Raw genomic sequence first — 56,893 nt, 5'->3', positions numbered from 1 at the left:
GTTAAAATTGCGCGCGGTCTTGCGGTAGATGAGGTTGCCGGCAGTGTCGCCCTTCCAGGCGTGGACGATGGCGAGGTCAGCGAACAGGCCGCGCTCCATCAAGTACTTCTGTCCGTCGAATTCCTTCACTTCCTTGCCCTCGGCGATCAGCGTGCCGACGCCGGTCTTGGTGTAGAAGGCCGGAATGCCGGCGCCGCCCGCGCGGATGCGCTCGGCCAGCGTGCCCTGCGGATTGAATTCGAGTTCCAGCTCGCCGGCGAGGAATTGCTGGGCGAACAGCTTGTTTTCGCCGACATAGGACGAGATCATCTTCTTGATCTGGCGGGTTTCCAGCAGGCGGCTGAGGCCAATTCCGTCGACGCCGGCATTGTTTGAGATCACCGTCAGGCCCTTGACGCCGGACTCGCGGATCGCGTCCGACAGCTCCTCGGCGATGCCGCAGAGGCCGAAGCCGCCCGACATGATCATCATGTTGTCTTTCAGAACGCCCTCGAGAGCCGACTTGGCGTCGGGATAGACCTTGTTCATGCAAATAACCTTCGAGTGAACCTTCGGCTTGCAGGCGTCGCGCCTTATTGGCGGCAATTATTAGGCGAAATCGTCCGAGGCCGTCAATGATACGGGGTTCTCCGCTCCGCCCCCGGGTGATAGAAGCTGCCCAAGCCGTGGGCGCAACCGTTCCCGCGGCCTTGAAAGCGACAAGAAAACCCATCAAGTTGCGGCACTTAACACAATAGTCTTGGGCGTGGGGCGCGCAGGTTTCCCGGCCCGCCTTCTGGCTCCAGCGACCAACTCGATCAGGACATGCCATTGACCATGGCCCAAGGAATGAAGCGCCTCGGGACGCCGATCGCGGCGCTGCTCGGCGTGGCGCTGATCGCCCTGATCGCGACCTCATGGCTCATCAACCGCGACGCGCTGCGCAAGGCGGTGGAAACGCAGATCCGCGACGTCACCGGGCTCGAGCTCAGTGTCGCAGGCGCGATCGACATTTCCGTGCTGCCGGCAAGCTACATCTCCTTCCATGACGTCGGTCTGAAGGGCGGCGGCACCAGCGATCCCGCGCTCCATGTCGACGTGCTGACCGCGAACCTGCGGCTGCTGCCGCTGCTGCTGCAACGGTTCGAGATCGCCGACCTGACGCTGCTGCGGCCGCGCATCCATGTCAGCCTGAAGCCGGACGGCGAGAGCAACTGGACGCCGTTCATCCAGACCATCGCGCGCACCATGAAGCCCGGCGCCGAGAATCAGGTGTCGTTCTCCGAGATCCGGATCCAGGACGGCGTGCTCAATTACGAGGACGCTGCCACGCACGGCACCGAGAAGTTCGAGGACATCGACCTGTCGCTGGCCTGGCCCTCGATCTCGCGCTCCTTTGCTGCGACCGGACAGTTCGACTGGCGCGGCGAACGGGTCGACGGATCGATCAGCTTTTCCGATTTCGTCGCCGCGCTCTCCGGCGAGCGCTCGGGGTTGAAGGCGCGGATCGCGAGCGCACCGCTCAAGCTCGCCTTCGACGGCAACGTCGCCAACCGCACCAGCCCGATGATGGAGGGCACGCTCACCATCGACAGCCCGTCCTTGCGCAACGCGCTGCGCTGGACCGGCCAGCCGCAGCCCGCCAGCGGCGGCTTCGGGCGCTTCGCGTTGAAGGCGCGCGCCAATGTCGTCGGCGCCTCGATCGCGCTCACCAACGTCAATGTCGAGCTCGACGGCAACACCGCCGAGGGCGTGATGACCTACGCCAATAACGGCCGGCAGACGCTGCAGGCGACGCTCGCAGCCGACGCGCTCGACTTCACACCTTATATCTCGACCTTCCGCCTGCTCGCGAGCGGCGCGCGCGACTGGAACAGGCAGCTGTTCGATCTCAACGCCCTGTCGACCACCGACCTCGACATGCGCCTGTCGGCAGCCAAGCTGACGGTCGGGGGGTCGAAACTCGGTCGCACCGCGATCGGCGCGAATCTGCGCAACGGCACGCTGGCGCTCTCGGTCGGCGAGGCCCAGGTCTATGGCGGTATCGCCAAGGGCTCGTTCGGCATCGCGCGCTCCGACACCGTCGCCGACATCAAGGCGCAATTCCAGTTCACCGACGTCGACCTTCAGGCCTGCGCCTCCGAGCTGTTCGGCCTCAACAAGCTGTCCGGCCGCGGCAACATCAACGTCTCGCTCCTCGCTTCCGGCTCGAGCCCGTTCGGCCTCGTGCAGTCGCTCGACGGCAGCGCCACCGTGACCGGGCATGACGGCGCGATCTCGGGCTTCAATGCCGAGCAGCTCCTGAAGCGGCTCGAGCGGCGCCCGCTCTCCGGCGGCGGCAATTTCCGCAACGGCTCCACCCCTTACGACAATCTCACCATCGCGGTGAAGTTCTCCGACGGCGTCGCCACCGCCGAGGACATCCGCGTCGAGGGACCTGCGGCGAAGATCACGATGACCGGCACCGCCTCGGTGCCGACGCGCGAATACGACATGAAGGGCGTGGCCAGCCTCAACAGCGCGTCGGGCTTCGAATTGCCCTTCGTGGTGCAGGGCCCCTGGGACGATCCCCTGGTCTTCCCCGATCCGGAAAGCCTGATCCGCCGCTCGCCGGCCTCCGCGCCGCTGCTGGACATGCTGAAGGAGCGCAAGGGGGGCGATGCGGTGCGCTCGGCAATCGAGCGCATCACCGGCAGCGGAAAACGTCCCGCACCGGTCGAATCGCCGACGGCGGAGAACGCCAAGGAAGGCGCGAAGTCGAACTAGTCTGATCGACGTCGCGCTCTCTGTTTTCGGCAGCCAGCGCTCAACAAGTTCGACTTGCCGGCGCCAGCCAAATTGAACGCCGCAGCCGATTTCATCCCAAGGGTGGAGTTAAGCGGCCGATTGCGTCGTCGAAATCCAGGACTTGTCCTGCTGCGCTGCTCCACCGATCTTCGATCCGGCTGGGACGTTAGGGGTGCCACTCTGTCCCAGTTCGCGGGCCAACACCTCGCGGTCACAAGCGTCCTCCCACAGCGAAATGGTGATGGATGCGACACAGTTGCTGATCATGCTGGTCAGCGCCCGCGCTTCCGACATGAAACGGTCGATGCCGACCAGCAGCGCCACTCCGGTCACGGGCAGATCCGGCATGACGGAGAGGGTCGCAACAAGCGCGACGAAGCCGCTGCCGGTAACTCCGGCCGCCCCTTTGGAAGTCAGCAGCATCAAGCCGAGCATCGCCGCAATCTGCCCCCACGACAGGTGAATGTCGCAGGCCTGCGCGATGAAGATGGAGGCCAAGGTGAGATAAATGGCGCTGCCGTCCAGGTTGAACGAGTAGCCCATCGGCAAGACAAGCCCTGACACGCCCTTCCGGCATCCGAGTTGCTGCAGCTTGTGCAGCGCGCCAGGCAGGGCCGGCTCCGACGATGACGTGCCGAGCACGATCAACAGCTCTTCCTTGAAGTAGCGGATGGTCTTCCAAAGACTGAAGCCGTTTAACCGCGCCAAGGTACCGAGCACGACGACCACGAAGACGGAGCAGGCGATATAGAAGGTCAGGATCAGCAGTCCGAGTGAGCCAATCGAGCGGATGCCATAGCGGCCCACCGTGAATGCCATGGCGCCGAAGGCGCCTAGCGGAGCGAGCTTCATGATGAAGCCGAAGGACACAAACAAGACGTGTGAGAACGAGGCGACCGCCTTGGTCACCACGATGCCATTGTCGCCGGCACGGCTGAGACCAAAGGCGATCAGAATGGAGATCAGGAGCACCGGCAGCACTTCGCCCTCCGCAAACGCCCCAAAGAACGAGTGCGGGATGATGTGCAGAACGAAGTCCGCGAATCCGGTCGCACCGGCCTGCTTGGTGAATTTCGCAGCCACAGACGGATCCAGCGTGCTGACGGAAACATGCATGCCCACGCCCGGCTGGATCAGCGATACGGCGACGAGCCCGACAAGCAATGCAAGCACGGTCAGCAGGTAGAACAGCGCCATCGATTTCGCCAGCGTCCGGCCGACCTCCCGGGAATCGCTGATGCTGTTGATGCCGCTGACAACGGTGCAGAACACGATCGGCGCGATCATCATCTTGACCAGCTTGATGAAGCCGTCGCCAAAGGGCTTCAGCGCGGCGCCAAATTCGGGCCAGAGATGGCCGGTGAGGACACCCAGCATGAGGCCGATCAGCACCTGGACGTAGAGAATCCGATACAATGGCTTCCGCGCCTCGGTGTTCGGGGACCCGTCCCGCGCCTGCTTCTGCATTCTCGTTTCTCCCATGGCTCTGATTTTTTAAGGGCTTGAAAGCGGTCCGGCTTCAGGCCGCGAGGACTGAATGAGGCAGGTGCGATCGACGGGCGAACACATGCCCCTCGAAAATTCGCCGGGCTGTCCGCAGCACCCGCGCAACCGGGCCGGGCTCCAGCCGAACCACCAGTTGGCCGGAGGGATGCGCGAGCGTGATCGGCACCGGCGGCGCCAGCGGCCCGACCATCTCTGCCGCGATCGTTCCGGCAGTGACGCAGGCAGTTGCGATCGCGACTGCGCCGGTGACCGCCAGCGCGCTGTGGCAATCGTGTGGCATGAAGTATCGGGTGTTCAACGTCGCCTCGCCGGCCGGCGCAATCAGAACCGGCTTCGGGATCACCATTGCCGCAGGATTCGGAAAGCCCATCCGGCGTCCCGCCTCGATGCGCAAGTTCTCGAGTCGCGCGCGGAAGCCGCTGTCGGTGAAGTCCGAAGGAGCCTCGCGGCCGGTCCATCCCAGGTCCGCAGCGCGGACCAGCATGACCGGCATTGCCGCGTCGATGCAGGTCACATCGATGCCTTCGATACGGTCGACCGGGCGTCCCGTCGGCAGCAGCCGACCGGTGCGTGCGCCGGCCGCGTCCGGGAATGACAGTTCGATGGGCGCGGCCGTTCCCGGCACGCCGTCGATGCGCGCCTCGCCCTCGTAAGTCACCTGCCCTCGGGGGGTGGCAACGGTCGCATCAATCAGCTTGCCGGTGTTGACATTGTGGATGCGCACATGGGTGCGATCTACGGTAGCGGCGACCAGCCCGGCTTCAATTGCGAACGGCCCCACTGCGGCCAGCATGTTCCCGCAGTTCGGCGAGGTGTCGACGATCCCGTCGCGAACCCGCACCTGGGCAAACAGATAATCAACGTCGGCGCCGGGCACCGATCCGGGGCCAATAATCGCGACCTTGTTGATGACCGCATTGCCGCCGCCGATGCCATCGATTCCAAGATCGTGCCCGCCTCCCATCACTGACAACAGCACCGCGTCGCGCAGGCTGGGCTCCGCTGGAAGATCGCGGGCCAGGAAAAACGGCCCGCGCGAGGTCCCGCCGCGCATGACCACACAAGGAATGGCAATCTGATCGTTCATGGAGTTCTTTCCGTTCGGCGGCATCTTGGCGCGAACCCGAGCATCCGCCCTCGCAACTCTTTTGTGAAATGCAAATATCTGAGGTATTATTCCGTAATTCGGTACAATGGAGTGTGCCAATGAACGCGGAACTGCTCGACCTCAAGGCGTTCATCACGGTGGCCGAGACCGGAAGCTTTGTCCGGACCGCCAAGGCGCTGAACCTGTCCCAGCCAGCGCTCAGTCGACGCATTCAGAAGCTGGAAGAGAGTCTCGGTGCGCCGCTGCTCGAACGCTCGACGCGTCACGTCAATCTCACCATGACCGGCCGCGACTTCCTGCCGAAGGTGCGCCGCCTCATCGACGAGTTCGAGACCTCGGTGCTCGCCATCCAAGACATCGGCGCGCGAAGTTCAGGCCTGGTTTCGGTGGCCGCGGTGCCGACAGCGGTGTTCTATTTCCTGCCGCGAGCGATCGGCCGGTTTGCCGAAGCCTATCCGCGCATTCGCATCCGGATTCTGGACATCGGCGCCAACGAGGGCCTGGAAGCGGTCGCCCGCGGAGAAGTTGATTTCGGCATCAACTTCATTGGCGCTTCGCATGCCGAGATTGAATTCGAGAAACTGGTCGAGGATCCCTTCGTTCTGGCCTGCCGCCACGACCATCCACTGGCGTCGCGCAAACAGGTGAGTTGGTCGGAGATTGCGCCGCACCGGGTCATCACCGTCGGTCGCAACAGCGGCAATCGCGCGTTGATCGATAATGCGCTGGCACGACACGGCCTGCAGCTGAACTGGTCCTATGAAGTCGCTCACCTCTCCGGTTCGCTCGGCCTCGTCGAAGCCGGACTTGGCATCGCCGTGCTGCCGAGGCTGGCAACTCCCGCCGCCGATCATCCGATCATTCACACGGTTCGGTTGATCGAGCCGGAAGTGTCGCGGACGATCGGAATCGTGCGCAGGCACGGAGCAACGCTATCCCCTCATGCGAGCCAATTTCTCAAGATGCTGCTCGAGGCATGGCACTCTCCGTCGCGGACGAGCGGGCAAGTCAAGCCGCGGTCCCGATCCGCTGAACCAAGTTCGAAGACCCTCTTGACCGACCCGAAGGGGAAGCGCTGAAGGCTCGCGCGCGCAGCGGTGCTGGACCGCTGTCCCCAGAACTCCGGTTCAAGCGACGGGTGCTCTCGAAGCACTGCCGGCGGCCCGCGCGTGGCCCGCCGGCTGCATTGCCATCGGTACTCCTATTGCATCCATGCGCCCGCTGGTCTGTCGTAGGCGGCGGGCTGGTGTGCGAATTCGCGGAGGCCAGGCCCAGAACGCAAGAGGCGAATTGATCAGGGCGAATTGATGCGGCGATTGGATCGATGCGCACATTAAGCATCTCCTCTCGCCCGACACCCCACGACCTATGTCTGACAAGAAGCCGCTAGATCGGACTACCGCCATGCGCTAGTGTTTTATACGACCGGTTAAAAACACCGGCCGTTTGAGGGAGAAAAACGTGAAATCCAAGGTTATTGGCGCAGTATCACTGGCGGTCGCTGCGGCCGGGCTGTTTGCAGCCGCTGCACCCGCATTTGCGCAGCAGAAGACGATTACGGTCTGGTGGGGCAAGGGCTTCTACCGCTCCGAAGACGACGCGCTGCTCGAGACGATCAAGAAGTTCGAAGCCAAGACCGGCATCAAGGTCGAATTGTCGCAGTACGCGATCCAGGACATGATTCCGAAGACGGTGGCCGCACTCGATTCAGGCACCGTGCCCGATGTTGCCTATGCCGACACCTACGACGTGCAGGTGCAGGGCAAGTGGGCCTACGAAGGCAAGCTCGAGGACCTCTCCGACATCATGGAGCCGATCAAGGGTCGGTTCGTGCAGAACACGCTGGATGCGTCGATCCTCTACAACGACGTCACCAAGAAGAAGGCCTATTACGGCTTCCCGCTGAAGCAACAGAGCATGCATGTCCAGATCTGGAACGACATGCTGGAGAAGGCCGGCTTCAAGCAGAGCGACATCCCGACTGACTGGGAAGGCTATTGGACGTTCTGGTGCGACAAGGTGCAGCCGGGGATCCGCAAGGCGACGGGCCAGCGCATCTACGCCGTGGGCCAGCCGATGGGCGTGGAATCCACCGACGCCTTCCAGTCGTTCTACACCTTCATGGATGCCTATCACGTCAAGCTGGTCGACGACGACGGCAAGCTCACGGTCGACGATCCCAAGGTCCGCGAGAACCTGATCAAGGCGATGAAGGACTACACCGACACCTACATCAAGGGCTGCACCCCGCCGTCCTCGACGACCTGGAAGGATCCCGACAACAACGTCGCGTTCCACAACAAGACCATCGTGATGACCCACAACTTCACGATCTCGATCGCGGCGAAGTGGTTCGAGGACTCCCAGAACCAGACGCTCACGCCCGAGCAGCGCGAAGCCGGCAAGAAGGCCTATGGCGAGGACATCATCACCGCGTCCTTCCCGAAGGCTCCGGACGGTTCGACGATCCGCTACCGCTCGGACGTCAAGACCGGGCTGGTCTTCTCCGTGGCCAAGAACAAGGCCGAGGCCAAGCAGTTCATCGCCTTCCTGCTCCAGGAAGAGAACGTCCGCCCCTATATCGAGGGTGCGCTCGGCCGCTGGTTCCCGGTGACGAAGGAAAGCCAGGAGAGCCCGTTCTGGCAGGCCGACCGGCATCGCAAGGCGGTCTACGCGCAGTTCAAGGGCGGCACCGCCGCGTTCGACTTCACCAAGAACTGGAAGTTCACCATCCTGAACAACGAGAACGTCTGGGCCAAGGCGATGAACCGCGTGGTGAGCGAGAAGGTGCCGGTGGACAAGGCGGTCGACGAGCTGATCGCCCGCATCAAGGCGGTCGCGGGCTGATCCCGGACTGCAATAAGGTATATGCTAATACCGGTCGCGGCTCTCCGCGACCGGTTGCTTTCGATGGGTATGCGATATGGCGATCACACTTTCCGGCTCAGACACAATTCCGGCCCCTCCCCTGTCGGCGCGCCTGACCACGCAGCAGGTCTGGGGCATCTTGCTGCTTGTGCCCTATCTGCTCGTCTTCCTGGCCTTCGTCGTCTATCCCGTCGGCTACGGCCTGTGGCTGGCGCGCAATCCGGCGAACTATGTCGCGCTGTACAACGACCCGATCTTCGCGCGCGCCGCGGTCAACACGCTGATCTTCCTGGTCATCGGCATCAACGTGAAGATGCTGATCGCTCTGTTCCTGTCCGGCTTCTTCGCCCAGCAGCGCCCCTGGATCAAATGGCTGTCGGTGATCTTCATCCTGCCTTGGGCGGTGCCGTCGATCCCGACCATCCTGTCGGTCCGCTTCATGCTCAATCCCGAATGGGGCATGGTCAACCATTTCATCTTCTCCCTCACCGGCGATGACGGCCCGAACTGGCTGAACGATCCGACGGTCGCGCTGACCATGGCGATCGCCGTGCATATCTGGAAGTCGCTGCCGTTCTGGACGCTGATCCTGCTGACCGGGCGGCTCGCGATCCCGCAGGATCTGTACGAGGCGTCCGAGGTCGACGGCGCCAGTCCGTGGCAGAAATTCCGCTTCATTACCTGGCCGTCGATGCAGATGCTCTACGTCACCTGCACGCTGCTCTCGATGATCTGGACGCTCGGCGACTTCAACAGCGTCTATCTGCTCACCGGCGGCGGGCCGGCCGACCTCACGCATGTGCTGTCGACGCTCGGCATCCGCTATCTCCGGCTCGACCAGCTCTCGCTTGCGATGGCCTCCATCGTCTGCGCGATACCGTTCGTGCTGCCGCTAATGTACTTCATGATGAAACGGTTGTCGCGATGAAGCTTCCCACCCTCCGCGAAGTTGGCACCGAAGCCAAGCTCCTGCTGATCGGCATCCCGGTCTTCATCTGGACCATGATTCCGATCTACCACATGTTCCTGTTCGCGATCTCGCCAAAGGAGGACGCGTTCTCGGGCAAGCTGTGGCCGGATCATCCGACGCTGCACAACTTCCACATTGTGTTCTACCAGGAGCACTATTTCCTGCGCGACTTCTGGATCCAGTTCTGGAACTCGACTGTGATCGCACTGGCTGCCGGCGCGCTGACCTTGTTCATCGCGACCGCCGCCGCATTCTCGATCTCGCGGCTTAAGGTGCCGGGCGGCCGCTGGGTGATGAATCTCGCGCTGTTCACCTACTTCATCCCGGCGGCGTTCCTCGCCGTGCCGATGTACCGCACCATGGGCAATTACGGCCTGCTCAACAATCACTGGTCGCTGATCCTGGCCATGGTGACGATCGCCTCGCCTTACGCGATCTGGGTGCTGAAGCAGGCGTCCGACAAGCTGCCGGTCGAGCTCGACGAGGCCGCCGTGATGGACGGCGCGACCACGCTGCAGCTGTTCCGCCTGGTCTATGTGCCGCTGATGATGCCCTCGCTGGTCGCGATCGGTACCTATGCCGTGCTGCTGGCCTGGAACGAATATCTCTACGCGTTCCTGCTCTTGTCCAAGGACACCGACATCACGCTGCCGGTCGCGCTCGGCAACTTCCTCGCCGCCGACGACTCGCCGTGGGAGCTGTTGATGACCACCGGCTTCATCTACGCGCTGCCGCCGGCCGCGGTCTACTACGCCTTCAAGCGCTATATGGTGGGCGGGCTCACGGCAGGTGCGGTGAAGTCCTGACGCAACAGGACGGATCGGGACGCCACAAGCACGGCGCTTGAGCAGGCCAGCGGACAATTGCAAGTTGTCTGCGCCTGCTCTAACCTGCGGCCCGCAAAGCCAGCGGGGCGCTCATGCGCAGCAACGACGCACTCCATCTCGGCCTGATGCTCGGCGCGCTCGGAGCCGCCTATCTGGTGCCGTTCGAGCTGTTGCTGCTGGCCTATGTCGTGCTCGGCCCGGCGCACTATTTCACCGAGATCTCATGGCTGCACGATCGCAGCTACTATCTGCCTCACCGTGGGATCGCGGCCGCGCTCGCAATCATCGCGGTGGTCGCGGCCCTGATCGACAACGCGTCGTGGTTCGGCTTCGCGATGTGGGGCGCGCTGATCGTCTGCGCCATGCTGGCGGCGACCACTTCGGCGATCGAGAGCATGCTGCTGTTCATGGTGGCAATAGCCCTGTCCGCGATCATGTATTCGAGCGGGTCGTCGCTCGCCGTCATCGGCGTTCTGATCCCGACCCTGATCCACGTTTCGCTGTTCACGCTGATCTTCATGGTGCTCGGTGCCTACCGGTCCGGCAGCCGGATACAGGCCGCGCTGGTCGCCGTCTACCTCGTCGCAATCGCCACGATTTTGCTGCTGCCGCCAACTGCCGAAATCCGGATCGCGAGCTTTGCCCGTGTGGGACAGGATTATTTCGGCAATGTCGGCCCGGCCTTGAGCCGGTTGTTCGGTGTGCCTGGCCTGGTGCTCGACACCAGGCTGACGAGCCTGCTCGCCTTCGTCTACACTTACCACTACCTCAACTGGTTCATCAAAGCCGATGTGATCCGCTGGACGGCGGTGCCGAAGGCCCGGCTGGCGGCGATGGCCGCCGCCAGCGCCGTCTCCACCGCGCTGTACTTCTACGACTACGCGTTCGGCTTCACCTTCCTGCTGGCGCTGAGCCTGATCCACATCTTGCTGGAGTTTCCACTCGACAGCCTTGCGCTCCGGCAGCTCGGATCTGCTGTCCAGGGCGCAGTGCGCGCGCGGTACGCCGGGCCCGCCGCAGCCTCTGCGACGCGCTCGCGTTTGACAGGGACACGAACCTCGAAACGGGCCCCCCGGTCGCGCTGATCATCCCGCCGCGCGCTTGCGTCGATACGCGACCAGCAGCGCGATCGCCGAGCCGATGAAATAGCCGGCGGTCGCGCCGGAGATGGCGCGGCCGACGATGATCGCGAGCACGCGGTCGCTGGCGTCGATCGCCGAGATCACGGCGACCGCATATTGCAGGAAGAACACGACGAGGTTGCGGATCAGGGCAAACCCGCCGCCTGGGCGGATGATTTGTCCGGTGGTGTGGTCGACATCGAACGGACGCGGCGTCAGCACGCCGAGCGGCAACAACACCAGCGCCGCCGCGGTCCAAGCGACCAGCGGCCATGCGCTGTCCTGATGCCCGAAGCCGATCCGTGACATTCCCCAGACGATGAACACGACCGGAACGATCAAGGCGCGCCAGATTGGCATCGCGTGCGGCTGCATCGCCTTGATGCCTTGCCACACCAGATAGGCAAACAACGCGAAGACCCAGGGCGGCGTGTGGATCAGGATCTGGTAGGCCATCGTCATGATCGCCTCCCGCTCACAGCGGCGCCGCGCTCTCGCCCCGCGAGCTCGATAATTTGGAGGCGAGCGAGGCGATGACGATGACCACCGCGATCAACGCGATCACCAGCGTGCAGATCGCGTTGATCTCGGGCTTCACGCCAAGCCTGACCTCGGAATAGATCCGGATCGGCAAGGTCGCCGAGCCAGGACCGGTGGTGAAGCTCGCGATCACGAGATCGTCCAGCGATAGCGTGAAGGCCAGCATCCAGCCCGCGACGATCGCGGGCGCGATCAGCGGCAGCGTCACGGACAGGAAGGCGCGGACCGGATTGCAGCCGAGGTCCATCGCCGCTTCCTCGAGCGAACGATCGAGCGAGCCGAGGCGGGACTGCACGACCACCGCGACAAAGCACATCGTCAGCGTGGTGTGCGCGATCGTCACGGTCCAGAAGCCGCGCTCGGCGTTCAGCGCGACGAACAACAGCAGTAGCGACAATCCGGCAATCACCTCCGGCATCACCAACGGCGCATAGAGCATGCCGGAGAACAGGGTGCGGCCGTGAAACTGCTCACCGCGCGACAGCGCCACCGCGGCGAGCGTGCCGAGCAGGGTCGCAATGGTCGCCGAGGAGACCGCGACCCGCAGACTCATCCAGGCCGCCTCGATCATCGCGCGGTCGCCAAAGAACTCGTGATACCAGCGCAGCGACCAGCCGCCCCACACCGTCACCAGCCGCGAGGCGTTGAAGGAATAGATGACGAGGATGAGGATCGGCAGATAGAGGAACGCCAGCCCCAGTGCGAGCGAGGCGACGTTGAAGCGGGACAGGCGGGAGACCTTGCGCATCGTCTCACCGCCCCTGTTCCAGCTGCCGCTTCTGAAGCCGTTCGTACAGCAGCAGCGGCACCAGCAGCACCACCAGCAGCACGATGGCCGCAGCGGAGGCGACCGGCCAGTCCTTGTTGGTGAAGAATTCGAGCCACAGCGTCTGGCCGATCATCAGCGAATTGGAGCCGGCCAAGAGGTCCGGAATGACGAATTCGCCGACGATGGGGATGAAGCACAGCAGCACACCGGCGCCGACGCCGGGGAGCGACAGCGGGAAGGTGACGAGCCAGAACACCTGCCAGGGCGGCGCGCCGAGATCGGAGGCGGCCTCCTCCAGTACCGGCTCCATTTTCGCGAGCGTGGCGTAGAGCGGCAGGATCATGAACGGCAGGTAGGAATAGACGATGCCGATATACATCGCGCTGTCGGTGGAGAGCCACACCACCGGCTGACTGACCAGATGCAGCGCCAGCAGGATCTGGTTGAGCAGGCCGTCGTGCTGGAGGATGTTGATCCAGGCATAGATGCGGATCAGGAACGAGGTCCAGAACGGCACGATCACCAGCACCATCGCCACCGCCTGCCAGCGCGTCGGCAGCCGCGCCATGCCGTAGGCGACGGGATAGCCGATCAGGAGCAACAGCGCGGTCGCGGTGACGGCGACGGTAAGGCTACGCACATAGGCGAACACGTAGATATCGTCGGATACGAGCAGCCTGAAATTGTCGACTGACAGCGCGGCAAAGGCGGCCTTCAGCGCCCCCCATCCCGCCGTCAGGTCGAACACCGGCTCGTAAGGCGGCTGCGCGATCGCCGTCTGCGACAGGCTGATCTTGAGCACAAAGCCGAACGGCACCAGGAAGAACAGCAACATCCAGACATAGGGTGCGATCGCGGCAAAGCGCGCCGGTCGCGCGAAGATGCGACGCGCGCTCATGACGGCAGCACCACGCAATCGTCGGGCGTGAACCAGGCGACGACATGCTGGTCCAGGCTGTAGGCGTCGACGTCGAGGCGCGCGCTGTTGGCGACGGACGCCTGTATCATCCCGCCTGTGTCGAGCTTCACCTTGTAGGTGGTGGTGCCGCCGAGATAGCAGATGTCCGCGACCACGCCGTCGAGCCGGTTGATCGCAGTTTCATGACCGGCCTCGCTCACGGGACCGCGGCGCGACAGCTTGACCTTTTCAGGGCGGATCGCGACCGAGAATTTTCCGGCGCCGACCGGTTCACGCGGCTCGGCCACCACCAGCGCACCCGCATCACGCGTGCCAATGACCAGACGATGACCGTCGCGTAATTTGGACTCGCCGTCGAACAGATTGATGTCGCCGACGAACTCCGCGATCCAGCGCGAGCGCGGCGCCTCATAGAGCTCGCGGGGGCTCGCGACCTGCGCGAGCTTGCCGTCCCTCATCACGCCGATCCGGCTCGCCATCGTCATCGCCTCTTCCTGATCGTGGGTGACGATGATGAAGGTCATGCCGAGCCGGCGCTGAAGCTCCATCAGCTCGCCCTGGGTGCTTTCGCGCAGCTTCTTGTCCAGCGCTGCGAGCGGCTCATCGAGCAGAAGGAGCTGCGGGCGCCGCGCCAATGCGCGCGCCAACGCAACGCGCTGGCGCTGGCCGCCGGAGAGCTGGTCTGGCTTGCGCTTCTCCAGCCCTTCGAGCTTCACAAGCGCAACCATCTCCGCCACACGCGTGGCGATGTCGGCGCGCACCATGCCGGCGCGCTTCAGGCCGAAGGCGATGTTGTCGCGCACCGACAGATGCGGAAACAGCGCGTAGTTCTGGAACATCATGTTGATCGGCCGCTCATGCGGCAGCGCCTGCGCGATATCCTTGCCGCCGAGCAGGATGCGCCCCTCGTCCGGTGCCTCGAAGCCCGCGAGCATGCGCAGCAGCGTGGTCTTGCCGCAGCCGCTCGGGCCAAGCAGCGCAAAGAACTCGCCGGCCTTGATGTCTAGCGAGACGCCGCCCACGGCCCGGAACGTCCCGAATGTCTTGGCGACGCCCTCGATGCGCAGCAGCGGCTCGCTGGCCGCGGACTGCGTCTCTCCAACCGCATCCGCAGCAGCGTCTGTTCTGGGCAACTCGTCAGTCATGGTCCCTGCCAACCCCAATCCCGCCGCACGCTAGCGGCCGATCGTCCCTAGCTCAACCGGTTAGAGGCGGTTCGTTCACATCCCATTCGCCATGAACACCGCCATCGCATCACGCTCCGCCGCAGGCATCGTCAGGCCGAGCTTGGAGCGGCGCCAGAGGATGTCCTCGGGAAAACGCGCCCATTCGTGGGTCATGAGATAGCGCACCTCGGCACCGGTCAGTTCGGGACCAAAGGCCGGGCCGAGTTCGCCGCGGGTTTTCGCCTCGCCGAGCACCGCCGGCAGCCGCGAACCATAGGCCGCAACCAGCCGTTGGGCCTGCGGCTCCGACAGAAAGCGCCAGCGGTCCCGCGCAAGATCGACCTCGGTATCGAAACGATCCCAGGCGAAATCTCCGCCCGGTAGCGCCGCGCCTGCGGTCCAGGGCGGCGACATCGGATAGAACGGCGTCAGCTTCGACACTGCCCGCTCCGCGCGCAGGCGCGAGGTGGTGACGTCACCGCCGAACATCGTGATCAGCGGCGCCTTGCGCCGCCGCGCGTGGAACAGCGTCGTGCCGTCGCGTCGGCGCGCGGACGCCAGCGTCAGGTTGACGCCCGAGACCGCACGCACCACGTCGGTCGGCGCGACACGCTCGCGGAAATAGCGACTGGCCGCTTCGCAGAGATAGCTGACGTCGGCCCCCCGCATCGCGACGATCGCGGGATCGCCGGTGAAATCGTGCGTGACTGTGCCGATCAGCGTAAAGTCTCGCTCGAGGGGGCTCGCGAAGATCAGCCGGCCATCGTTGTTCTGGAAGACGTAGACGTTATCGGAATAGAACAGCCGCGGGACGATGATCTGGCTCATCTGCATCGCCACCATGGCGGGTTGCGGCTGCCGCAGCACGGTCTCCGCGACCATCGAGGTCCAGCCGCCGGTGGCGTTGGCCAGCGCCCGAGCCGTGATCGTGCGGCGATCGCCGCGGTCGACCACCGCGAGCCGCCATGTATCGGTTCGATCGGCACGCACGCAGCGCGCTCCAGTCCGAATCACGGCGCCGCGCTCCGCCGCATCCAGTGCCGTGAGCACCACCAGTCGGGAATCGTCGACGACGCAGTCCGAATATTCGAAGGCCGTGCCGAACGGTCGTTTCAGCGCGTTGCCGACCGGATGATGCGTGATGTCGAGGGTGGTCGCTCCCGGCAGGCTACTCCGGCTGGTGAGGCTGTCGTAGAGGAACAGGCCAACGCGCAGCAGCCATGGCGGCCGCTCGTCGGAATGCGCCGGGATCACGAAGCGCATCGGCCGGACCAGATGCGGCGCGATCCGGAGCCAGGTCCGGCGCTCGGCGAGCGCCCGGCGCACCCGTCGGAAGCCACGCCGTTCCAGGACCGACAGATCGCCGTGGATCAGCCGCGGCGTCGCTGACGACGCTGCGCCGCCCAGATCGCCCTGCTCCAACAGGATGACCCGCAGGCCGCGGCCGGCCGCATCGCGCGCGAGGCTGACACCGTTCAGGCCGCCGCCGATGATCGCAAGATCGTAATCCGCCATGAAGCCGTCGAATGGGAGCGAAACGCTCGCCATCTCTAGAGCCATTTCCGTTCCGATGAAATCGGAACGGGGCTCTAGATTCCAGTTTGGCGCGTTTTCTTGACGCGAGCCGGCATCCACTTCGCTCGAAAACGCTCTAGCCCGTCTTGAGCGCAAGCTCCATGACTTCGGCGCGGCCGACGAGGCCGGCATATTTCCCGATCGGCAGGGGCTTGCCGAGCAGATAGCCCTGCACGCCGTCACAGCCTTCCTCGGCGAGGAAGGCGAGTTGTTCGAGCGTCTCGACGCCCTCGGCGACGATCGACATTTCGAGGCCATGCCCGAGATCGATCACCGCGCGCACGATCGCCGCCGATTGCGGGTTGCGGCCGAGATTGATGATGAAGGCGCGGTCGATCTTGATCTTGTCGAACGGGAATGCCTGGAGATAGCTGAGCGAGGAATAACCGCTGCCGAAATCGTCCATGGAGATGCGCACGCCGAGCGCCTTGAGCCGGCGCAGCAGCGCAAGACCGCGATCGAAGTCCTCGATCAGCACGCCCTCGGTGATCTCGAGCTCGAGTCGGCCTGGTGGGAGACCCGTCTCGATCAGGATGGAATGGACGAGCCCGACCACGTCGCCGTGCATGAACTGCGCCGGCGACAGATTGACCGCGACCTGAAGCGGCTTCGGCCAGGACGCCGCCTCGCGGCAGGCCTCGCGCAGGATCCACTCGCCCATCTCGACGATCAGGCCGCTTTCCTCCGCGATCGGGATGAATTCGGCCGGGGAGACCTGGCCGCGCACGGGATGCTGCCAGCGCGCCAGCGCCTCGAAGCCGATGATTTCGCTCTCGGCAACGCTGTGGCCCGCGGCTCCCTGCGGCTGGAAGGCGAGCGAGAGCTCGCCGTTCTTGATCGCCATCGAGAGGTCCTGATGCAGCACGCGGCGATCGCGGATCTGCTGGTCCATCTCCGGCTGGAAGAGGCTGATCGTGCCGCGCGATTTCTGCTTGGCGCGGAACAAGGCCGCGCCAGCATTGGCGAGCAGCGAGGCGCCATCGGCGCCGTTGTGCGGGAAGATCGACATGCCGGTGGTGACACCGGCGCGGACCGGGCGGCCGTCGATCTGGAATTCCTCGGCGACGGCATCACCGATCTGCTGCGCCAGCGCGAGACCTGTCTCAGGCTGTTTGCCATCGATTATCAGGCCGAACTCGTCGCCCGACAGGCGCGCCACCACGCCGCCGCGCGCGGAGTCCTGGAGCCGCTGGGCCACCTCGACCAGAAGCTTGTCGCCGAGCGCGTGGCCGAAGACGTCGTTGACCTCCTTGAGGCCGTCGAGATCGACGCACAGAACCGCGAACTCCTCGCCGGTGCCCTCGCAGGCCTCGATCATCTGGGTCAACGCCTGCAGGAACGCGGCACGGTTCGGCAAATCGGTGAGGCCGTCGTGATAGGCCATGTGCGCCATGCGCGACTCGGTCTGCCGGCGATCGGTGACGTCCTCGTGGGTCTTGATCAGATATTGCGGCTCGCCGGCGTCGTTCAGCACGGTGGCGCGGCGGGTGAGGAACAGCCGGAGCCCGTCCTTGGTGGAGATCGGGTGCTCTTCGGTGATCATCCCACGCTTCTTGATCGCGGCTTCGTCGCGCGCGATGATCAGCTTGGCTTCCTTGGGATTGAAGATATCGGACGCGGTCAGGCCCGTGGCTTCCTCGCGCCTGCGGTTGAGGATCGTCTCCGCGCTGCGGTTGGCGAGTAGATAGCGGCCGTCCTTGACCTGCTCGACGATCAGGGCCACCGGGATATTGTCGACCACGAGCTCCAGGAACTTCTTCGTGCTCTCCAGCTCCTTCGACAGCGAGCGGCGGTCGGTGATGTCCTCGAACACGAGCATCAGGAATTCGGGCTTGTTGCTCTCGTCGCGGACCACGATCCGGATCGAGGCAACCATGCGTCGCTCACCGGCGCGGTCGACCTCGAATTCGTTGCGAAACTGGCCGTCCGGCGCATTGAGTGCCGCGCAGTCGGTCGCCTCGATGGTGGCCGCCGAGACCGGCGCAAACAGCTCGCGCGCGTTCTTGCCGACGACATGGTCGCGCGAGAATCCCCAGAAGCGCTCATAGGCGCTGTTGGCGAAGATGTAGCGGCCATCCTCGATGTTCTTCGCGGCCACGCAGGCCGGCACGTTGTCCAGCACCGTTTCCAGGAACTGCTTAGTGGAGGCGAGCTGCCGCGACAGTCTGCGCTGCTCGCTGACGTCCAGATGCGTCGCCACCGAGCCGCCGTTGGGCAGCACGAAATATTTCACCAGGATGGCCCGCCCGTCCGGCAGTTCGGTTATCAAACCGTTGGTGCTTGCCGCCTTCTCGTAGAACTCGTCGTCGGAGGCGCCGCCGAGCACCCCGCGCTTGCGTCGCAGCTCAAGGAGTTCGTAGCCGTTCATGTCGGCCCAGAGATCCGACCGCGCCAGGCCGTAAATCTCGATATAGCGGTCGTTGCAGAAGATGACGCGCCGCTGCGCATCCGTCATCACCACGCCCTGGTTGAGATTGTTCATCGCGGAGGAGACGAAGGCATTGCGCCGCAACTGCAGACGCCTGGTCCGGCGCAGCGAGGAATGGATCCACAGCGCGATCGCGGCGAGGAACGAGCAGATGACGACGCCTGCGATCAGGGCTTCCCAGATCACGTTAGGATTGAGCTCGCCGAGATAGCTCGGAGGCGCGAAGCTGTCGGAGAGGGCAAAGGCGCGCGCAGGCGCGACCGCTGCAGCCAGGCACACGACGGCCTGCACCGCAATCGGAAGCGCGCTGCCCACGTGCCAGTTCTTCTCAGCCATCAGCCACCCGCGATTTCAACGTCGGATTGTCTGGCCTCGCGGGTTTGGATCGGGTAAACGCCTGTACGTGCAACGGAAAAATGTGACGTCAAATACGGCAATTGCCCTGACATGATAAATGCTTCCTTAACGGAAAACACCCCCGCGCCGCCGTTCCCAGGCTTGCGGCCACCGTCGCTTCGAGCGGACGTCCTGCACAACCATGGATAGGGTCGACTGCGTCGTCATCGGAGCCGGCGTGGTCGGGCTCGCGGTGGCTCGAAAGCTGGCGCAAGCCGGGCGCGAGGTGATCGTGCTGGAGGAAGCCGAGGCCATCGGCACCATCACCTCCTCGCGCAACAGCGAGGTGATCCATGCCGGCATCTACTATCGCGCCGGAAGCTGGATGGCGCGCATGTGCGTCGACGGCAAGCACGCGCTCTACCGTTACTGTTCCGAGCGCGGCATCCCGCACAGGAATTGCGGCAAGCTGATCGTCGCGACCACCCCGAAAGAGACCGAGAAGCTGCAATCGATCAAGGCGCATGCCGAAGCCAACGGCGTGCTCGACATGCAGCTACTCACAGGCGAAGCGGCATGCGCGCTGGAGCCTGCGCTCGCTAGCGACGCCGCGCTGCTGTCGCCGTCGACCGGCATCATCGACAGCCACGCCTACATGCTCTCGCTGCGCGGTGAAGCCGAGGAAGCGGGCGCGGCCTTCGCGTTTCACACCCCGCTGATCCGTGCCAAGGCGACCGCCGGCGTCATCGAGATCGAGGCGGGCGGCGAAGCGCCGATGACGCTGCAATGCAGCCTCCTCGTCAACGCCGCCGGGCTCTCGGCGACCACGGTGGCGCGCAACATCGACGGCATGCCGCTGGACCGGATTCCGCCGGCTTACCTCGCTAAGGGAAACTACTTCAGCTGCAACGCCAGGGCGCCGTTCTCGCGCCTGATCTATCCGGTGCCCGAACCTGGCGGGCTAGGGGTGCATCTGACGCTGGACATGGCAGGGCAGGCACGTTTCGGCCCCGACGTCGAGTGGATCGAGACGATCGATTACGAGGTCGACCCGTCACGCGCCGAGCGCTTCTACCCGGCGATCCGCAAATACTGGCCGACGCTGCCTGACGGCGCGCTCATGCCGAGCTATTCGGGCATCCGCCCGAAGATTGTGCCGCCGGCGGTGGCCACGCAGGATTTCTTGATGCAGGGCCCGCGCGATCACGGCGTCGAAGGCCTGATCAATCTGTTCGGCATCGAGTCACCCGGATTGACTTCATCGCTCGCGATCGCGGATCACGTCGCCGAGCTCGCAAACACCTAGAGCGTTTTCAAGCGAAGCGGATACCGGTTCGCGTAAAGAAAACGCGTCCAGACAAGAACCTAGAGCCGCGCAAATCCTTGCACGGCAAATCCTTGCTCGGTGCGCGCCTTGCAGCAGGGATGAGCGCAAAGGCTCTCATCCCTGCCTTAAGGGTGCGATCAACTCTACGCTGTTACGGGGGTTACTAGTGGAGCGTGTCGCCGTGCCTCAGACGCTCGATCTGGTCCTTGACCATCAACTTCCGGCGCTTCAACTCAACAATTTGCAGGTCGTCTGTTGAAAGGTGCACGAGAGCTTCGTGCAATTCGTTTTCGAGAGTTTTGTGCTTCCGTTCCAATTCAACCAGATGTGCCTGAATTGTCATTCGAAACCTCCTCGGTAGGGGTGAACCTTGGATTCGACCGGACGAGGAAGTGTACATCACCGATTCGTTCTGTCGATGGGTATCCGTCGTCGCAGTGTCATTTTTGAAATTCATATGTAACGAAGCGTGAGTAATGGAACCACGCGGGAAAAATCCGTGATATCAACACGCTCGCGCAACGCCGTGACGAGCCGCAGAAATATGTTGCGGGAGATCGGCACGCGACGGCCCGAGATCGCTTGCGATCACGGCGCGCAAGGACGATAATTTCCACAGGGCATCCACAGCCTTAATCTCACGCCTATCGGTTTTTCGGCCACCGCAGACATGACCAATGAAGATGCGCGCGAACTCGAATCCGAGCTCGCCCGGTTGCACCAGGAACACCGAGATCTCGATGCGGCGATCGATGCACTGCATCAGTCGCCCGCCCCCGACCTGTTGCGGTTACAGCGGCTGAAGAAACGCAAGCTGTTGTTGCGTGACCGTATCGCGTTCATCGAAGACCAGATCACGCCCGACATCATCGCCTGATCCACAGGGGAGAGCTTTACGGCGGCCCGCCGCCCGTGAATCCACTTGACTCGAAAGGAACAAAATAAGAACATTTGAGCACCAACGCCCCCAGGAAAACCGCCCAAGGAAAACGCAGATGTCGGCAACCGCCCTTCTCGACAACAGCCATTATGAACAAGCCTGCGATCAGGCGATCGCGATGTGCGACGGCAATCTGCGCAGCACCATCAAGGCGCTGATCATGGCCAATGAATATCTGGAGGCCGAACTGGAGGAATTGCAGGCGGCGATTTCCGCCGGCTGCATTCCGGAAACCTCGCGCAGCAAGATGCGGAGCAAGAGCAGCGCCGCCTGAGCTGTCAGCTATCGGAGCCGACCATGTCCGATGTCACCTATTACGTTGCACTACCCTTCCTGACCGACGAGGACGGATCGCCGGTCGCAGGTGCGGCCGAGGAATGCCAGAGCTCGGCGGCCGCGTTACGGCGCGCCGAGATGATGTCGCACGGCACCGGCCACACCGGCGCGGTTGCGTTCAGCCGCAGCGGCGATCCCATGACCGGCGAATTCGGTGACGCCAAACTGCTCCGCAGCTTCGGCAACGTACCGGAAGACCTCGGCACGCTTTAAAATCAGCTGCTGACGAGCCTGATGCGCGGCTCGTGCCGCCGGTGCGCCTTGCGCACATACATGGCAGCATCGGCCTCCTCCAGGGCGCGCGAGGCGTCGGACTGCACCCCAAGCAGGGCAACCCCGGCGGAGGCGCCCGCACTCACGTGCTGGCCGCGAAAGACAAAGGACAATTCGTCGATGGCCTGCTCGAAGGCCGCGGCCTTCGCCTTGGCGTCGGTCTCGCTGAGATTCCAGAGCAGCAGCGCGAACTCGTCGCCGCCGAGCCGGCCGACCACGTCCGAGGCGCGGATCTGCCGCGTCAGCGTGGTGGCAATCGCCTTCAGCACCTCGTCGCCGGCCGCATGGCCGAAGGAATCGTTGATCGGCTTCAGCCGATCGACGTCGAGCACGATCAGCGCGCCGCTGGCGCGGTAGCGCTTCATGTAGGCGACGGCGCGTGCGAGTTCGCGTTCGAAGCCGCGTCGGTTCGGAATTTCGAGCAGGAAGTCGGTGTCGGCCGCCGCCTCGAGCTCCGCGACCCGCCGCAGCGCCGCCTTGAGCTTGCTCCGGAGGTCGCGGATGGCCGCTTTGATGGCCGGCTTGATGGCCGCCTTGGCGCCGTCATCGGCAGACGCTGCGCGCCGCGACGATCCGGTCGGACGCCGCGCCGGACGCTTAGCCGGACGCTTAGCCGGACGCTTGAGAGCAGCTTTGGAGCGGCCGGCGCTGGTCTTCGGGCCCTTTTTGGCCTTCGCAGCGCTCGCCCTTTTCGGTTTCTTCATGGGCATCCTGCTCAATGAAGGCTTGCGGGGATTCACCAAGACAGGATAGTGCATTCCCTTCTCCTTGCCACCGCCTTGCGAGCCACCGGCCGGAACCGTTAATCTGGCCTATCTTTCTGTTTTTCGAGCACAATTGACCTCATGACCGCGCCGATCGCCATCATCATGGGAAGCCAGTCGGACTGGGACACGATGCGGCATGCCGCCGACACGCTTGCAGCGCTCGGCGTTGCCGCCGACACCCGCATTGTTTCGGCACACCGCACCCCCGACCGGCTGTTTACGTTCGCCAAAGGTGCCAAGACGGCCGGTTACAAGGTCATCATCGCCGGCGCGGGTGGCGCTGCGCACCTGCCCGGCATGGCGGCGGCGCTGACGGAACTGCCCGTGTTCGGGGTCCCCGTCGAATCCAGGACGCTCAAAGGCATCGATTCGCTCTACTCGATCGTCCAGATGCCCGCAGGCATTCCGGTCGGCACCCTCGCCATCGGCAAGGCCGGCGCCATCAATGCGGCGCTGCTGGCGGCCGCCGTGCTGGCCTTGTCCGACCCGGCATTGTCCGACCGCCTCGCTGCCTGGCGCAAGGCGCAGACCGAGACCGTTGCCGAGCGCCCGGAGGACAAGGTGTGACTGACGCAAAGCAGGTGAAGCTGAAGCCCGGCGACACCATTGGCATCCTCGGCGGCGGACAATTGGGGCGGATGCTGGCCATGGCGGCGGCACGGCTCGGCCTGCGCTGCCAGGTGTTCTCGCCCGATCCGGACTCACCGGCCTTCGACGTCGTCCTGAATGCGACCTGCGCCGAATATGCCGATGTCGAAGCGCTCGAGCTGTTCGCCAACGACGTCGACGTCATCACCTACGAATTCGAGAACGTGCCGTCCGCGGCCGCGATGGTGCTGGATGCACGCCGCCCGGTGCTGCCCAACCGCAAGATCCTCGAGACCACCCAGGACCGGCTCGCCGAGAAGGATTTTGTCACAAAGCTCGGCATCGGCACGGCCGCTTACGCCGACGTCACCTCGGTCGCTTCTTTGCGCGAGGCCAACGTCAGGATCGGCCTACCGGCCGTGCTGAAGACCCGCCGCTTCGGCTATGACGGCAAGGGCCAGGCCATCATCCGCGAGGGCGACGACATTGCGAAGGTGTGGACCAGTCTCGCCACCAAATCGGCGATCCTGGAAGCCTTCGTGCCGTACGAGCGTGAGATTTCCGTGATCGCCGCCCGCTCGGCCACAGGCCAGGTCGAGTGCTTCGACGTCACCGAAAACGAGCACCGCGACCACATCCTGAAGATCTCCCGTGCGCCCGCCCGGATCCCGGACGTGCTCGCCGAGGAAGCGCGCAACATCGCCGGCAAGATCGCTGGCGCGCTCGATTATGTCGGCGTGCTTGCCGTCGAGATGTTCGTGCTCGCCAACGGCACCGGACCCAAGGTGCTGGTCAACGAGATCGCTCCGCGCGTGCACAATTCCGGACACTGGACGCTCGACGGTGCGTCCGTCTCGCAGTTCGAGCAGCACATCCGCGCCATTGCCGGCTGGCCTCTCGGCAAGCCCGTGCGCCACGGCGAAATCGTCACTATGACCAATCTGATCGGCGACGAGATCAATGAGTATGACAAGTGGCTGAGCGTCCCGGGGGCAACCGTGCACATCTACGGCAAGGGTACGCCGCGCCCCGGTCGCAAGATGGGCCATGTCACCGAAGTCAGGCCGACGAAGGTCAAGTGACGGGACCGCAGCAAATGCTGCGATCCCGCTTTGCGACTAGAGCCGCTCGAAAACGCTCTAGGCCGTCTTCGCGCCCGCGACGACGCCAGAGGGCTCTTCGCTGAGCCAACGATAGATCACCCCGCCGAGCGCGCCGCCGATCAGCGGCGCGACCCAGAACAGCCAGAGCTGCGACAGCGCCCATCCGCCGACGAACAGCGCGGGACCCGTGCTGCGCGCCGGGTTCACCGAGGTGTTGGTGACGGGGATGCTGACGAGATGGATCATCACCAGCGCGAGCCCGATCGCCAGCGGTGCAAAGCCCGCGGGCGCGCGGCCGTGGGTGGCGCCCATGATGATGAACAGGAACATCATGGTCATTACCACCTCGGTGAGGAAGCACACGATCATGCTGTACTGGCCGGGAGAATGGGCGTCGTAACCGTTGGACGCGAAGCCTTTGCTGACGTCGAAGCCGGGAGCTCCGCTTGCGATGACGTAGAGAAGCCACGCGGCCACGATCGCGCCGGCCACCTGCGCGATCACATAAGGCAGGATCTGTCCGGCCGGAAAACGTCCGCCGGCAGCAAGACCGACGGTGACCGCCGGATTGAGATGGCAGCCTGAGATGTGGCCGATCGCATAGGCCATGGTGACCACGCTCAGCCCGAATGCGAGGGAGACGCCGACCAGACCGATGCCGACCTGCGGAAAGCCGGCTGCGATCACCGCACTTCCGCAACCTGCGAATGTGAGCCAAAAGGTGCCGATAGCCTCGGCCGCGTATTTCTTCATATCCATGTGTGTCGTCCCCTGCTTTCAAAGATTCCGGAACAAAGCTCCGGAAACGGCCCCACCCTTGGCGTCAAATCTCCCAAATCAGGGCCGCACAGAGGTATTTTGCCTCATTTAATGGCTGAACTTGGCCCGAAAACCCGCTTGGCCGGTGGACATCCCAGGCTTTGTCTGATACATCCGCGCCCTCAAGGTTAAGGGCTTGTGCGTTTCGCCATCCCCTTTGACTTACCAGAATTCAAATCCGATCCACTGAAGAGGATGCCGCGTGCAGGTTCTCGTTCGCGATAACAATGTCGACCAAGCCCTCAAGGCGCTGAAGAAGAAGATGCAGCGCGAGGGTATTTTCCGCGAGATGAAGCTCCGCGGTCACTACGAAAAGCCCTCCGAGAAGAAGGCCCGCGAAAAGGCCGAAGCCGTACGCCGTGCGCGCAAGCTCGCCCGCAAGAAGCTGCAGCGCGAAGGCCTGCTGCCGATGAAGCCGAAGCCGGTGTTCGGCGCTGGCCCCGGTGGTGATCGTGGCGGTCGTGGCGGCCCGGGTGCTGGTGCAGGCGCAAGTGCTGGTCCGCGCGGACCGCGCTGATTTACCGGACTTGAATAGACTTCAGTTTTCGATGACGCGGGCCCCTGGCCCGCGTTATTGTTTTGTGAGCGGTGCCTTTCTGGGATGGGGCACTACCGATGCGGCACCAGCGCGAGCGAACCGTAGATGGCCTCCCCTTTCCCCAAGCGCGGCTTGGCGCGGTTACGCCAGATCTTGCAGCAGCCGTTTGCGCTGGCCTTGATGGGGATTTCGCTGTGCGGTTGCTCCTTCGACCTGGGATCGCTGATGCCGGAGAAGGACAAGCCGCAGGAGGCACCCAAGGCAGCCACGACCGCCGAGAACGTGGTCAGCGCCGGCAATGTCAGCGAAGCCCAAGCCCATACAGCAAAGGCCCAGGCCCTGGCAAAGTCCGGCGAGACGGCGGCTGCGCTCGATGAGTTCAACCACGCGGTCGGGCTCGATCCCTACAATGCGCAGGCGCTCTATGGTCGCGCCCTGATCTACCAGGGTAATAACAAGCACGACGTCGCGATCGCCGATTTCAGCGCCGCGAGCGGACTCAACCCGCAGAAGGTCGAGCCGCTGCTCGGCCGCGCCACCAGCTATCTCGCCCTCGGCAAGATCAAGGAGGCCGCGGCCGATCTGGATGAGGCTTCCGAGGCCGATCCACACAATGCCCAAGTCTGGACCATACGCGGACAAGCCTATGAACGGCTGGGCGACAGGACCAAGGCGGCGGCGTCCTACACCAAGGCGGTCTCGCTTCGTCCACGCGACGACGCCGCCCGCAGCGGCCTCGCCCGCGTCGGCGGCTGACGATTCTGGCGCAGCGCAGGCGCCGTCTTAATCCGGGGTGACGCTCTTCGGCAGAACGGAATGGAACATGGACTTGACGCCCGACAACATGTCGTCGGCGACATTGGTCTTCGGCCGCGGCATGGACGCGCCGGCATCGGCGCGCAGATCAAGCGGGGGCGCGATCATCGGGACCGGAATATCAGCCGGGGGCGTCAGCCGATTCGGGTTCTCGTTGCCGACCGAGGCCGTGTAGGGCGGGCTCGCCTGCGACGAGCCGCCATTGCCATAGGCCTCGGGTGCGGGTGTCGAGACCGTGATCGGCGGCGGCAACGGGCGCACCATGGACGGATCCACGGGGACGATACGCGGGGCCTCCGGGGTGCGGAGGGCTTCCCGCACCGCAGGCTCCTGGGTCTTCTCGGGCGACTTGCTGTCGGAAGACTTGGCCTCGGAAGACTTGGTCTCGGAAGACTTGGTCTCCACAGGCTTGGCCTCAGCAGCTTTGCCCTCAGGCGACTTGCGCAGGCGCTCGATCGCGGCGCGCACGAGATCGTTGGCGTCGGGGGTTGCGGCCGGCGCGGCAGCAGCCGGCGCCGAATTGGCCTCCACCACTGGGGCGGCGGGAGCGGGTGCAGCGACGGCCGGGGTGGACTTGGCGACCGCCTTCTCGCGCGCGGACGGTTTGCCGCGCGGAGCGGCCTCGGCCGGCGCCACGTCCGCAGTCGACTTCTCAGTGGTCTTGTCAGTGGTCTTGGGCTCAGCGCCCGGCTGATCGGCAGCCTTCTCGGCCGCCGGCTTGTCCGTCACGTTCTTCTCGGAGATGCCCTTGGCCTTGATGCCGGGCGCGGGGAGGTTGGCCACATCGGCGGGCTTGCCGTTCTTGCCAGCCTGGGCAGGCGCCATCACGGCCGCGGGCGCATCCGCCGCCGGCTTGGCGTTGATGTAATGATTAACGATGTACGCCCCGATGATCGTTGCGAGCACCGAGGGTAAGATATCCATCGAGATTTTAGCGAGGTATTTCAGCATTTCTCGGCCACTCCCCGCGCGATCAGATGCGGGAACTTTGGGGCATTGTAAGGGATCAACTGCGACGGATCGATGGCAAACGGTAACGCCAGCCTTATGGCTTCAGCTCGATCTCAAGGAACACGATCTCGGTTGAGGTTTCGTTAAGTACGTCGTGCTGGACGCCGGCCTTGCGAAAGTAAGATTTTCCGGCCGCAAGCTGTGCCTTGGACCGCTCGCCATTGGGTGCCACGATGGTCATTTCCCCCGCGACCACGGGAACAATGACGTAGTCCATGCCGTGGGTGTGATGCCCGGTGGCGCTGTTTGGAGCGAGCCGCCACTCGGTCACCCGAACCTGCTCATTGTCGACCTGAACTTCGGACTTGGCGGCAAGCATCGGAACTCTCCTGGGGCATCATCCGGAAAACCGGTTCAGGGCACGAAAACCATGAACACGTAGACGGCAAATACCACCATATGGACCAGCCCGAACAGGACATTGGTCCTGCCCGTCCCGAAGGTCAGCATGCTCAGGAAGAAGGTCAGGAGCAAAAGGACGCTGCCCTGGGCGCTGAGCCCGAGCTTGAGCTCCTTGTCGAGCGCATAGGTGGCGACACCGACGGCCGGGATGGTCAGCCCGATGGTGGCCAGCGACGAGCCGAGCGCGAGGTTGATGCTCTTCTGGAGGTCGTTCTTGCGGGCCGCCGAGACCGCTGCGACGCCTTCCGGCAGCAGGATCAGGAGCGCGACCAGAAGTCCGGCAAAGGCGGGCGGCGCACCGATCCTGGCCGCGACGGCGTCGACCACCAGCGAGAATTTCTTGGCCAGCAGCACGACCGCCAGCAGCGCAATCAGCAGCAGCGCGACGCTGAGCACCAGGGTCCGGCCCGACAGATGCGCCTCGCCGCTCGAGCCATCCGCCCGTTCGTGAACGAAGTAATCCTTGTGCAGCACGGTCTGGGTGTAGAGAAACACCCCATACAGCGCGAGCGTGACCACGTCGACGAAACCGAGTTGAACCGCCGAATAGACCGGGCCCGGCGTGGTCGTCGTGTAGTTGGGCATGATCAGGGTGATGGTCGCGAGCGCGAACAGCACGCTGAGATAGACGTTGGCGCCGGAGAGCTGAAAGCCCTGCTCGCGATAGCGCAGGCCGCCGATGAAGATGCAGAGCCCGACGAGGCCATTGCAGACGATCATGACCACGGCGAACACGGTGTCGCGCGCCAGTTCCGGGGCAGGCTTGTCGCCCAGCATGATCGTAGTGATCAGCGCCACCTCGATGATGGTCACCGAGAGCGTCAGCACCAGCGTGCCATAGGGTTCGCCGACCCGTTCGGCGATCACTTCGGCATGATGAACCGCGGCAAACACCGTGCCGAACAGGATGACGAGGAGCACGAGGGCGAAGACGAGCCCGCCGAACGACAGCGTGAACGCATATCCCGTCGCGCTGACGGCTGCAAACAACAGCACGGCCAGCGCCGGAAAGATCCAGGCCGACCGGGGCATCGGATTATGCGCGCTCATCCATCGGCTCCAATTGCTTCGCGCACGATCCGGAAAAGTGTGTCGCGGCTTTCCGAAAGGACCATGCTCAAACGAAAAACCCAAGGTGCGACGAAATTCATCGCACCCTGGGCGAGCAGTAGCAAATCGGCCAGCAGATTCAATGCCGGTACAGGATCGGCGCGACCGGCAGCAGCGTCAGCAGCAGGAACAGCGGGATCAGCACCGCGCCGGCGCGCACGAAATAGCCGAAGAAGCTCGGCATCTCGATGCCGTTCTCGCTGGCGATGCTGCTCACCATGAAGTTCGGCGCATTGCCTATATAGGTGAGCGCGCCCATGTAGACTGCGCCCATGGAGATGGAGGCGAGCGTGCCCGAGAGCTCGTGCATCAGCACCTGTGGGTCGCCGCCGGCGAGCTCGAAGAACAACAGATAGGTCGGCGCATTGTCGAGGAACGCCGACATCAGGCCGGTGAACCAGAAATAGGCAACCTCGCGCGGCGTGCCGTCGGGCGCCGTCACGGCCGACAACAGCCCGGCGAAGGCGCCGTGATGGCCGGCATCGAGCATGGCGATGACCGGGATGATCGCGACAAAAATGCCGGCGAACAGTTTTGCGACTTCGCGAATCGGCTCCCAGGTGAAGCCGTTGGCCTGCCTGTGCTCGTCCGGTGTCAACCACACCGACAGGGCCGCTATGGCCAGCAGCGCCGCGTTGCGGGCGATGTCTTCCAGGTCCATCCTGGTTCCGAGAATGTCGAAGGCGATGCCGGGCTTCCACATCGCCGAGGCCAGCAGGCTCGCGACGATGGCGGCGATCAGCACCAGGTTGACGAGGCCGCGGATGCGGACCGGCTTCGCGGCGCCGGCGTCGCCGAGCAAGGGTTCGCTGCGAAAGCGCCAGACGTCGATGGCGACGAAGATCGCGAGCAGCAGTCCGGCAACGATCGCCGTCTGTAGCCAAATGGTCCGCGTGGTCCAGAAGAAGTCGACGCCATGCAGGAAGCCGACGAACAGCGGGGGATCGCCGAGCGGGCTCAGCGCGCCGCCGACATTCGCGACCAGGATGATGAAGAAGATGACGACATGGGCGTTGTGGCGCCGCGGTCGGTTGGCGCGGATCAAAGGGCGGATCAGGATCATGGCCGCCCCCGTGGTGCCAACGACGCTCGCCATCAGCGTGCCGAGCGCGAGGATGCCGGCATTCGTTGCCGGCGTCGCCTTGATGTCGCCCGTGACGAGAACGCCCCCGGCCACGACATAGAGCGAGAACAGCAGCACGATGAAACCGAAATATTCGGCGAGCATGGCGTGAACGAGCGCCGCCAGCGTCGCCATGCTCCCGGCCAGGATGACGAGCGAGGCGAGTGCCAGCAGCGACCAGGCCGCGGCGATCTTGCCGTAATGATGGTGCCAAAATCGTGCGAACAGCAGCGGCCCGAGCGCGATCGACAGCAGGAGGCCGGCAAAGGGCAGCGCATAGGGCCAGCGCATCGCAGCGCCGTCGAGCCCGGTCGCCGCCCATGCGTGCTGTGGCAACAACACGACGAGGACCGCGGCGATGAACCCGCTCCCGCGTCGAACAACAAGCCGTCTAGGAACCAATGAAGCGCCTCGCCGTATCGATCGCACCGAAAGCATCGAGATTGTCGTGTCCGCCGCCCGCAAAGCCAACGAACTGCTTCGGTTCACGCGCGAGAGCGAACAGACGCTCTCCGAACACGATCGAAATGGCAAGGTCATTGGTGCCATGCATCACCAATAGCGGCACAGTGACGCGCGCGATGCGCTCGTCGGAATGAAATGGATCTCGCATCAGCAGGCGCACCGGAACGAACCAGAACGATGAAGCGGCAACGTCCACCGCCGATGTATAGGGAGCTTCCAGGATGAGTTTTCCAACACGACGCTCCGAGGCGATCGCGACCGCCGCGCCGGTCCCGAGCGAAAAGCCCCAGGCGACAATTCGTTCCGCCGCATAGCGCGCAGTGGTGAAGGCGTAGGCAGCCGCGGCATCGCGCAGCAGACCCTCCTCGCTCGGCGCCCCGCTCGAGCCGGCATAGCCGCGATAGGACAGCGCGACGAGGCCGGTACCGTCCGCCGTCATGGCCTTGAAGCGGCTGACGCGACCGGCGAGATAGTCGCCATTGCCCGGAAAATACAGGATCACGGGACGACCGTGCCTCGCCGGCAGGTGCCAGACGATGACCATCTCGCCATCGGAGGTGGTCAGGACGTGCTCTTCGGCCTCGGGGAGGCCTGCGGCGTCCGGCGTGATGCGACCGACGGGTGGGATCGGAAAAAGCATCTCGCGCTGCCTGACATACAGCACGAGGAGACCGGCGCAATAGACGGTCACGAGCAGGATGGCGATCCACTTGACGATGATCATGATGACGCGGCCCGGCCCCGGTTCAGGGCTTGCACCGGCTCCGCAGCAATTTCATGACATCGCCGGAACGTCGCGGCGGCCGCACGCCGCCTGGTGAGCAGTGTACCATGCGACGCGCTGCCCGCGCGTCGCTTCGGCAATGGCCCGTTCGCTTCCGCGCTACATCGCCTTGACGATGTTCTCGGTGACCTTCTTGGCGTCGCCGAGCAGCATCATGGTGTTGTCGCGATAGAACAGCGGATTGTCGATGCCGGCATAGCCCGAAGCGAGTGAGCGCTTGATGAACATCACGGTGCCGGCCTTCCAGACCTGAAGCACCGGCATGCCGTAGATCGGCGAGGTCTTGTCGTCTTCGGCCGCCGGGTTGGTGACGTCGTTGGCGCCGATCACGAAAGCGATGTCGGCCTGCGCGAATTCGGAGTTGATGTCCTCGAGCTCGAACACCTCGTCATAGGGCACGTTGGCTTCGGCAAGCAGCACGTTCATGTGGCCGGGCATGCGGCCGGCGACCGGGTGAATGGCGTATTTCACCTCGACGCCTTCCTTCTTCAGGATGTCGCCCATTTCGCGCAACGCATGCTGGGCCTGCGCCACCGCCATGCCGTAGCCGGGCACGATGATGACCTTCTGCGCGTTCTTCATGATGAAGGCCGCATCGTCGGCCGAGCCGAGCTTGGCCGGTTTCTGCTCACCGCCGCCACCTCCGGCCGCCGCGGTCTCGCCGCCGAAGCCGCCGAGGATGACCGAGATGAAGGAGCGGTTCATCGCGTGGCACATGATGTAGGACAGGATCGCGCCGCTTGATCCCACCAGCGCGCCGGTGATGATCAGCGCGGAATTGCCGAGGGTGAAGCCGATGCCGGCCGCGGCCCAGCCCGAGTACGAGTTCAGCATCGAAATCACGACCGGCATGTCGGCGCCGCCGATCGGGATGATCATGAGCACGCCGAGCGCCAGCGCGATGATGACGATCAGCCAGAAGTCGAGCGCGCTGCCCGACATCACCAGCCCGACGATGAAGACGACGAGCGCAATCGCGAGCGCGATGTTGATGAAGTGACGGAACGGCAGGATGATCGGCGCACCGCTCATCCGCGCGGACAGCTTCAGGAACGCGATCACCGAGCCGGTGAAGGTCAGGGCGCCGATGGCGACGCCGAGCGACATCTCGACCAGGCTCTGCGGATGGATGTTGCCGGGGCTGCCGATGTCGAAGGCCTCCGGCGCGTAGAACGCACCGGCGGCGACCAGCACCGCGGCCATGCCGACCAGCGAATGGAAAGCAGCGACCAGTTCCGGCATCGAGGTCATCGGCACGCGGCGGGCGATCACCGCGCCGACGCTGCCGCCGATCGCGATGCCAAGGATCACGAGGATCCAGGCGAGGCCGTCCGCCGGCGGATGGCTGGCCAACGTGGTGGCGACCGCGATCGCCATACCGATCATGCCAAAGAAATTGCCCTGCCGCGATGTGGCGGGGCTGGACAGCCCGCGCAGTGACAGGATGAACAGCACACCCGCCACGAGATACAGAACTGCAGCCAGATTGGCGTTCATCTCAGGTCCCCTTTGTCTTCGTCACCCCGAGGTGCACGCCGCTCACTTCACCTTCTTCTTGTACATCGCCAGCATGCGCTGGGTGACAAGGAAGCCGCCGAAGATATTCACGCAGGCGAAAATGAGCGCGATGAAGCCGAAGCCGCGCGCCCAGCCCGAGCCGCTCGAGATCATGCCGACGCCGACTGCGAGCAGCGCGCCGACCACGATCACCGAGGAGATCGCATTGGTCACGCTCATCAGCGGCGTATGCAGCGCCGGGGTCACCGACCACACCACGAAATAACCGACGAAGACGGCGAGAACGAAGATCGACAGCCGGAAGACGAAGGGATCGACGACTTGTGCAATATGCTCCATGACGGCTCTCCTTAAACCTTCGGCTGGAAGTTCGGATGGATGACGGCGCCGTCCCTGGTCAGCGCGGTGGCCTTGACCAGCTCGTCCTCCCAGTTCACCGCCAGCGATTTGGTGGTCTTGTCGACCATCGTTTCGATGAAGTTGAACAGATTGCGCGCGTAGAGGCTGGAGGCCGACGCCGCGACGCGGCCGGCGACGTTGGTGTAGCCGACGATCTTGATGCCATCGACCTCGGCGACCTCACCGGCCTTGACGCCTTCGACATTGCCGCCGCGCTCGACGGCGAGATCAACCAGCACCGACCCCGGCTTCATCGACTTGACCATGTCGGCCGAGACGAGCTTCGGCGCCGGCCGGCCCGGAATCAGCGCAGTGGTGATCACGATGTCCTGCTTCTTGATGTGCTCGGCGGTGAGCGCGGCCTGCTTGGCCTGGTACTCCTTGGACATTTCCTTGGCGTAGCCGCCGGCGGTCTGCGCGTTCTTGAACTCCTCGTCCTCGACGGCGAGGAATTTCGCACCGAGCGATTCGACCTGCTCCTTGGTCGCGGGCCGCACGTCGGTCGCGGTGACGATGGCGCCGAGACGGCGCGCGGTCGCGATCGCCTGGAGGCCGGCGACGCCGACGCCCATCACGAACACCTTGGCGGCAGGCACGGTGCCGGCCGCGGTCATCATCATCGGGAAGGCGCGGCCGAAGGCCTCGGCGCCCTCGATCACGGCGCGGTAGCCGGCAAGGTTGGCCTGCGAGGACAGCACATCCATCACCTGCGCGCGCGTGATGCGCGGCATCAATTCCATCGCGAAGGCGGAGACGCCGGCATCGGCTATCGTCTTCAGCGCGGCCTCGTTGCCGTAGGGGTCCATGATGGCGATGACGAGCGCGCCGCGCTTGTACTGCGCGAGCTCGGAGGCTTCAGGGCGCTTCACCTTGATGATGATGTCAGCGTCCTTCAGCGCGTCGGCGCTGACGGTGGCGCCCACGGCGGTGAATTCGGAGTCCGGCAGGCCCGACTTGAGGCCGGCCCCCGGCTCGACGGCGATCTCGGCGCCCAACGCCTTGAACTTCTTCACCGTATCCGGCGAAGCGGCGACCCGCGGCTCCGACGGATCGATTTCCTTGGCAACGGCGATCTTCATAGGCCCTCCGGCGACGCGGGAAAAAGCGCGCACGCGAACTTAGCGTTACTCCCGCAACGTTGGATACCGGTTTTCAATCCGGCTTGATTGCAAATTTTATGGGCACCGACGACGTTGGCGGTGCTGCAGGCGATGGATCAGGTCAGGAAGATCGCCATCAGGATCACGATAAGTGCGACCGAGACCGTGCCGTACTTCACCAGCTTGATGAAGCCCTCGTAGGTCTGCTCGTGGGCAACGTAGTCGTTGCCGTCGGCGGTGCTGTACGCCACTTCGCTATGGTCGGCCATGAATTGTCCCCAGTCGAAAGTCGAATTTCATGGCTGGGATACCGCAAACTTTCGGGCAGAGCAACGGCACGGAGGCGCGGTTTTCCGGCAAATCAGGTCATTTGGAATTCCAATTGGCAGGAAAGCTCGGCGCGAGAGCCGCTCAGCCCTGATCGATCATCGTGCCGGTCATGCTCACGGCCTCTCGCCGAGGTACCGGAAGACCGAGCGCCTCGCGGACCGCGTCGAACGCCGGCTCACCCGCTTCGGTGAACCGGGCCGTCCGCGGGGCCGTCCCAGGACCGACCGCCACCGCATGGTCGCCGGCCAGGAAGCCGTGGGTCATGTGGAAACCAAGCGCGCGGTAGACCTCGAACTGCTCCTCCGAGAAGAACTGGTCGCCGGTGGTCTCGTGGGGAAACGCGTCGTTCCGCCGCGCATAGTCGCGGATGTAGTCGTTCTCGTCGCTGGAGAGCGAGGACTTGATGTAGACGAGATAGCCCCTGTCATCGCCACCATAGTCGATGGTGCCGATCGCCACATGAACGTGCTCGCTGGCCTCGTCCGGCGTATCAGGGGAGGCTTGTGCGGACTTCTTGTCGGCGTTCTCCGCCATGATGGCGCGCGTGCGGTCGCGGATCGGCGTCCACGGCAGATCGATCCGGACGCCGAGATCGATGCGGGCGTAGCGCTGGAGCTTCATCAGCGAGGAGAAATTCATCGCCGCGTCGGCTTCCGCGTCGACCACGACGATCACCTTGCAGCGCCGGCGCAGCAGCTCGTAGACGCCCAGGTTTTCGATGTGACCACCGTCGGTGAGGTAGACGCCGTCGCTGTTCTCGTAGAGACGGCCCGAGATTTCCGACCACAGGAACAGCGGCGTGGAGTGGCGCTGCGGCCGGGCCGTGGCCTCGACATAGCGCGGATTGCTCAGCCAGTAGCCCAGCCGCACGTTCAACAGCGCAAGCGTCGGCGTCAGCGCCTTGATCGAGTTCGAGCCCATGTTCGACGACGCCGCCGCCCCCGAGATCGCCATCGCGGTGGCGAGGTCGAGGCTTTGCTCGAGGTGCTCGACCGCCGGGGTCTCGGCGTAGCGCGTCGCCTCGCTGCCGACATAGAGCGGCGAGAACACGAAGAAGTCGGCATTGCGGCCGCGCCGGTTGGCGAAGTCCGACCCCTGGATGTTGAGCGCCGTGTTGATGAGATGATAGGGGGCCTCGAGCTTCCGCGCGGCAGGCCGATCCCCCGTCGCGACCTGGTCATTCGCGACCGCATAGAGCTCGCTTAACCTCATGCGATCGAGCGGCTTGAAATCGCGCCCCTGATCGAGGCTGGCTTCGGCGCGCGCGATAGTGCCGTCTGCCGACCGACCGGGATCGAACAGGAAAGCCTTGCTCAGCCGGTCGCGGTACAGCCGGTGGAGCGAGTTCGCGTTGGGCGTCAGCGACCACGAGATCGCAAACAGCAGCAGGCCGACGAGCGTATACAGGATCACCACGGGCAGGCTGTGCGCATAGCCGGAGCCTGCATCCGACCAGTGGAATTGTCGCGCGACATTGCTCGCGGCAAATCTGAGCCAGGCCGGAACGTGCGATATCGGCGTCAGCCAGTCCGTGGTCGCGGTCGTTGCGGCCGCCTTTGGCGTGATCTCGGCCGAAAAGGTGCCGGCGCTCGCGTCGAACTCGATCTTGCCCGACAGATTGCCCGACGCGGGCACGGTTGATTTGTTGGCAGCAAGGCAACCCTTCTGCGCAAGGGCGGTCAGAGGCGCCTGGCATTTTTCGATCGGATCGTTGGCGATGCCCCAATAAGACAAGTAGAGAAAGGCGACCCAGATGATCAGTGGCAGCGCCAATCCGGCGGTCCACAATGCGACCTTGGCAATGATCGCGAGCACCAGCGAGCCCCATTGCGAGGATACGCTGTCGCCCTTCAGGAATTCGGCGAACTGCTGCCTGAAAGCGGTAACGAACACACCGACCGGCGCGGCAATCGCAGCCAGCGACTGGATCCAGGTGACCGCGACACCGCCGACCGGCCCGCCGATCGCGTTGCTGTCGGCGACATCGAACATCTGCGACAGCATGAAGGGCTGGAATTCGAAGAACGCAATCGCGGCAAGCAGGACCAGGAAAGTCGCGCCGGCGGTCGGCCAATGCGAGCGAAACTCCTGACGCTTTTCGGGACTTGCAAATGACTGCTTGAGCGCCCAGCCGAAGAACAGGGCGACGCCGATGATCGCCGTTGCCAGCGTCAGCGCGAAATGTGCGATCTGAAGGACGCGCGCGAAGTCGCATGCGATGCCGAGCAGGAACGCGATGGCCGCAGCATAGGTCAGGAAGATGGTCGGACCGATGCCCCGCTCCGCGCGGGAGCTCAGATAAGCGATCCCCCCGAAGGCAAGCAGCACCAGCGCGACGATCGCTCCGATCGCAGCGAATCCGAAGCGGTCCGCGATCCAGCCGAAATGATGCAGCTCACACTGCGGCAAAGCGCCTTCGGCAATATCGACGCCGAAGAAATTTGCGACCGTCAGGCAGCTCCGCAGCGGCGTCGACCAGATCGTGACGGCTGCGAGCAGCAGCACGACGGGCAGCGTCAATCCGATATTGGCGATGAGGCCCCGCGCCACGATTGCAATCCCGGTCAAGAGATCGCGGAAGCCGGCCGGGATCAGATAGTTGGAATAATTCCTGATATGTCCGACCGACGGCGTATCGCTGATCTCGCTGGCGGTCGCGGTTCTCCCGGTCGACCGCTGGCCGAACACAAACCGCCCAGTCACCGTCATGGTCGCACTGAGCGAGGTGCCGATGTAGCCGCCGCCCGACACGGTGGAAAGATAATCGATCCGTCCGATCAAATCGTGGTGGTTCAGCGCCTGGAGCACGCCGAGACACATGGCCGAGGAGCGGATGCCGCCGCCGGAGAGGGCGAGCCCGACGACGTCGAGCATTTGGCATGCCTCTGTGCCCTCCGGATCGACTTGCCGCGCCTCTTCGCGGCGCGTGTTGATCGCCTCGATCTCGTCACGGACGATCTGCTGGTGCTTCTCGCACCAGGGCGTTTCCTCTTCGAAGGCTGCGGCGTTCCGCGCTCCAGGTGGCGGGACCTGTCCCTGATCGGGCATGCGAGCCTCCCGAGCGGCAAGAGGGCGATCTGCAATCAATAATTGTAAAAATGCATCAAGTATCTACAGGGTTAGTCTCGCCTCGGGCCCGAACGTTCAATACCGCCAAGCAGGATCTCGAGGCCGGTCTCGAACGTCGCGGAGAAATGCGCTGGCTGAAAATATGGCGCCGCCGCCAAAAGATGCTTGAAAGACCGGTTCCGCCGCGGACGGACCGCTGGCGTAGCCGGCTGGCTCATCCAGTGCCGCACCTGTGAGGTCGTAGCCGGGCACGTGCCCGGCTCAGCCCATCGCTTCCAGCTCGTCGATCATCCCAGCGATGACCGAGAGGCCACCGTCCCAGAATTTTGGGTCCTTGGCATCGAGCCCGAACGGCCGCAGCAGCTCGGAATAATGCTTGGTGCCGCCGGCGGCGAGCATGTCGAGATAGCGCTCGGCAAAGCCTTCGGCCGCGTTCTCGTAGACCGCGTAGAGCGAGTTCACCAGGCAATCGCCGAACGCATAGGCGTAGACGTAGAACGGCGAATGGATGAAGTGCGGGATATACATCCAGTAGTTCTCGTAGCCCGCTTTGATCTCGATTGCCGGCCCCAGGCTCTCGCCCTGCACCGAGAGCCAGATCTCGCCGAGCCGCGTCGCAGTGAGCTCGCCGTTCTTGCGTTCGGTGTGGACCGCGCGCTCGAAGGAATAGAACGCGATCTGCCGCACCACGGTGTTGATCATGTCCTCGACCTTGCCGGCGAGCAGCGCCTGGCGCTGCTTTGCGCTCCTGGTCTGCGCCAGCAGCCGCCGGAAGGTCAGCATCTCGCCGAACACGCTCGCGGTCTCCGCCAGCGTCAGCGGCGTCGGCGCCATCAACGCGCCGTTCTTGGCCGCCAGCACCTGGTGCACGCCGTGGCCGAGCTCGTGGGCGAGCGTCATCACGTCGCGCGGCTTGCCCTGGTAGTTCATCAGCACGTAGGGGTGCGCGGACGGCGTGGTCGGATGCGAGAACGCACCCGGCGCCTTGCCCGGGCGCACCGGCGCGTCGATCCAGCGGTCGGTGAAGAAGCGCTCGGCGATATCAGCCATCTTTGGCGAGAAGCCGCGATAGGCGGTGAGCACCATGCTTCGCGCGTCAGGCCAGCCGATGACGTCGGTCGCCGCAAAAGGCAGCGGCGCGTTGCGGTCCCAATAGGCCAGGCGCTTCCTGCCGAACCAGCGTGCCTTCAGCGCGTAGTAGCGATGCGACAATTTTGGATAGGCCGCCCGCACCGAGGCGACCAGCGCATCCACCACCTCGCGCTCGACGCGGTTGTTCAGATGCCGGGAATCCGCGACGTCCTTGAAGCCGCGCCAGGTGTCGGAGATGTCCTTGTCCTTGGCCAGGGTGTTGGTGATCAGCGCAAAGGTGCGCTCATTGGCCTTGAAGGTCTTTGCGAGCGCCTCTGCCGCGGTCTTGCGCTTGGCGCCGTCGCGGTCCTGCAAAAGATTGAGCGTCGGCTCGATCGCGAGCTCCTTGGGCCCGACATTGAACCGCAAGCCCGAGATGGTCTGGTCGAACAGCCGGTTGAAGGCGGAATAGCCGGTCTGCGCCTTCTCCAGGAAGAGCTGCTCGAGCTTGTCGTCGAGCTGGTACGGCTTCTCCTTGCGCAGATCCTCGATCCAGGGACGGTAGTGCGCGAGCTCGGCTGCCTGCATCGCGCGGTTCAAAATATCGTCATCGACACGATTGAGCTCGAGCGCGAAGAACAGCAGATGCGTCGATGCAGCCGTCAGGCGCTCGGAAACGTCGCCGTAAAACTTTGAAATCGCAGGGTCCACGCTGTCGCCGGCATGGACGAGGCCGGCGTACGAGCCGAGCCGTCCGGCGAGGTCGTCGATCGCCTCATAGCGTCGCACGGCTTCTGCGAGCCATTTTCCGCCATCTTCCTTTGCTGTTCCTGTTGCGAGCTTGCCCTTGTAGTCCGTCTCGAACGCGACGCAATCGGCGTCCATCCTTTCGAGATCGCGCGCCACTTCCGGCGCATCGATCCCGGAATAGAGGTCGGCGAGGTTCCACTCCGGAAGCTTGCCGGTCTTGCTCGCAGGCTTGGCAAGCGAAGGTTTGGCAAGCGAAGGCTTGATGAGTGAAGGCTTGGCGGGTGAACGCTTGGAGGGTTTTGCCTTGGCTGCGGATTTCTTGGTGTTCGGCTTGCGGAGAGCGGGCTTGCTAACGGCGGACTTTTTGAGAGCAGACTTTTGGAGAGCAGGCTTTTTGAGTGCAGACTTCTTGAGAGCAGACTTGGAGCGCGAATTCATTGTGTGGGAAACCTGTGTTCAACAATCGCGACGGCGGGCGGGGGCATCAAGGTTTAAGAGTGCGTTAATCGGCTTCGGCCAGAGTGCCCCGATTCGAGACAGATAGTAGTAGCGTGCGGGGAACACCATGGCTGCCAGTATTTTGATCGCCGACGACGACGCTGTAGCCCGCCGGCTGGTCGAAAACATGGTGCAGAAATGCGGCTATGAGACGATCGTCGTGGACTCCGGCGACGCCGCGATCGCCGCCCTCACCGCCCCTGACGCGCCCGCCATCGACGGTGTCATCCTCGATCTCGTGATGCCCGGCCTCGACGGCATGGGCGTGCTGGCGAAAATCCGCGATGCAGGCCTCAGCATCCCCGTCATCGTGCAGACCGCCCATGGCGGCATCGACAATGTGATCTCGGCGATGCGCGCGGGCGCGGCCGATTTCGTGGTCAAGCCGGTCGGCCTGGAGCGGCTCCAGGTCTCTCTTCGCAACGCGCTCAATTCGTCCGCACTCAAGGGCGAACTGCAGCGCATCCGTCACAGCCGCGAGGGCCGGCTGACCTTCTCCGACATCATCACCCGCGCCGAGGCGATGGCGAGCGTGATGCGCGCGGCGCAGAAAGCAACAAACTCCTCGATCCCCGTGCTGATCGAGGGCGAGTCCGGCGTCGGCAAGGAAATGTTCGCGCGTGCCATCCATGGCAGCGGCGAGCGCAAGGCAAAACCCTTCGTCGCGGTCAATTGCGGCGCGATCCCCGACAACCTCGTCGAGTCCATCCTGTTCGGTCACGAGAAGGGTGCCTTCACCGGCGCCACCGAACGCCACGCCGGCAAGTTCGTCGAAGCCCATGGCGGCACGCTGTTTCTGGACGAGGTCAGCGAGCTGCCGCTGGCCGCGCAGGTCAAGCTGCTTCGCGCGCTCCAGGAAGGCGCGGTCGAGGCGGTCGGCGGCCGCAAACCCGTGAAGGTCGACGTCCGCATCATCTCGGCGACCAACCGCAGGCTGCTTGAGCGGGTCAAGCAGGGCCACTTCCGGGAAGATTTGTTCTATCGCCTGCACGTGCTGCCGCTGACGATCCCATCGCTGCGCACCCGGCGCGAGGACATCCCGCATCTGCTCAGGCATTTCCTGGCGCGCTTTGCCGCCGAGGAGAACCGCCCCATCACCGGCATCAGCGGTGAGGCCGTTGCGCACCTCGCCCAGCTCGATTGGCCCGGCAACATCCGCCAGCTCGAAAACGCGGTCTACCGCGCCGTGGTGATGAGCGACGGCGACCAGCTTGGCCTTGACGACTTCCCCCTGATCGCCTCGCAGCCGCATCCGGGAACAGACATTCCGACCGCGCCGCTGATGCTGGAGCCGATCGCGGCCCCCTCCGTCGTATCAGGTAATGACATACCGATCGCGCCGATGCCCCTGGCGGGTGCCCTCTCCATGCTGACCGCGACCGGCGACGTCCGACCGCTGGAGGATATCGAGAACGAGATCATCCGATTCGCGATCTCGCATTACCGCGGGCAGATGTCCGAGGTCGCCCGCCGCCTCAAAATCGGCCGGTCCACCCTCTACCGCAAACTCGACGAAGCCGGGGTTCCCGGCCATGGCGGGAAAAGCGGTGAGGAGACGCACTGAGCCTCGTGCGAACGGAGGTCCATGCGGGCGGTGCGAGACCACTGTAAGCCGTTCGCATGACGACGGAATTCGACTGCGGTGTGAACCGTGACTTGGAAGTGACAGACACAAGGAAAAGCGCGAGGCAGAAGCGCACAATCCGTTGCCAAGAGGCTTCCTTGAAGTCAGTTTGTCGTGAGTTGTCCCGGGTAGCGCTGGCCGCGAAATCGGGGCCTGTATATCGTCTGCGTAAGAATCGTTGCGTGCAGGCGTGCAACTTTCGAGAGGCCGGCGCGGTTTAGCCGAAGCTCAATAGGCGATAACGAAGCTGTTCCACGGGGGACAGTTCACCCGAGGGGTGCGACACAATGCGTGACTGTTTGAACCACCGTGCAGGCTTTGACCGTGTCTTGATGACGGTCGCGGCGACCTTCCTCACGGTATCGGCCGGCTCGGCCCTGGCGCAGGATCAGGCGCGCAGCAGCGCTGCCGAACTCGCGATCGAAGCCGCGATCCCGCGCCCCGAACCCGCAAACATCCCACCCCCGACCGCATCCGACATCAAGCTCGACACCACCGCCACGGTGGTGGACCCTGCTAAGGAGCCGGCCAAGGAGGCCGTGAAGGCCGAAGCTGCACCAACAGCCGATAAGGTCGAGACCAAGCCTTCCGACGTCGCCACCACGCCCGCGACAGAAGCGCCGAAGAGCGAGACGGCCAAGACAGAACCTGCGAAGACAGAATCTGCGAAGACGGAACCCGCCAAGGCCGATACTGCAAGCGCAACGCCGGCCGCTCCCGCGGCACCTGCCGCCGCAGCAACCCCGGCCTCGGAGCCGGTGAAGGCCGCGAGCAACGTTCCCGCCGCCGACCAGCCGGTCGCCGACAAGCTCAAGGATGTCATCGGCGCCAAGACCTCGCGCTATTTCGACCGCAAGAACGAGCGCGCCGCGATCGAGAAGTTTTACGGTGCACGCGACTTCGCGCCGGTCTGGACCCAGGGCGGCAGCCTGACCACGGCAGCCAAGGGCGTGATCGCACGGCTGAAGGATGCGGCGTCCGACGGTCTCAATCCCGCCGATTACCCGCTGCCGGACTTCGCCGCGGCCACGACACCCGATGCGCTCGCCGATGCCGAGCTCAAGCTCACCGCCAGCATGTTCGACTATGCGCGCCAGGCCCAGAGCGGCCGCATGCACTGGTCGCAGGTCAGCGGCGACATCCTCTATCCCGAGCATCCGGTCGATCCGACCGAGGTGCTCGCCAAGGTCACGACCGCGGCGGACGCCTCCGCGGCGCTCGACAGCTACAATCCGCCGCAGAAGCTCTACAAGGAGCTGAAGGCGAAGCTCGCGGAGCTCCGCGGCCAGGGCAACGGCCCGGTCATCGAGATCGCCGATGGTCCGGCGCTGAAATACACCCCGGCCGGCAAGAAGCAGGCTGAAATCGTCGTTGAAGATCCGCGGGTGCCGCAGCTGCGCACCAAGCTCGGCATCACCGAGAACGCCAGCGACACCCGTTATGACGCTGCGGTCGCCGAGGCCGTGCGCAAATTCCAGAACGGTGCCGAGATCAAGGCGACCGGCATCCTCGACGACAAGACGGTCAAGGCGATCAACACCCCGAAGCGCGACAAGCAGATCGACGTGGTGCTGGCGAACATGGAGCGCTGGCGCTGGCTGCCGCGCGACCTGGGCGTGCCATCACTGGGCGATGCCTATGTCATCCTCAACATTCCCGACTACACGCTGAAGGTGATGCAGCGCGGCCAGCAGGTCTGGACCACCCGCGTCGTCACCGGCAAGCCCGGCACGCATGCGACCCCGCTGCTCACCGAGACGATGAAGTACATCACGGTCAATCCGACCTGGAACGTGCCGCCGTCGATCGTCTACAACGAATACCTGCCGGCGCTTCAGCAGGACCCGACGGTGCTCCAGCGCATGGGCCTCAAGCTCGAACAGAACCGCGACGGTTCGGTGCACATCTCGCAGCCGCCCGGTGAAGCCAACGCGCTCGGCCGCATCCGCTTCAACTTCCCGAACAAGTTCCTGGTCTATCAGCACGACACGCCGGACAAGAACCTGTTCGCCCGGGACGAACGCGCCTTCAGCCATGGCTGCATGCGCGTGCAGAACCCGGATCAGTACGCGTCGGTCCTGCTCAACATCGCGCTGCCGAACGAGAAGTACACGCCGGAGCGCGTGCGCAGCATGTACGGCAAGAGCGAGATCGACCTGAAATTCCCGACCCCGATCCCGGTTAACATCACCTATCAGACCGCGTTCGTGGACGATGGCGGCAAGCTGCAATTCCGCAAGGACGTCTATGGCCGCGACGCGACCATGATCAACATCCTGAAGAACGGCCGCGGCAAGGATCTCGAAAACGTCGTCGCGCACTCCCAGCCGAGCTATTCACGCCCGGCAACGACACTGCCGAACGGCGTGTTGGCAGCCAACAATGGCGGCTCGTCCGGCCCGAATTTCTTCGAACGGCTGTTCGGAGCCCCGAGCCCGCCGCCGGCTCCGGTCGGCCGCCGGCCGCAGCAGCAGCGGGTATTCACCCGCTGAGCCAGGCCCCGCCCCGGCGCCTGATTTCCTGAAATTGTACAATAAAATCAGCGACCTCATCCTCTGGATGGGGTCGCTTAACGTTAACCATTCTCCACCTGACCTCGGGCAGCGGCGTTTTTTTGCCACACTCACCCGGTTAGGATTGTAGTCTGACTTGGTTTGGGGGCGGGAAGGTCAACCTCGAATTAACCTTCTCGCTTTAACAAAGCGTTCATCCTCTTTCGCGCGCTAACGGGGTTTGCGGGAGAGTCCATTTTGAACGCTCGTCGACTGGGTGGGCTCTAACGTGCTGACTGGTATCGCACGCCAATTTGCTGTGCTGTCGTTGTCCCATGCGGGAGTGAAGGCCGGATCCCGGATCGGCCTCGCTGCCGTATTGCTGCTTGCTGCCGCCGGTTCAGTTCACAACGCCGCCGCGCTGAACGAGACCAAGACGCTCTCCTTCCACCACACCCATTCCGGCGAAGACCTCACCGTCACCTTCAAGCGCGACGGACGCTACGACGAAGCGGCGCTGAAGCAGCTCAACCACTTCCTGCGCGACTGGCGTACCCAGGACGAGACGGTCATGGACCGTCACCTCTTCGACATCCTCTGGGAAGTCTATCGCGACGTCGACGCCAAGCAGCCGATCCAGATCATCTCCTCCTACCGCTCGCCCGCCACCAACGCCATGCTCCGCCGCCGCTCCTCCGGCGTGGCGCGTTTCAGCCAGCACATGCTGGGGCATGCGATGGATTTCCACATTCCGGGCGTGCCGCTGGAGCAGATTCGCTTCGCCGGCCTGCGTCTCCAGCGCGGCGGCGTCGGCTTCTACCCGACCTCAGGCTCGCCTTTCGTGCATCTCGACACCGGCAGCATCCGGCACTGGCCGCGCATGACGCATGACCAGCTCGCCCGGGTCTTCCCGGACGGACGCACCGTCCATGTCCCGACCGATGGCGCGCCGCTGAAGGGCTATGAGCTCGCCAAGGCCGACATCGAGCGACGCGGCAGCGGCGACGATTCCGGCAGCAAGTCGAATTTCTTTGCCGCCCTGTTCAAGGGCAAGTCGGCTCCGGCCGCCACGAGCAACGACGAGGATGACGAGGGCGCGCCCTCCCCGGCCGCGAAGCCTGTCGCGCCGACCGTGGTCGCCGCAGCGACCAAGCCGGCCGATCCGGTGCCGACGCCGCGCGCCAAGCCGTCAGTCGCGGCGACGATCCAGCTCGCCGCGGCCGATATGCAGATCGTCGCGCTGCCCAAGCCGAAACCGGCGCCCGTGGCTGACAAGCCGGCCGCCGGCAAGTCTGCTGACGCAAAGCCCGAGACCCCCGCCGACATCATCAATGCCCGCGGCTTCTGGGATGCCCCGACTGCGCCGCAGCAGGCGACGCCGGCCCAAATTGCCGCACTGAAGGCACGGCAGGCGCTTGCCGCCGCCACCGATCCGCAGCCGACTGCGAGCGTTTCCAGCGCTGCCTATCAGGCGCTGGCCTACGCGCCGGCGTCCGCCTCGCCGGTCGACCGCGCCAACATCGTCGCCGCCTCCGCGCCGATCCCGCGCTCCGCCCGCCCCGCCGCCGCGTCGCGCAACCTTGCGCCCGCGACCGAGATCAACACGGTGGTCGGCAAGCGCATCGACGGCATGGTCGCAACCGCGACCCGGCTCTCCGCCGCCAAGGGCGAAAGCATCTGGCTCAAGATCGTGATGCTGTCGCCGAGCGCCAGCCGCGCGATGTCGGTCACGCTGATGGGCGAGCTCGACACGGCCGCAATGCGCGCCTACTTCGTCAAGCCGCAGTCCGTGATCGCCATGGGTTTTGCCGACGATCCGATGCAGGGCCTGTCCTGCGACAGTTTCTCGGGCACCGCGACCGCCAAGCTCGAGACGACGTCCTTCGTCGTGCGGACCGCCGCGTTGCGCTGAGGCTGATAGCCCAAGCTGATAGCCCGGGCTGATAGCCCAGGTCCGCTACCGCGCCTTCCCGGCCCGCCGATCCAGATGATATGTCAGCGCCAGCGACAGGCAGACAGATAACTCCCGCTTCGGCAGCTTGCCCGACACGGGCAGCAACAACGCCCGCGTCTGCCGATATTCGAACCGATCGGGAAAGCGTTCGCGAAAAGTATCGACCAGCGTCGTCTTGCAGTTGAACAGAATCGCGGCGTGCGCGGAGTCCTTGATCCGGCCGAGCCGGATCGTGCTGCCGCTACCGGTCTCGTCGGTAAGCAGGCTCGCCCCACTTCAACGTTTCGGTGAGCCAGCCGACGTCCTCATGCGCCGCAGCCGTCGCGAAGATCAGCTCGCGCACCCAAAGCAGCCGCTTGCCGATCGGCGCCGGAAGGGCGCCGAAGGCACGGTTCACCTCACGCGGCAGCGGCGGCGCAGTCACGGCGGTCTCCTTCGATCGACCCACAACATCGGTGTCGTCCTGGCGAAAAGCCAGGATCCGTACCGCGGAATCTATCGACGAAGCGCGGTGCCAGTCCCGCGCGAGGATAGGACAACTGAGAGCCGTCGCAATAACCACCGCCTGTGGCTATGGGCCCTGGCTTTCGCCAGGACGACCGCGATACCTCAGATCATCCCCAGTGCTTGCATGTAGGTCTCGAGGATCGTCTCGGCCTCGGCGCGCTCGTTCGGGTCCTGCTTGCGCATACGCACGATGGTGCGCAGCGCCTTGACGTCGTAGCCGTTGCCCTTGGCCTCGGCGAATACGTCGCGGATGTCGTCGGAGATCGCCTTCTTCTCTTCCTCCAGCCGCTCGATGCGCTCGATGATGGATTTGAGCTGGTCCTTGGCAAATTTCGTCGCGGGCTCGTCGTCGCGGACGGCGGCGGAGGTGGCCATCTTGGTACTCCCAATGGAACTGGCAAAACGAGGTGACGCCGGCATCCTCACCGCGCGTGCTGGTTAGACCCTTAGGGTTCGTACCTCTCGCGTTCAAGGCAGCATCGCGCTCGTCCACAGCGCGCCCACACCTTCCTGCGACGTGTCGAAGAAAGCTGTTGTGTGATGCGACTCAAGGGCACCGCACATCAGGCTGCCGGCGAGGCCGTTCAGTGCCCGGGATGAACCTTCTTCATGGCATCGAGCTGCTCGGGCGTGGCCGCGCCCTGGTATTTCGACTTCCAGGCCTCGTAGGGCATGCCGTAGACGGCTTCCCGGCTCTCGTCCTTGCTCAAGGCGACGCCTTGGGCGTCGGCGGCGTCCTTGAGCCAGTTGGACAGGCAGTTGCGGCAGAAGCCTGCGAGATTCATCAGGTCGATGTTCTGGACGTCTGTCCGCGTCTTCAAATGATCGACCAGGCGCCGGAAAGCGGCAGCCTCGAGTTCCGTTCTGGTTTTGTCGTCGATTGCCATGGCTGGATCCCTCGGCTTACGAAATTGACTGTGACCTGGATGGGGTCACCCTTACGAGATCAGGTGGGTCCTGTCACAGATTTTGCCATATCGCGGCGCAAACGGGCAAAGCCGGCTTTCGGGCAGTTCCCGGGCCCTACGCCAAATCGTCAATGATCTGATATAGCTTCCGCGACAATGATCGCCGAATCTCCCCGCTCCCCCCTTCGCCTGCTCGCCCGGTTGGTCCCGGTGTTGGTGGTTGGCCTGCTGTGCCTCTGGGCCAGCCCGGCCTCCGCCGATTTCCGGCTCTGCAACAACACATCGAGCCGGGTCGGCATCGCGCTCGGCTACAAGGATGCCGAGGGCTGGACCACCGAGGGCTGGTGGAACATCTCGTCCCGCTCCTGCGAGACCCTGCTGCGGGGAACGCTGGTCGCCCGCTTCTATTACATCTACGCCATCGACTACGACCGCGGCGGCGAATGGTCGGGCCAGGCTTTCATGTGCTCGCGCGACAAGGAATTCACCATCCGCGGGACCGAGGATTGCCTCGCGCGCGGCTATGACCGGACCGGCTATTTCGAGGTCGATACCGGCGAGCAGCGGGCCTGGACGGTGCAGCTCACCGACGCCAACGAGCAGCCGTCACAGCAGCAGCGCGTGCCGGGCATGCCCGGCCCGGTCGGTCCGGGTGTTCCGGGTTTGCCCAATGGCCCGCCCGGTGGTACGCCCCCCGCCGCGCCTGGCCTCCCGCCAGCTCCCTCGCCCCCATCTGGAAATAAGCCATGAGGCGTCTTCGCCGTATCAAGATACTCGCGACCCTGGGACCCGCCTCTTCGGACCTCGCGATGATCCGCCGTCTGTTCGAGGCCGGCGCCGACCTGTTCCGCATCAACATGAGCCACACCCCGCATGACAAGATGCGGGAGCTGGTGGCGACGATTCGCAACGTCGAGAGCAGCTATGGCCGGCCGATCGGCATTCTGGTCGATCTCCAGGGACCAAAGCTCCGGCTCGGCGCCTTCGCCGAAGGCGCGGTCCAGCTCCAGAACGGCCAGACCTTTACGCTGGATTCCGACAAAGCGCCGGGCGACGCCACCCGCGTCCAGCTCCCGCATCCGGAGATCCTGGCCGCGCTGCGGCCCGGCCATTCGCTGCTGCTCGACGACGGCAAGGTGCGGCTGATCGCCGAGGAGACCTCGAAGGACCACGCGGTGACGCGCGTCGTGGTCGGCGGCCGGATGTCCGACCGCAAGGGCGTCAGCCTGCCGGACACCGATCTGCCGGTCTCGGCGATGACGCCGAAGGACCGCGCCGACCTCGAGGCGGCGCTGGTCACCGGCGTCGACTGGATCGCCCTGTCCTTCGTGCAGCGCGCCGACGACGTGCTCGAGGCCAAGAAGATGATCCGCGGCCGCGCCGCGGTGATGGCCAAGATCGAGAAGCCGCAGGCGATCGATCGCCTCCCCGACATCATCGACGCCTCCGACGCCCTGATGGTGGCGCGCGGCGACCTCGGCGTCGAACTGCCGCTGGAACGCGTACCCAGCCTGCAGAAGCAGATGACGCGCATGGCGCGGCGTGCCGGCAAGCCGGTGGTGATCGCGACCCAGATGCTGGAATCGATGATCCAGTCGCCGGTGCCGACCCGCGCCGAAGTCTCCGACGTCGCCACCGCCGTCTACGAAGGCGCCGACGCGATCATGCTGTCCGCGGAATCGGCGGCCGGCAAATTCCCGGTCGAGGCCGTCGCGACCATGAACCGCATCGGCGAGGAGGTCGAGCGCGACCCGATCTATCGCTCCGTCATCACCGCACAACGCCCCGCCCCGGAAGCCACCGCCGGCGATGCCATCGCGGACGCCGCGCGGCAGATCGCCGAGACGCTCGACCTGCCGGCCCTGATCTGCTGGACCAGCTCGGGATCGACCGCCGTGCGCGTGGCGCGCGAGCGGCCGAAGCCGCCGATCGTTGCGATCACGCCGAACGTCGCGGCGGGACGCCGGCTGTCGGTCGTCTGGGGCGTACATTGCGTGGTGGCGGAAGATGCGCGCGACCAGGACGACATGGTGAGCCGCGCCGGCCAGATCGCGTTCCGGGACGGCTTCGTCCGAGCTGGCCAGCGCGTGATCATTGTCGCCGGCGTGCCGCTCGGCATTCCCGGTACCACCAACATGGTGCGCATCGCCTCGGTCGGCCCCGAGGGCGAAGCTAATATCTAGGTCCGCCAGCACGCGGCAAACAAAAAAGTCGAAAACAACCCCATGCACAGTAGCCGGCCGGGCCGGCGAATGTGCTGAGGTTTTTCGAAAAGGCGAACTCGGGCAATGGCCTGGGCGCGTTCAGATCCCCGGGTCGATCAGGCGGACGATTTAGGCCCCGACCAGCGCTTTCGCCGCCGGCAGCAGCGTCTGCTGCACCACGAGCCCCCTGGCGCGGGCGTCCATGACGCCGACAGCGCGGAGCGCCAGCAGCGTCACGGTCTGCACGGCATCGCGCATCCTGGCGGGATCTTCGAGATTGTCCGGCGCGAGCGGTCCGACCAGCGCCTCGTGCAGCGCGCCGAGCAGCGCGGTGGCGGCGAGCGCGGTGTCCTGCGCCGGCAGGTGGCCGGCGCGCACGGCGGCGTCGATCCGCGAGGCCATCTCGCCCGCGATCTCGCGCCGGCTGGCGAGGCGCGAGGCGCTGACATCGACATCGACCGGCTCGGCCAGGATGCCCCAAGCGAGCCTGCGTTGCGACAGGGTATGGACCGCCACGGTGGTCACGGCCGCCGCCAGCGCCGAGGACGGCCCCGGCGCGGCATCGGCTGCTCGCCGGATCGCCGTGAGCTCGTCGCGGGAGACTTCGGCGATCAATTCGGAAATCAAGTCGGCCTTGGAGGGGAAGTAACGGTAGACCGTACCCGCAGCGACGCTGGCGCGAACCGCGACCGGCGCAATCTGCACCGCCGCCATCCCGCCTTCCGCCGCCGCCTCCCGCGCCGCCGCCAGTATCGCACTGCGCCGGGCCGCAAGGCGCTTCACCACTTGATGCGTCCGCCGATAAACCATGGCGCGCTTCCTGTCCCACACGCCAGCCGCACGCCCTGCGGCCGAACGCTTCGTCACCGATGTCGCAAATCGCCCCGCAAGGACTGAACAACTATTCAGAGTGGATGACAAGGTGCAAATGCATGAAGCGTCACGCCAAAAAAAAGCGCGGGCTCAAACAGCTAAAAACGTCGCGAACTGGTTTGGTGAAGGGGTAACCACGATCGTTACCGCCATCTTAAATCTGATCCGCGACTGTGCTGCGGTATTGCGATCCCACCTCGGTGCAGCATGGTCGACACGGACGCCCGGACCGCCTGGCAGCTCTTCCACCTGAACTGGCTCCCCATCGCAGCCATGGGCAGCCTGCTGGCGCTCGGCCTCCCCTTCACCGGCCTGAGCCTCGAGCCGGTCGCCTGTGGCGTGACGCTGGCGGTCGCTGCGGTCCTGCTCGCGCTGGCCTACGGCCACCGCATCGTCAAAGGCGAGCTTGCCGACCCGAAGCTGCTGTTTTCGCTCGGCACGATCGGGCAGATCATTATCACCTGCGTCATCGTGGGACCGCTCAGCTATGTCGCGGGCAAGCTGAACTGGCCGCTGCAGGACCAGGCGCTGCTTGCGATCGACCGTGCGCTCGGCCTCGATCCCGAACCGATCGCGCGATACGTCAACGACCATCCCTGGCTCGCGGACTGTCTGGCTCGTGGATACGGGCTGATCAAATTGCCGCTGCTCGGCATCCCTGTCGTGCTGGCACTGACAGCGCGCTATGTGCGGCTGCAATTGTTCACGCTCGCGATGAGCATCGCGCTCGCTGTCACCATCGCGATCTCCGCCGTCGTGCCCGCGATCGGCACCTTTTGGGCGCTGCAGCTGCCCGCCGCGCATTTTCCCGAAATCAACACCGCGGTCTATGCCGGGCAATTGCGCGACATCCTCGCACTTCGCGACGGCAGCCTGCACGAGCTCCGGCTGTACTTCCTCTCCGGCATCGTCTCGTTTCCGAGCTTCCACGCCGCATCCGCCGTGCTCTACATGTGGGCGCTGTGGCCGGTGCGCGGCCTCGGCGGCATCGCGGCCGCGCTCAATCTGCTGATGATCGCGGCGACACCGGTGATCGGCGCGCATTACGTCATCGACGTCGCCGGCGGCATCGCAGTCGCCGCAGCGTCGATCTCGGCAGCGAAATTCTATCTCGAATGGCACGGCCGCACGTCGCGAACGTCTGCGGCGCCTGCTCGGTCGCCGCTCTGGCAGCCCGGCCTCGCGGAATGACGGGCGGCAAGTTGCCCTAGGGTGCGCGCGTAGCGCCGTGCCCGCCGGCAATTTTCAATGTCCAATATTCTCGACGGTGGGAACGCTTGCGCCTGCGCTCTTGGAGCTGCCGCAGACGCTTTGCCGCCCTACAGGCTTGCTGCAGCTTCACGACCTCCCAGATCCGGAAATCGTCGGTCAAACGAAAAGAGCCCCGCCAAGGACGGGGCTCTCTAAATTCGCAATTCGTACGGGCTTACTTGAGGCCGGTCGAGATCGAGGTGAACTTGCCGTTCAAGGTGACACCCAGGTTATTGACGACGGTGATGATCGCCAGCGCGATGCCGGCGGCGATCAGACCGTATTCGATAGCGGTGGCGCCGGATTCGTCGTTCAGGAAACGCGCAACGAGGTTCTTCATGACAGCTCCAAAAAGGTACACGAGGCTACAACTGATCTGGTCTTTTTGGGCTCCCAGCGCCGCTTGACCATGGAACCGAACGTAGTGGCAAAGAATTTCGCCGCAGTTAATTCGACTGCGTAAACACAGAACGGTTTGCGTGTATTCGCCGATGGTAAACCGAAATCTAAAACAACCCGTTAAATTATCGAGATACCAACCGGCCCGGCAATGCCGGTTTACCCGAAGTTATGACCACCGTGGTCCAATGCCGTCCGCTCGGCAACCCGACAAAAACAACAGGACGACGAGGCGGCATGTCCCTTTCCTTTGCCAACAGCATCGTGGTGCAGAGTCGTGCGCGAGCCCTGGTGCCGCTGTGCGTCGGTGCGGGCGCCTATCTCTTCTTCGTGTATGTCGGCGACACGCTGCTTCAGGACTCCGACTCGTTCTGGCAGATCAAGATCGGACAATGGATCCTCGATCACCACGCGCTTCCCTACACGGACTTCTATTCCTTCACCCGGCCGGGGGCGCCCTGGGTTTCGACCTCATGGCTGTCGCAGGTGCTGTTCGCCCTCTCCTATGCGCAATGGGACTGGGCCGGCCCGGTGATCCTCACCGCGCTTGCGGTCGCATTGTCGGCGGCGATCCTGGTCGACATGCTCGAGGCCCATCTGGAAATTCCGCGCGCGGTCCTGTTCGCGATGTTCGCGCTCTTGCTGTCGCTGCACCACATCCTGGCGCGGCCGCACATGCTGGCGCTGCCCGTGATGATCGCGTGGGTCGGCGTGTTGATGGCCGCGGCCGACCGCAAGGGCGCCCCGTCCTGGTACTGGCTGCCGCTGATGTCACTGTGGTCGAACCTGCATGGCGGCTTCGTCCTGGGCCTGGTGCTGATCGGCCCGATGTCGTTTGTGGCGCTCTGGGGCATGGAGTCCGGCAAGCAAGTCAGGCTGCTGTCGCGCTGGTTCCTGTTCGGTGTTGCGGCCCTCGCTGCGAGCTGCGTCACCCCCTATGGCTGGCGCACATTGCTCGCCGCGGCCAACATCCTCAATCTCGGCGAGCTGCTGACGGTCATCTCCGAATGGTCGCCTGCGAGCTTCGCATCCTTCAACGCATTCGAAGGCGCGCTGCTCGGCCTGATCGCGATCGGGCTGTATCGCGGCCTGACGCTCTCGCCGCCGCGCATTCTTCTGATCCTGCTGCTGACCTGGATGGCGCTCACCCATGTCAGGAGCATCGAGGCCTTTGCCTTCCTGGTGCCGCTGGTGCTGGCCAAGCCGCTCGGCGAACGGTCTGTGCTGCCGGGGCCCGGCACGCAGGGCAGCGCGAGCTGGGCGGCCCGCTACGTCACCGCAACCGGCGCGCTGATGATCGTGGCCGCCGGCTGGACCTCGACCTCACTTTACATGTCGCATCACCGCTTCACCTTCACGATGGACCAGACACCGGTTGCCGCCGTCGACCTGCTCGAGAAACGGAAAGCTCAGCGCATCTTCAATGCCTACCAGTTCGGCGGCTATCTGATCTCGCGCGACATCCCGGTCTTCATCGACGGCCGCGCCGAGCTCTACGGCGAAACCTTCGCCATGGACGTCTTCAAGGCCGTGGAGCTCAAGAAGCTCGACAATCTGACGCGGCTACTCGACGAGTACAAGATCGACGCCACGCTCATGGTTGCGGACGTGCCGGCCGCCCAGGTGCTGGACCACATCAAGGGCTGGAAGCGGCTCTATGCGGACAAAATCGCCGTGATCCACGTGCGGGACGATGCGGACGGAGCGACGGCGGCGAAGTGAGGATGCAGCTCTCGGTGCATCATCAACAACCGGCACCTTCTCCTGGGCTACCCCTCTCCCTGGCCCTCCCCCGCAAGGGGGGAGGGAACGCACCTCCGTCGCAGCGCTAGGCGAGTCTGATTACCTGCAAAGATAACGGACGCCGTTCCGGCCGAGATAGGTGCCCGTCGCCGGATCGAAGGAGCGATAGCGCTCGGAGCAAGACCGCGAAACGCGAGCCATCGCATTGTTCACGCCTTGCACGGCCGCTCCGCCGTCCGGCAATTCGAGGCCCAGCCGGCCGGCGGGCGTCAGCGTGCCATTGGGGTTGCGATCGGGATTCTCGGCCTCGTACGCATCAGGATGGCTGCTCGCAAAGCCGGATTGCGCGTAGGCGTTGGTTGCGGTCAGGGCCGACAACAATGCCGCGGCAGCGAAAGTCTTAAATCCAGTCATGGTCGATCTCCATCAAGGGCCGGTGCATCGTGCGGCCGGTGCGACAGGAGGTGGATCGACATGGTGTGCTGGACAAGCTCGTTATGATCCCAGACTCGTTATCAGGGCAACATGGTCGTTTAAATCCAGAAAGAGTCGTTTGTTTGGGGAACGCGACGGATTGCCCAAGCAGCGGAGGCGATGCCGACGAGCAAGCGCAAAGCCACAACGAACTCGTCATTGCGAGCGCAGCGAAGCAATCCAGACTGTCGCCGCGGAGGGATTCTGGATTGCTTCGCTGCGCTCGCAATGACGGGGCACGGAGTGTCCACCTTACTTCTAAAACTCACCCCATCACATCATCAATTCCCCGTCTGCAAGTCGCCAAAACGCTCCCAGCTCCTGCCGTTGAAGCGCATGAACTGCATCTGGTCGACCGGGACGTGATCGGTCGTGCCGGTGTTGACCTTGATGCCGGGCAGCAGCATCGGCAATTCGAGATCGCGGATCGCGAAGGCCTGCTTCAGGATGTTCTCGGTCGACAGATCGTCGCCGCAGGCTTTCAGCACCGCCTCCAGCGCCATCGCGCTGTTGTAGGCGTTGACGTAATTGGTGTCGTGCTGGTCGGCCTCCGGCACGTATTTGGTCATGAACTCGCGCCAGCCCTTCACGCCGGAATCATCCTTCCAGGCGGGATCGTCGGGGTCCTTCACGTAGGCGGTAGAGAGGATGCCGGTGCCGGCTTCCAGCCCCGCGGGCTCCATCACCGTCGAAACCCACACCGCGACGTTGGACAGGAAAATCATCGGCCGCCAGCCGATCTCGAAGGATTTGCGGATCGCCTGTGCCGCGAATTTCGGCGTCGCCGCGATCACGAATACATCGGCGCCCGACGCCTTGAGCTTCACGATCTGGGAATCGATGGTTGGGTCCTGGATCTCGTAGGTCGCGCCGGTGACGATGCTATCGTATTTTTCGCCGAGCACGTCCTTCAGCCCGGCGAGATAGTCGCGGCCGTAATCGTCGTTCTGCGAGATCACGGCGAACTTCGCGTTCGGATTCTTCGCCAGCGCATAGCGCGCATAGAGCCGCGCCTCGTAGCGGAACGGCGCCTGCACGCCCATCGTCGCCTGCGGATATTGCGCGACGTCGGCGAATTTCGAGGCACCGGAGCCGATGAAGAGCTGCGGCACGTTCTTGGACTGGAGGTATTTCGCGATCGCCGTGTTGTGGGCGGTGCCGATCGAGGAGAAGATCAGCGCGACTTCGTCGCTCTCCACCAGCCTGCGTGTCTGCTCGACCGATTTCGGCGGCGCATAGCTGTCGTCGAGCGAGATCAGATTGACCTTGCGGCCGTTGATGCCGCCCTTCTCGTTCAGCATCTTGAAGTAGCCGACCTCGCCCTTGCCGAGCGCACCGAAGGCCGACACCGGCCCGCTATAGGGCATGGTCTGGCCGATTTTGATCTCGGTCGCGGTGACGCCGCGCATTTCGGCGGCGGCGGATGGAGCGGTCAGGAACGAAAATGTCAGGAACGAAACGGCGCCAAGCGCGCCCAATGCCCTCGCAAAGCGCATCGACTTCCCCTCCTCCCTTTGTTGTCGTGCCGCGCGCTTCAAAGGGCGCGACCGTGCCGTTGTCCGGCTGGACGGGAGGATGACATGGCGCCGTGGCGGACGCCAACCGCAATTATGAGGGTTCGGCCTTGCGGTTATTTCGCGAGCTTGCCCCGCTCCTTCACGGGAATCACCAGCTTGAGGCCCGACCAGACATCGTCGACCGCGCAGACCTTGATATCGACGAGGCCATTGGTGAGCGCGGTCGCGCGCACCACGGTTTCCGTCACGTCCGTTGCGACACCCGAAGCCTTCTTCGGCCACGACACCCAGATCATTCCGTCGGGCGCGATAGCCTTACGGTAGCTGCGCAGCCTGGCGCCGAGGCCTTTGGCCTCGGTCGCGAACAGATGCACGAGGTCGAGCGGCGCCTTGGCCACGCGCATCATCCGCACACCGTCGGGCAGGTCGCCGACGATGGCGCCATAACCGACTGAGAGACCGTCCACAAAAATACAAAAGCCCGGCTTGATGCCGAGCTTTTGCACTAACGGTTTGCCGGAATAGCCGGCCATGGCGCGAAAGGCGTTACGCCTGCGGCTGCGGCTCCAGGCCGGGATCCGGATCGGGCCGCGGGCGCGACTTGCCGGCCGGCGGCACGGCGGAGGCGCGCGGCGTGGTCGGCTCGAGCACGGATTCGCGGTTCGGCTTCTTGCCCTTGAGCAGGTCGATGATCTCGTCGCCGGAGAGCGTCTCGAACTCGAGCAGGCCCTTGGCGAGAGCTTCGAGATCGGCGCGCTTCTCGGTGAGAATACGCGTCGCTTCGTTGTAGCCCTCTTCGACGAAACGCCGGATCTCGGTGTCGATCTTCTGAACCGTGGCTTCCGATGCGTTCTGGGTGCGCGACACCGACATGCCGAGGAAAACCTCGTCCTGGTTCTCGCCATAGGACA

General features: G+C 64.3%; 52 protein-coding genes and 1 pseudogene (2 of these 53 cut by a window edge). 21 read left to right on the top strand and 32 right to left on the bottom strand.

Translation table 11 applies throughout. The features are described from left to right. A protein-coding gene (locus tag JQ591_RS04030) for a CoA transferase subunit A (protein WP_211394727.1) crosses the window boundary here: on the bottom strand, positions 1-528 show its 5' portion. It extends 180 nt beyond the left edge of the window; the window shows 528 of its 708 coding nt (coding positions 1-528); its start codon is at positions 526-528; the stop codon falls past the left edge of the window. Positions 529-816: 288 nt separating this feature from the next. On the opposite strand from JQ591_RS04030, the gene JQ591_RS04025 reads away from it, so the two are divergent. Then, positions 817-2,745, top strand: a complete 1,929-nt coding sequence (locus tag JQ591_RS04025) for an AsmA family protein (RefSeq protein WP_211394813.1) — start codon at positions 817-819, stop codon at positions 2,743-2,745. A gap of 108 nt (positions 2,746-2,853) precedes the next feature. On the opposite strand, the gene dctA is transcribed toward JQ591_RS04025, so the two are convergent. Next, complete coding sequence (gene dctA, locus JQ591_RS04020) at positions 2,854-4,233, bottom strand: C4-dicarboxylate transporter DctA (RefSeq protein ID WP_211394726.1); 1,380 nt, start codon at positions 4,231-4,233, stop codon at positions 2,854-2,856. A 52-nt stretch (positions 4,234-4,285) separates the two neighbouring features. Continuing rightward, entirely contained in the window at positions 4,286-5,359 is a 1,074-nt protein-coding gene (locus JQ591_RS04015) for a 4-oxalomesaconate tautomerase (RefSeq protein WP_211394725.1), read from the bottom strand. Positions 5,360-5,478: 119 nt separating this feature from the next. Between JQ591_RS04015 and JQ591_RS04010 the strand changes: the two genes are divergently transcribed. The 5 genes from JQ591_RS04010 to JQ591_RS03990 all read left to right on the top strand — a co-directional run bounded on the left by JQ591_RS04010 (position 5,479) and on the right by JQ591_RS03990 (position 11,130). After that, on the top strand, positions 5,479-6,459 hold the full coding sequence (locus JQ591_RS04010) for a LysR family transcriptional regulator (RefSeq protein WP_211394724.1): 981 nt from the start codon (positions 5,479-5,481) through the stop codon (positions 6,457-6,459). A 382-nt stretch (positions 6,460-6,841) separates the two neighbouring features. Next, on the top strand, positions 6,842-8,227 hold the full coding sequence (locus JQ591_RS04005; protein ID WP_211394723.1) for an ABC transporter substrate-binding protein: 1,386 nt from the start codon (positions 6,842-6,844) through the stop codon (positions 8,225-8,227). A 76-nt stretch (positions 8,228-8,303) separates the two neighbouring features. After that, positions 8,304-9,176, top strand: a complete 873-nt coding sequence (locus JQ591_RS04000) for a carbohydrate ABC transporter permease (RefSeq protein WP_211394722.1) — start codon at positions 8,304-8,306, stop codon at positions 9,174-9,176. Then, positions 9,173-10,024, top strand: a complete 852-nt coding sequence (locus JQ591_RS03995) for a carbohydrate ABC transporter permease (RefSeq protein WP_106942006.1) — start codon at positions 9,173-9,175, stop codon at positions 10,022-10,024. Before JQ591_RS04000 ends, JQ591_RS03995 begins: the two co-directional genes overlap by 4 nt. A gap of 113 nt (positions 10,025-10,137) precedes the next feature. Further along, on the top strand, positions 10,138-11,130 hold the full coding sequence (locus JQ591_RS03990) for a hypothetical protein (protein ID WP_211394721.1): 993 nt from the start codon (positions 10,138-10,140) through the stop codon (positions 11,128-11,130). On the opposite strand, the gene JQ591_RS03985 is transcribed toward JQ591_RS03990, so the two are convergent. The 6 genes from JQ591_RS03985 to JQ591_RS03960 all read right to left on the bottom strand — a co-directional run bounded on the left by JQ591_RS03985 (position 11,131) and on the right by JQ591_RS03960 (position 18,899). Further along, positions 11,131-11,628, bottom strand: a complete 498-nt coding sequence (locus tag JQ591_RS03985; RefSeq protein WP_211394720.1) for a DUF6622 family protein — start codon at positions 11,626-11,628, stop codon at positions 11,131-11,133. Positions 11,629-11,641: 13 nt separating this feature from the next. Further along, on the bottom strand, positions 11,642-12,454 hold the full coding sequence (locus tag JQ591_RS03980) for an ABC transporter permease (protein WP_211394719.1): 813 nt from the start codon (positions 12,452-12,454) through the stop codon (positions 11,642-11,644). A gap of 4 nt (positions 12,455-12,458) precedes the next feature. Continuing rightward, positions 12,459-13,373 (bottom strand): ABC transporter permease, encoded by a 915-nt coding sequence (locus JQ591_RS03975; protein ID WP_211394718.1) that lies wholly within the window; start codon positions 13,371-13,373, stop codon positions 12,459-12,461. Continuing rightward, complete coding sequence (locus tag JQ591_RS03970) at positions 13,370-14,539, bottom strand: ABC transporter ATP-binding protein (protein WP_211394717.1); 1,170 nt, start codon at positions 14,537-14,539, stop codon at positions 13,370-13,372. Before JQ591_RS03970 ends, JQ591_RS03975 begins: the two co-directional genes overlap by 4 nt. A 75-nt stretch (positions 14,540-14,614) precedes the next feature. Further along, the gene (locus JQ591_RS03965; protein ID WP_211394812.1) at positions 14,615-16,075 is read right to left on the bottom strand and encodes a glycerol-3-phosphate dehydrogenase; all 1,461 of its coding nucleotides are present in this window, start codon (positions 16,073-16,075) and stop codon (positions 14,615-14,617) included. A gap of 136 nt (positions 16,076-16,211) precedes the next feature. Continuing rightward, on the bottom strand, positions 16,212-18,899 hold the full coding sequence (locus JQ591_RS03960) for a sensor domain-containing protein (RefSeq protein WP_211394716.1): 2,688 nt from the start codon (positions 18,897-18,899) through the stop codon (positions 16,212-16,214). Positions 18,900-19,101: 202 nt separating this feature from the next. On the opposite strand from JQ591_RS03960, the gene JQ591_RS03955 reads away from it, so the two are divergent. Continuing rightward, positions 19,102-20,205, top strand: coding sequence for an NAD(P)/FAD-dependent oxidoreductase (locus JQ591_RS03955; RefSeq protein WP_211394715.1), 1,104 nt, complete (start codon positions 19,102-19,104; stop codon positions 20,203-20,205). Between the two features lie 184 nt (positions 20,206-20,389). On the opposite strand, the gene JQ591_RS03950 is transcribed toward JQ591_RS03955, so the two are convergent. Further along, positions 20,390-20,569, bottom strand: coding sequence for a YdcH family protein (locus JQ591_RS03950; protein WP_007596254.1), 180 nt, complete (start codon positions 20,567-20,569; stop codon positions 20,390-20,392). A 327-nt stretch (positions 20,570-20,896) separates the two neighbouring features. On the opposite strand from JQ591_RS03950, the gene JQ591_RS03945 reads away from it, so the two are divergent. From JQ591_RS03945 to JQ591_RS03935, 3 genes are all read left to right on the top strand, one after another. Beyond that, positions 20,897-21,103 (top strand): YdcH family protein, encoded by a 207-nt coding sequence (locus JQ591_RS03945; protein ID WP_027519980.1) that lies wholly within the window; start codon positions 20,897-20,899, stop codon positions 21,101-21,103. A gap of 118 nt (positions 21,104-21,221) precedes the next feature. After that, positions 21,222-21,440, top strand: a complete 219-nt coding sequence (locus JQ591_RS03940) for a hypothetical protein (protein ID WP_007596256.1) — start codon at positions 21,222-21,224, stop codon at positions 21,438-21,440. 23 nt (positions 21,441-21,463) lie between these two features. Then, positions 21,464-21,715: a hypothetical protein gene (locus JQ591_RS03935; protein WP_211394714.1), complete on the top strand. Its 252-nt coding sequence runs from the start codon at positions 21,464-21,466 to the stop codon at positions 21,713-21,715. A 2-nt stretch (positions 21,716-21,717) separates the two neighbouring features. Here the strand turns inward: JQ591_RS03935 and JQ591_RS03930 are convergent, their stop codons facing one another. After that, positions 21,718-22,479: a GGDEF domain-containing protein gene (locus JQ591_RS03930; protein ID WP_211394713.1), complete on the bottom strand. Its 762-nt coding sequence runs from the start codon at positions 22,477-22,479 to the stop codon at positions 21,718-21,720. A 141-nt stretch (positions 22,480-22,620) separates the two neighbouring features. Here JQ591_RS03930 and purE point away from each other — a divergent pair, with 141 nt between their 5' ends. Next, entirely contained in the window at positions 22,621-23,109 is a 489-nt protein-coding gene (gene purE / locus JQ591_RS03925; RefSeq protein WP_211394712.1) for a 5-(carboxyamino)imidazole ribonucleotide mutase, read from the top strand. Next, the gene (locus tag JQ591_RS03920) at positions 23,106-24,212 is read left to right on the top strand and encodes a 5-(carboxyamino)imidazole ribonucleotide synthase (RefSeq protein ID WP_211394711.1); all 1,107 of its coding nucleotides are present in this window, start codon (positions 23,106-23,108) and stop codon (positions 24,210-24,212) included. The genes purE and JQ591_RS03920 overlap by 4 nt, the downstream gene beginning before the upstream one ends. A gap of 57 nt (positions 24,213-24,269) precedes the next feature. On the opposite strand, the gene aqpZ is transcribed toward JQ591_RS03920, so the two are convergent. Then, positions 24,270-24,992: an aquaporin Z gene (gene aqpZ / locus JQ591_RS03915; RefSeq protein ID WP_211394710.1), complete on the bottom strand. Its 723-nt coding sequence runs from the start codon at positions 24,990-24,992 to the stop codon at positions 24,270-24,272. 262 nt (positions 24,993-25,254) lie between these two features. Between aqpZ and rpsU the strand changes: the two genes are divergently transcribed. Beyond that, on the top strand, positions 25,255-25,569 hold the full coding sequence (rpsU, locus tag JQ591_RS03910; RefSeq protein ID WP_007614218.1) for a 30S ribosomal protein S21: 315 nt from the start codon (positions 25,255-25,257) through the stop codon (positions 25,567-25,569). Positions 25,570-25,695: 126 nt separating this feature from the next. After that, a complete protein-coding gene (locus JQ591_RS03905) occupies positions 25,696-26,346 on the top strand; it encodes a tetratricopeptide repeat protein (protein ID WP_211394709.1) in 651 nt (216 codons plus the stop codon). Positions 26,347-26,373: 27 nt separating this feature from the next. On the opposite strand, the gene JQ591_RS03900 is transcribed toward JQ591_RS03905, so the two are convergent. From JQ591_RS03900 to JQ591_RS03845, 11 genes are all read right to left on the bottom strand, one after another. Continuing rightward, on the bottom strand, positions 26,374-27,357 hold the full coding sequence (locus JQ591_RS03900) for a hypothetical protein (RefSeq protein WP_211394708.1): 984 nt from the start codon (positions 27,355-27,357) through the stop codon (positions 26,374-26,376). 94 nt (positions 27,358-27,451) lie between these two features. Continuing rightward, the gene (locus JQ591_RS03895; RefSeq protein WP_211394707.1) at positions 27,452-27,736 is read right to left on the bottom strand and encodes a cupin domain-containing protein; all 285 of its coding nucleotides are present in this window, start codon (positions 27,734-27,736) and stop codon (positions 27,452-27,454) included. Positions 27,737-27,771: 35 nt separating this feature from the next. Next, positions 27,772-28,869 carry a calcium:proton antiporter gene (locus JQ591_RS03890; protein WP_211394706.1) on the bottom strand — a complete coding sequence of 366 codons (1,098 nt, stop codon included), beginning with the start codon at positions 28,867-28,869 and terminating at the stop codon, positions 27,772-27,774. A 139-nt stretch (positions 28,870-29,008) separates the two neighbouring features. Next, positions 29,009-30,490 (bottom strand): sodium:proton antiporter, encoded by a 1,482-nt coding sequence (locus tag JQ591_RS03885; protein WP_211394705.1) that lies wholly within the window; start codon positions 30,488-30,490, stop codon positions 29,009-29,011. Next, positions 30,444-31,241 (bottom strand): alpha/beta hydrolase, encoded by a 798-nt coding sequence (locus JQ591_RS03880; protein WP_211394704.1) that lies wholly within the window; start codon positions 31,239-31,241, stop codon positions 30,444-30,446. Before JQ591_RS03880 ends, JQ591_RS03885 begins: the two co-directional genes overlap by 47 nt. Positions 31,242-31,400: 159 nt before the next feature. Next, positions 31,401-32,798 (bottom strand): NAD(P)(+) transhydrogenase (Re/Si-specific) subunit beta, encoded by a 1,398-nt coding sequence (locus JQ591_RS03875; RefSeq protein WP_211394703.1) that lies wholly within the window; start codon positions 32,796-32,798, stop codon positions 31,401-31,403. A gap of 42 nt (positions 32,799-32,840) precedes the next feature. Then, the gene (locus JQ591_RS03870) at positions 32,841-33,158 is read right to left on the bottom strand and encodes a proton-translocating transhydrogenase family protein (RefSeq protein WP_007596278.1); all 318 of its coding nucleotides are present in this window, start codon (positions 33,156-33,158) and stop codon (positions 32,841-32,843) included. Between the two features lie 11 nt (positions 33,159-33,169). Then, positions 33,170-34,297 (bottom strand): Re/Si-specific NAD(P)(+) transhydrogenase subunit alpha, encoded by a 1,128-nt coding sequence (locus JQ591_RS03865; RefSeq protein WP_211394702.1) that lies wholly within the window; start codon positions 34,295-34,297, stop codon positions 33,170-33,172. 137 nt (positions 34,298-34,434) lie between these two features. Next, the gene (locus tag JQ591_RS03860) at positions 34,435-34,587 is read right to left on the bottom strand and encodes an aa3-type cytochrome c oxidase subunit IV (protein ID WP_007596280.1); all 153 of its coding nucleotides are present in this window, start codon (positions 34,585-34,587) and stop codon (positions 34,435-34,437) included. A gap of 142 nt (positions 34,588-34,729) precedes the next feature. Then, positions 34,730-37,696 (bottom strand): cell division protein, encoded by a 2,967-nt coding sequence (locus tag JQ591_RS03855; RefSeq protein ID WP_211394701.1) that lies wholly within the window; start codon positions 37,694-37,696, stop codon positions 34,730-34,732. 282 nt (positions 37,697-37,978) lie between these two features. Next, entirely contained in the window at positions 37,979-39,976 is a 1,998-nt protein-coding gene (locus JQ591_RS03845; RefSeq protein ID WP_211394699.1) for a M3 family oligoendopeptidase, read from the bottom strand. Between the two features lie 127 nt (positions 39,977-40,103). Between JQ591_RS03845 and JQ591_RS03840 the strand changes: the two genes are divergently transcribed. From JQ591_RS03840 to JQ591_RS03830, 3 genes are all read left to right on the top strand, one after another. Next, positions 40,104-41,600 carry a sigma-54-dependent transcriptional regulator gene (locus JQ591_RS03840; protein WP_211394698.1) on the top strand — a complete coding sequence of 499 codons (1,497 nt, stop codon included), beginning with the start codon at positions 40,104-40,106 and terminating at the stop codon, positions 41,598-41,600. A 347-nt stretch (positions 41,601-41,947) separates the two neighbouring features. Further along, a complete protein-coding gene (locus JQ591_RS03835) occupies positions 41,948-44,152 on the top strand; it encodes a L,D-transpeptidase family protein (protein ID WP_211394697.1) in 2,205 nt (734 codons plus the stop codon). 277 nt (positions 44,153-44,429) lie between these two features. Then, positions 44,430-46,064, top strand: a complete 1,635-nt coding sequence (locus tag JQ591_RS03830; protein WP_211394696.1) for a DUF882 domain-containing protein — start codon at positions 44,430-44,432, stop codon at positions 46,062-46,064. A 45-nt stretch (positions 46,065-46,109) separates the two neighbouring features. On the opposite strand, the pseudogene JQ591_RS03825 reads toward JQ591_RS03830, so the two are convergent. From JQ591_RS03825 to JQ591_RS03815, 3 genes and pseudogenes are all read right to left on the bottom strand, one after another. Then, a pseudogene (locus tag JQ591_RS03825) lies at positions 46,110-46,530 on the bottom strand (DUF1801 domain-containing protein). Between the two features lie 185 nt (positions 46,531-46,715). Beyond that, complete coding sequence (locus tag JQ591_RS03820) at positions 46,716-46,988, bottom strand: DUF2312 domain-containing protein (RefSeq protein WP_007596286.1); 273 nt, start codon at positions 46,986-46,988, stop codon at positions 46,716-46,718. A 209-nt stretch (positions 46,989-47,197) separates the two neighbouring features. Next, positions 47,198-47,500 (bottom strand): DUF1244 domain-containing protein, encoded by a 303-nt coding sequence (locus tag JQ591_RS03815; protein ID WP_007596287.1) that lies wholly within the window; start codon positions 47,498-47,500, stop codon positions 47,198-47,200. Between the two features lie 177 nt (positions 47,501-47,677). On the opposite strand from JQ591_RS03815, the gene JQ591_RS03810 reads away from it, so the two are divergent. Next, entirely contained in the window at positions 47,678-48,271 is a 594-nt protein-coding gene (locus tag JQ591_RS03810) for a DUF1036 domain-containing protein (protein ID WP_211394695.1), read from the top strand. Beyond that, positions 48,268-49,704, top strand: coding sequence for a pyruvate kinase (gene pyk / locus JQ591_RS03805; RefSeq protein ID WP_211394694.1), 1,437 nt, complete (start codon positions 48,268-48,270; stop codon positions 49,702-49,704). The genes JQ591_RS03810 and pyk overlap by 4 nt, the downstream gene beginning before the upstream one ends. Before the next feature lie 150 nt (positions 49,705-49,854). Here pyk and JQ591_RS03800 read toward each other — a convergent pair whose 3' ends face one another. Continuing rightward, positions 49,855-50,535, bottom strand: coding sequence for a TetR family transcriptional regulator (locus JQ591_RS03800; RefSeq protein ID WP_211394693.1), 681 nt, complete (start codon positions 50,533-50,535; stop codon positions 49,855-49,857). A gap of 270 nt (positions 50,536-50,805) precedes the next feature. Here JQ591_RS03800 and JQ591_RS03795 point away from each other — a divergent pair, with 270 nt between their 5' ends. Further along, positions 50,806-51,789: a phosphatase PAP2 family protein gene (locus JQ591_RS03795; protein ID WP_211394692.1), complete on the top strand. Its 984-nt coding sequence runs from the start codon at positions 50,806-50,808 to the stop codon at positions 51,787-51,789. Positions 51,790-52,024: 235 nt separating this feature from the next. Here JQ591_RS03795 and JQ591_RS03790 read toward each other — a convergent pair whose 3' ends face one another. Beyond that, the gene (locus JQ591_RS03790) at positions 52,025-52,189 is read right to left on the bottom strand and encodes a Flp family type IVb pilin (protein WP_211394691.1); all 165 of its coding nucleotides are present in this window, start codon (positions 52,187-52,189) and stop codon (positions 52,025-52,027) included. A gap of 296 nt (positions 52,190-52,485) precedes the next feature. Here JQ591_RS03790 and JQ591_RS03785 point away from each other — a divergent pair, with 296 nt between their 5' ends. Then, positions 52,486-53,970 carry a hypothetical protein gene (locus JQ591_RS03785; RefSeq protein ID WP_211394690.1) on the top strand — a complete coding sequence of 495 codons (1,485 nt, stop codon included), beginning with the start codon at positions 52,486-52,488 and terminating at the stop codon, positions 53,968-53,970. Between the two features lie 120 nt (positions 53,971-54,090). On the opposite strand, the gene JQ591_RS03780 is transcribed toward JQ591_RS03785, so the two are convergent. From JQ591_RS03780 to ftsH, 4 genes are all read right to left on the bottom strand, one after another. Next, entirely contained in the window at positions 54,091-54,405 is a 315-nt protein-coding gene (locus JQ591_RS03780; protein WP_211394689.1) for a BA14K family protein, read from the bottom strand. Positions 54,406-54,746: 341 nt separating this feature from the next. Further along, entirely contained in the window at positions 54,747-55,961 is a 1,215-nt protein-coding gene (locus tag JQ591_RS03775; protein ID WP_211394688.1) for an ABC transporter substrate-binding protein, read from the bottom strand. Positions 55,962-56,095: 134 nt separating this feature from the next. Beyond that, the gene (locus tag JQ591_RS03770; protein WP_211394687.1) at positions 56,096-56,515 is read right to left on the bottom strand and encodes a DUF3052 family protein; all 420 of its coding nucleotides are present in this window, start codon (positions 56,513-56,515) and stop codon (positions 56,096-56,098) included. A gap of 13 nt (positions 56,516-56,528) precedes the next feature. Next, positions 56,529-56,893, bottom strand: the 3' portion of a protein-coding gene (gene ftsH / locus JQ591_RS03765) for an ATP-dependent zinc metalloprotease FtsH (protein WP_007596301.1). Its footprint extends 1,558 nt past the window's final position; the window shows 365 of its 1,923 coding nt (coding positions 1,559-1,923); its start codon lies off the right edge, out of view; the stop codon is at positions 56,529-56,531.

The sequence above is a fragment of the Bradyrhizobium canariense genome, from assembly GCF_018130465.1.
Classification (GTDB): domain Bacteria; phylum Pseudomonadota; class Alphaproteobacteria; order Rhizobiales; family Xanthobacteraceae; genus Bradyrhizobium; species Bradyrhizobium canariense_C.
This window is presented reverse-complemented; position numbering and strand designations above follow the sequence as displayed.

Coding starts and splice junctions, on each gene's coding strand:
- JQ591_RS03890 (WP_211394706.1), bottom strand. CDS start 28,869: ATGAGCGCGCATAATCCGATGCCCCGGTCGGCCTGGATCTTTCCGGCG.
- JQ591_RS03770 (WP_211394687.1), bottom strand. CDS start 56,515: ATGGCCGGCTATTCCGGCAAACCGTTAGTGCAAAAGCTCGGCATCAAG.
- aqpZ (WP_211394710.1), bottom strand. CDS start 24,992: ATGGATATGAAGAAATACGCGGCCGAGGCTATCGGCACCTTTTGGCTC.
- JQ591_RS03935 (WP_211394714.1), top strand. CDS start 21,464: ATGTCCGATGTCACCTATTACGTTGCACTACCCTTCCTGACCGACGAG.
- JQ591_RS03835 (WP_211394697.1), top strand. CDS start 41,948: ATGCGTGACTGTTTGAACCACCGTGCAGGCTTTGACCGTGTCTTGATG.
- JQ591_RS04010 (WP_211394724.1), top strand. CDS start 5,479: ATGAACGCGGAACTGCTCGACCTCAAGGCGTTCATCACGGTGGCCGAG.
- JQ591_RS03785 (WP_211394690.1), top strand. CDS start 52,486: ATGTCCCTTTCCTTTGCCAACAGCATCGTGGTGCAGAGTCGTGCGCGA.
- JQ591_RS03795 (WP_211394692.1), top strand. CDS start 50,806: ATGGTCGACACGGACGCCCGGACCGCCTGGCAGCTCTTCCACCTGAAC.
- JQ591_RS03780 (WP_211394689.1), bottom strand. CDS start 54,405: ATGACTGGATTTAAGACTTTCGCTGCCGCGGCATTGTTGTCGGCCCTG.
- JQ591_RS03995 (WP_106942006.1), top strand. CDS start 9,173: ATGAAGCTTCCCACCCTCCGCGAAGTTGGCACCGAAGCCAAGCTCCTG.
- JQ591_RS03820 (WP_007596286.1), bottom strand. CDS start 46,988: ATGGCCACCTCCGCCGCCGTCCGCGACGACGAGCCCGCGACGAAATTT.
- JQ591_RS03790 (WP_211394691.1), bottom strand. CDS start 52,189: ATGAAGAACCTCGTTGCGCGTTTCCTGAACGACGAATCCGGCGCCACC.
- JQ591_RS03985 (WP_211394720.1), bottom strand. CDS start 11,628: ATGACGATGGCCTACCAGATCCTGATCCACACGCCGCCCTGGGTCTTC.
- JQ591_RS04015 (WP_211394725.1), bottom strand. CDS start 5,359: ATGAACGATCAGATTGCCATTCCTTGTGTGGTCATGCGCGGCGGGACC.
- JQ591_RS03900 (WP_211394708.1), bottom strand. CDS start 27,357: ATGCTGAAATACCTCGCTAAAATCTCGATGGATATCTTACCCTCGGTG.
- JQ591_RS03955 (WP_211394715.1), top strand. CDS start 19,102: ATGGATAGGGTCGACTGCGTCGTCATCGGAGCCGGCGTGGTCGGGCTC.
- JQ591_RS03970 (WP_211394717.1), bottom strand. CDS start 14,539: ATGACTGACGAGTTGCCCAGAACAGACGCTGCTGCGGATGCGGTTGGA.
- JQ591_RS03930 (WP_211394713.1), bottom strand. CDS start 22,479: ATGAAGAAACCGAAAAGGGCGAGCGCTGCGAAGGCCAAAAAGGGCCCG.
- JQ591_RS03990 (WP_211394721.1), top strand. CDS start 10,138: ATGCGCAGCAACGACGCACTCCATCTCGGCCTGATGCTCGGCGCGCTC.
- JQ591_RS03965 (WP_211394812.1), bottom strand. CDS start 16,075: ATGGCGGATTACGATCTTGCGATCATCGGCGGCGGCCTGAACGGTGTC.
- JQ591_RS03960 (WP_211394716.1), bottom strand. CDS start 18,899: ATGGCTGAGAAGAACTGGCACGTGGGCAGCGCGCTTCCGATTGCGGTG.
- JQ591_RS03800 (WP_211394693.1), bottom strand. CDS start 50,535: ATGGTTTATCGGCGGACGCATCAAGTGGTGAAGCGCCTTGCGGCCCGG.
- JQ591_RS04000 (WP_211394722.1), top strand. CDS start 8,304: ATGGCGATCACACTTTCCGGCTCAGACACAATTCCGGCCCCTCCCCTG.
- dctA (WP_211394726.1), bottom strand. CDS start 4,233: ATGCAGAAGCAGGCGCGGGACGGGTCCCCGAACACCGAGGCGCGGAAG.
- JQ591_RS03905 (WP_211394709.1), top strand. CDS start 25,696: ATGGCCTCCCCTTTCCCCAAGCGCGGCTTGGCGCGGTTACGCCAGATC.
- pyk (WP_211394694.1), top strand. CDS start 48,268: ATGAGGCGTCTTCGCCGTATCAAGATACTCGCGACCCTGGGACCCGCC.
- JQ591_RS03880 (WP_211394704.1), bottom strand. CDS start 31,241: ATGATCATCGTCAAGTGGATCGCCATCCTGCTCGTGACCGTCTATTGC.
- JQ591_RS03950 (WP_007596254.1), bottom strand. CDS start 20,569: ATGACAATTCAGGCACATCTGGTTGAATTGGAACGGAAGCACAAAACT.
- JQ591_RS03865 (WP_211394702.1), bottom strand. CDS start 34,297: ATGAAGATCGCCGTTGCCAAGGAAATCGATCCGTCGGAGCCGCGGGTC.
- JQ591_RS03810 (WP_211394695.1), top strand. CDS start 47,678: ATGATCGCCGAATCTCCCCGCTCCCCCCTTCGCCTGCTCGCCCGGTTG.
- JQ591_RS03845 (WP_211394699.1), bottom strand. CDS start 39,976: ATGAATTCGCGCTCCAAGTCTGCTCTCAAGAAGTCTGCACTCAAAAAG.
- JQ591_RS03855 (WP_211394701.1), bottom strand. CDS start 37,696: ATGCCCGATCAGGGACAGGTCCCGCCACCTGGAGCGCGGAACGCCGCA.
- JQ591_RS03870 (WP_007596278.1), bottom strand. CDS start 33,158: ATGGAGCATATTGCACAAGTCGTCGATCCCTTCGTCTTCCGGCTGTCG.
- JQ591_RS03775 (WP_211394688.1), bottom strand. CDS start 55,961: ATGCGCTTTGCGAGGGCATTGGGCGCGCTTGGCGCCGTTTCGTTCCTG.
- JQ591_RS03815 (WP_007596287.1), bottom strand. CDS start 47,500: ATGGCAATCGACGACAAAACCAGAACGGAACTCGAGGCTGCCGCTTTC.
- JQ591_RS03945 (WP_027519980.1), top strand. CDS start 20,897: ATGACCAATGAAGATGCGCGCGAACTCGAATCCGAGCTCGCCCGGTTG.
- purE (WP_211394712.1), top strand. CDS start 22,621: ATGACCGCGCCGATCGCCATCATCATGGGAAGCCAGTCGGACTGGGAC.
- JQ591_RS03860 (WP_007596280.1), bottom strand. CDS start 34,587: ATGGCCGACCATAGCGAAGTGGCGTACAGCACCGCCGACGGCAACGAC.
- JQ591_RS03875 (WP_211394703.1), bottom strand. CDS start 32,798: ATGAACGCCAATCTGGCTGCAGTTCTGTATCTCGTGGCGGGTGTGCTG.
- JQ591_RS04025 (WP_211394813.1), top strand. CDS start 817: ATGGCCCAAGGAATGAAGCGCCTCGGGACGCCGATCGCGGCGCTGCTC.
- JQ591_RS03885 (WP_211394705.1), bottom strand. CDS start 30,490: ATGCTTTCGGTGCGATCGATACGGCGAGGCGCTTCATTGGTTCCTAGA.
- JQ591_RS03840 (WP_211394698.1), top strand. CDS start 40,104: ATGGCTGCCAGTATTTTGATCGCCGACGACGACGCTGTAGCCCGCCGG.
- JQ591_RS03980 (WP_211394719.1), bottom strand. CDS start 12,454: ATGCGCAAGGTCTCCCGCCTGTCCCGCTTCAACGTCGCCTCGCTCGCA.
- JQ591_RS03975 (WP_211394718.1), bottom strand. CDS start 13,373: ATGAGCGCGCGTCGCATCTTCGCGCGACCGGCGCGCTTTGCCGCGATC.
- JQ591_RS03895 (WP_211394707.1), bottom strand. CDS start 27,736: ATGCTTGCCGCCAAGTCCGAAGTTCAGGTCGACAATGAGCAGGTTCGG.
- JQ591_RS03940 (WP_007596256.1), top strand. CDS start 21,222: ATGTCGGCAACCGCCCTTCTCGACAACAGCCATTATGAACAAGCCTGC.